Origin of the sequence: Paenibacillus sp. FSL R5-0517 (assembly GCF_037974355.1) — a bacterium.
GTDB lineage: Bacteria > Bacillota > Bacilli > Paenibacillales > Paenibacillaceae > Paenibacillus.
Genome location: NZ_CP150235.1, coordinates 2,710,557 through 2,768,227 on the forward strand (window position 1 = coordinate 2,710,557; position 57,671 = coordinate 2,768,227).

The 57,671-nt window shown below is 47.1% G+C and carries 53 protein-coding genes (2 of these 53 cut by a window edge); 39 read left to right on the forward strand and 14 right to left on the reverse strand.

The genetic code is table 11. The features are described 5' to 3' along the window. On the reverse strand, window positions 1-197 hold the 5' portion of the coding sequence (locus MKX40_RS12370) for a hypothetical protein (RefSeq protein WP_339241912.1). 13 nt of this gene lie to the left of the window's left edge; the window shows 197 of its 210 coding nt (coding positions 1-197); its start codon is at window positions 195-197; the stop codon falls past the left edge of the window. A 254-nt stretch (window positions 198-451) separates the two neighbouring features. On the opposite strand from MKX40_RS12370, the gene MKX40_RS12375 reads away from it, so the two are divergent. The 5 genes from MKX40_RS12375 (at window position 452) to MKX40_RS12395 (ending at window position 3,658) form a co-directional block, all read left to right on the forward strand. Then, window positions 452-805 carry a DUF3243 domain-containing protein gene (locus MKX40_RS12375; RefSeq protein ID WP_310334611.1) on the forward strand — a complete coding sequence of 118 codons (354 nt, stop codon included), beginning with the start codon at window positions 452-454 and terminating at the stop codon, window positions 803-805. Between the two features lie 289 nt (window positions 806-1,094). Beyond that, a complete protein-coding gene (locus MKX40_RS12380) occupies window positions 1,095-1,661 on the forward strand; it encodes a hypothetical protein (RefSeq protein WP_339241915.1) in 567 nt (188 codons plus the stop codon). 157 nt (window positions 1,662-1,818) lie between these two features. Next, window positions 1,819-2,676, forward strand: coding sequence for a heme o synthase (gene cyoE, locus MKX40_RS12385; RefSeq protein ID WP_339241917.1), 858 nt, complete (start codon window positions 1,819-1,821; stop codon window positions 2,674-2,676). Between the two features lie 270 nt (window positions 2,677-2,946). Next, window positions 2,947-3,429: a tetratricopeptide repeat protein gene (locus MKX40_RS12390; RefSeq protein WP_339241920.1), complete on the forward strand. Its 483-nt coding sequence runs from the start codon at window positions 2,947-2,949 to the stop codon at window positions 3,427-3,429. Window positions 3,430-3,460: 31 nt separating this feature from the next. Then, window positions 3,461-3,658 carry a hypothetical protein gene (locus MKX40_RS12395; protein WP_339241922.1) on the forward strand — a complete coding sequence of 66 codons (198 nt, stop codon included), beginning with the start codon at window positions 3,461-3,463 and terminating at the stop codon, window positions 3,656-3,658. 48 nt (window positions 3,659-3,706) lie between these two features. On the opposite strand, the gene MKX40_RS12400 is transcribed toward MKX40_RS12395, so the two are convergent. Further along, complete coding sequence (locus MKX40_RS12400) at window positions 3,707-4,582, reverse strand: LysR substrate-binding domain-containing protein (protein WP_339241924.1); 876 nt, start codon at window positions 4,580-4,582, stop codon at window positions 3,707-3,709. A gap of 165 nt (window positions 4,583-4,747) precedes the next feature. On the opposite strand from MKX40_RS12400, the gene MKX40_RS12405 reads away from it, so the two are divergent. The 4 genes from MKX40_RS12405 (at window position 4,748) to MKX40_RS12420 (ending at window position 11,822) form a co-directional block, all read left to right on the forward strand. Beyond that, on the forward strand, window positions 4,748-5,695 hold the full coding sequence (locus MKX40_RS12405; protein ID WP_339241926.1) for a DMT family transporter: 948 nt from the start codon (window positions 4,748-4,750) through the stop codon (window positions 5,693-5,695). 187 nt (window positions 5,696-5,882) lie between these two features. After that, window positions 5,883-6,914, forward strand: coding sequence for a LacI family DNA-binding transcriptional regulator (locus tag MKX40_RS12410; RefSeq protein WP_339241928.1), 1,032 nt, complete (start codon window positions 5,883-5,885; stop codon window positions 6,912-6,914). Between the two features lie 246 nt (window positions 6,915-7,160). Then, the gene (locus MKX40_RS12415) at window positions 7,161-9,707 is read left to right on the forward strand and encodes a glycoside hydrolase family 2 protein (protein WP_339241930.1); all 2,547 of its coding nucleotides are present in this window, start codon (window positions 7,161-7,163) and stop codon (window positions 9,705-9,707) included. Window positions 9,708-9,911: 204 nt separating this feature from the next. Beyond that, window positions 9,912-11,822, forward strand: coding sequence for an AraC family transcriptional regulator (locus MKX40_RS12420; protein WP_339241932.1), 1,911 nt, complete (start codon window positions 9,912-9,914; stop codon window positions 11,820-11,822). Between the two features lie 137 nt (window positions 11,823-11,959). Here MKX40_RS12420 and MKX40_RS12425 read toward each other — a convergent pair whose 3' ends face one another. Next, entirely contained in the window at window positions 11,960-13,954 is a 1,995-nt protein-coding gene (locus MKX40_RS12425) for a beta-galactosidase (protein ID WP_339241934.1), read from the reverse strand. Window positions 13,955-14,123: 169 nt separating this feature from the next. Here MKX40_RS12425 and MKX40_RS12430 point away from each other — a divergent pair, with 169 nt between their 5' ends. Next, entirely contained in the window at window positions 14,124-14,987 is an 864-nt protein-coding gene (locus MKX40_RS12430; protein ID WP_339241936.1) for an AraC family transcriptional regulator, read from the forward strand. Window positions 14,988-15,123: 136 nt separating this feature from the next. Here MKX40_RS12430 and MKX40_RS12435 read toward each other — a convergent pair whose 3' ends face one another. Further along, window positions 15,124-15,795: a hypothetical protein gene (locus MKX40_RS12435; protein WP_339241938.1), complete on the reverse strand. Its 672-nt coding sequence runs from the start codon at window positions 15,793-15,795 to the stop codon at window positions 15,124-15,126. A 43-nt stretch (window positions 15,796-15,838) separates the two neighbouring features. Then, window positions 15,839-16,360: a hypothetical protein gene (locus tag MKX40_RS12440; protein ID WP_339241939.1), complete on the reverse strand. Its 522-nt coding sequence runs from the start codon at window positions 16,358-16,360 to the stop codon at window positions 15,839-15,841. Window positions 16,361-16,588: 228 nt separating this feature from the next. Between MKX40_RS12440 and MKX40_RS12445 the strand changes: the two genes are divergently transcribed. The 5 genes from MKX40_RS12445 to MKX40_RS12465 all read left to right on the forward strand — a co-directional run bounded on the left by MKX40_RS12445 (window position 16,589) and on the right by MKX40_RS12465 (window position 20,634). Continuing rightward, window positions 16,589-17,266: an SOS response-associated peptidase gene (locus tag MKX40_RS12445; protein ID WP_091016984.1), complete on the forward strand. Its 678-nt coding sequence runs from the start codon at window positions 16,589-16,591 to the stop codon at window positions 17,264-17,266. A 203-nt stretch (window positions 17,267-17,469) separates the two neighbouring features. Continuing rightward, on the forward strand, window positions 17,470-18,600 hold the full coding sequence (locus MKX40_RS12450) for an NADH-dependent flavin oxidoreductase (RefSeq protein WP_339241941.1): 1,131 nt from the start codon (window positions 17,470-17,472) through the stop codon (window positions 18,598-18,600). Window positions 18,601-18,737: 137 nt separating this feature from the next. Continuing rightward, window positions 18,738-19,505: a DeoR/GlpR family DNA-binding transcription regulator gene (locus tag MKX40_RS12455; protein WP_339241942.1), complete on the forward strand. Its 768-nt coding sequence runs from the start codon at window positions 18,738-18,740 to the stop codon at window positions 19,503-19,505. A gap of 21 nt (window positions 19,506-19,526) precedes the next feature. Next, a complete protein-coding gene (locus MKX40_RS12460) occupies window positions 19,527-19,985 on the forward strand; it encodes an OsmC family protein (protein WP_339241944.1) in 459 nt (152 codons plus the stop codon). 58 nt (window positions 19,986-20,043) lie between these two features. Further along, complete coding sequence (locus MKX40_RS12465; RefSeq protein WP_339241946.1) at window positions 20,044-20,634, forward strand: DUF2062 domain-containing protein; 591 nt, start codon at window positions 20,044-20,046, stop codon at window positions 20,632-20,634. On the opposite strand, the gene MKX40_RS12470 is transcribed toward MKX40_RS12465, so the two are convergent. Next, complete coding sequence (locus tag MKX40_RS12470) at window positions 20,612-21,541, reverse strand: AEC family transporter (RefSeq protein WP_339241948.1); 930 nt, start codon at window positions 21,539-21,541, stop codon at window positions 20,612-20,614. The two genes, MKX40_RS12465 and MKX40_RS12470, sit on opposite strands and share 23 nt — an antisense overlap. A 215-nt stretch (window positions 21,542-21,756) precedes the next feature. On the opposite strand from MKX40_RS12470, the gene MKX40_RS12475 reads away from it, so the two are divergent. The 13 genes from MKX40_RS12475 to MKX40_RS12535 all read left to right on the forward strand — a co-directional run bounded on the left by MKX40_RS12475 (window position 21,757) and on the right by MKX40_RS12535 (window position 37,779). Then, the gene (locus MKX40_RS12475; protein WP_339241950.1) at window positions 21,757-22,839 is read left to right on the forward strand and encodes a lactonase family protein; all 1,083 of its coding nucleotides are present in this window, start codon (window positions 21,757-21,759) and stop codon (window positions 22,837-22,839) included. Between the two features lie 378 nt (window positions 22,840-23,217). Further along, window positions 23,218-23,850, forward strand: coding sequence for a 3-hexulose-6-phosphate synthase (gene hxlA, locus MKX40_RS12480; RefSeq protein ID WP_036670570.1), 633 nt, complete (start codon window positions 23,218-23,220; stop codon window positions 23,848-23,850). A 4-nt stretch (window positions 23,851-23,854) separates the two neighbouring features. Then, on the forward strand, window positions 23,855-24,418 hold the full coding sequence (hxlB, locus tag MKX40_RS12485) for a 6-phospho-3-hexuloisomerase (RefSeq protein WP_339241951.1): 564 nt from the start codon (window positions 23,855-23,857) through the stop codon (window positions 24,416-24,418). Window positions 24,419-24,684: 266 nt separating this feature from the next. Next, window positions 24,685-25,044 carry a helix-turn-helix domain-containing protein gene (locus tag MKX40_RS12490; protein ID WP_062833989.1) on the forward strand — a complete coding sequence of 120 codons (360 nt, stop codon included), beginning with the start codon at window positions 24,685-24,687 and terminating at the stop codon, window positions 25,042-25,044. A gap of 499 nt (window positions 25,045-25,543) precedes the next feature. After that, entirely contained in the window at window positions 25,544-27,346 is a 1,803-nt protein-coding gene (gene pepF, locus MKX40_RS12495) for an oligoendopeptidase F (protein ID WP_339241952.1), read from the forward strand. 109 nt (window positions 27,347-27,455) lie between these two features. Then, window positions 27,456-27,971: a DUF2500 domain-containing protein gene (locus MKX40_RS12500; RefSeq protein WP_339241954.1), complete on the forward strand. Its 516-nt coding sequence runs from the start codon at window positions 27,456-27,458 to the stop codon at window positions 27,969-27,971. Window positions 27,972-28,204: 233 nt separating this feature from the next. Further along, window positions 28,205-29,698, forward strand: a complete 1,494-nt coding sequence (locus MKX40_RS12505) for a rhamnulokinase family protein (protein ID WP_339241956.1) — start codon at window positions 28,205-28,207, stop codon at window positions 29,696-29,698. Window positions 29,699-29,700: 2 nt separating this feature from the next. Then, on the forward strand, window positions 29,701-30,462 hold the full coding sequence (locus MKX40_RS12510) for a DeoR/GlpR family DNA-binding transcription regulator (protein WP_339241958.1): 762 nt from the start codon (window positions 29,701-29,703) through the stop codon (window positions 30,460-30,462). Between the two features lie 97 nt (window positions 30,463-30,559). Further along, entirely contained in the window at window positions 30,560-31,288 is a 729-nt protein-coding gene (locus MKX40_RS12515; RefSeq protein WP_017688927.1) for a (Fe-S)-binding protein, read from the forward strand. After that, the gene (locus MKX40_RS12520) at window positions 31,285-32,805 is read left to right on the forward strand and encodes a LutB/LldF family L-lactate oxidation iron-sulfur protein (RefSeq protein WP_339241960.1); all 1,521 of its coding nucleotides are present in this window, start codon (window positions 31,285-31,287) and stop codon (window positions 32,803-32,805) included. Before MKX40_RS12515 ends, MKX40_RS12520 begins: the two co-directional genes overlap by 4 nt. Then, the gene (locus tag MKX40_RS12525) at window positions 32,795-33,520 is read left to right on the forward strand and encodes an LUD domain-containing protein (RefSeq protein ID WP_339241962.1); all 726 of its coding nucleotides are present in this window, start codon (window positions 32,795-32,797) and stop codon (window positions 33,518-33,520) included. Before MKX40_RS12520 ends, MKX40_RS12525 begins: the two co-directional genes overlap by 11 nt. 213 nt (window positions 33,521-33,733) lie before the next feature. Next, on the forward strand, window positions 33,734-34,288 hold the full coding sequence (locus tag MKX40_RS12530; RefSeq protein WP_339241963.1) for a glutathione peroxidase: 555 nt from the start codon (window positions 33,734-33,736) through the stop codon (window positions 34,286-34,288). Between the two features lie 317 nt (window positions 34,289-34,605). Continuing rightward, entirely contained in the window at window positions 34,606-37,779 is a 3,174-nt protein-coding gene (locus tag MKX40_RS12535) for a bifunctional cytochrome P450/NADPH--P450 reductase (protein ID WP_339241964.1), read from the forward strand. Between the two features lie 200 nt (window positions 37,780-37,979). Here the strand turns inward: MKX40_RS12535 and MKX40_RS12540 are convergent, their stop codons facing one another. After that, on the reverse strand, window positions 37,980-38,402 hold the full coding sequence (locus tag MKX40_RS12540) for a hypothetical protein (RefSeq protein ID WP_339241965.1): 423 nt from the start codon (window positions 38,400-38,402) through the stop codon (window positions 37,980-37,982). Window positions 38,403-38,526: 124 nt separating this feature from the next. Here MKX40_RS12540 and MKX40_RS12545 point away from each other — a divergent pair, with 124 nt between their 5' ends. After that, a complete protein-coding gene (locus tag MKX40_RS12545; protein WP_339241967.1) occupies window positions 38,527-38,871 on the forward strand; it encodes a hypothetical protein in 345 nt (114 codons plus the stop codon). Window positions 38,872-38,943: 72 nt separating this feature from the next. On the opposite strand, the gene MKX40_RS12550 is transcribed toward MKX40_RS12545, so the two are convergent. The 7 genes from MKX40_RS12550 to MKX40_RS12580 form a co-directional block, all read right to left on the reverse strand. Next, the gene (locus MKX40_RS12550) at window positions 38,944-40,599 is read right to left on the reverse strand and encodes a hypothetical protein (protein ID WP_339241969.1); all 1,656 of its coding nucleotides are present in this window, start codon (window positions 40,597-40,599) and stop codon (window positions 38,944-38,946) included. Between the two features lie 23 nt (window positions 40,600-40,622). Continuing rightward, complete coding sequence (locus MKX40_RS12555) at window positions 40,623-41,951, reverse strand: extracellular solute-binding protein (protein WP_339241971.1); 1,329 nt, start codon at window positions 41,949-41,951, stop codon at window positions 40,623-40,625. A 39-nt stretch (window positions 41,952-41,990) separates the two neighbouring features. Then, window positions 41,991-42,830, reverse strand: a complete 840-nt coding sequence (locus MKX40_RS12560) for a carbohydrate ABC transporter permease (protein ID WP_339241973.1) — start codon at window positions 42,828-42,830, stop codon at window positions 41,991-41,993. A 5-nt stretch (window positions 42,831-42,835) separates the two neighbouring features. After that, on the reverse strand, window positions 42,836-43,750 hold the full coding sequence (locus MKX40_RS12565; RefSeq protein WP_339243034.1) for a sugar ABC transporter permease: 915 nt from the start codon (window positions 43,748-43,750) through the stop codon (window positions 42,836-42,838). Window positions 43,751-43,866: 116 nt separating this feature from the next. Next, window positions 43,867-45,426, reverse strand: a complete 1,560-nt coding sequence (locus MKX40_RS12570) for a response regulator (protein ID WP_339241975.1) — start codon at window positions 45,424-45,426, stop codon at window positions 43,867-43,869. Then, a complete protein-coding gene (locus MKX40_RS12575) occupies window positions 45,401-47,218 on the reverse strand; it encodes a sensor histidine kinase (RefSeq protein ID WP_339241978.1) in 1,818 nt (605 codons plus the stop codon). Before MKX40_RS12575 ends, MKX40_RS12570 begins: the two co-directional genes overlap by 26 nt. Window positions 47,219-47,335: 117 nt before the next feature. Next, window positions 47,336-48,625 carry a Gfo/Idh/MocA family oxidoreductase gene (locus MKX40_RS12580; protein WP_339241980.1) on the reverse strand — a complete coding sequence of 430 codons (1,290 nt, stop codon included), beginning with the start codon at window positions 48,623-48,625 and terminating at the stop codon, window positions 47,336-47,338. Between the two features lie 127 nt (window positions 48,626-48,752). On the opposite strand from MKX40_RS12580, the gene MKX40_RS12585 reads away from it, so the two are divergent. The 10 genes from MKX40_RS12585 to MKX40_RS12630 form a co-directional block, all read left to right on the forward strand. After that, window positions 48,753-49,634 carry an AraC family transcriptional regulator gene (locus tag MKX40_RS12585; protein WP_339241982.1) on the forward strand — a complete coding sequence of 294 codons (882 nt, stop codon included), beginning with the start codon at window positions 48,753-48,755 and terminating at the stop codon, window positions 49,632-49,634. A gap of 17 nt (window positions 49,635-49,651) precedes the next feature. Next, the gene (locus MKX40_RS12590; RefSeq protein ID WP_339241983.1) at window positions 49,652-50,098 is read left to right on the forward strand and encodes a RidA family protein; all 447 of its coding nucleotides are present in this window, start codon (window positions 49,652-49,654) and stop codon (window positions 50,096-50,098) included. Window positions 50,099-50,106: 8 nt separating this feature from the next. Beyond that, the gene (locus MKX40_RS12595; RefSeq protein WP_339241985.1) at window positions 50,107-50,697 is read left to right on the forward strand and encodes a GNAT family N-acetyltransferase; all 591 of its coding nucleotides are present in this window, start codon (window positions 50,107-50,109) and stop codon (window positions 50,695-50,697) included. A gap of 14 nt (window positions 50,698-50,711) precedes the next feature. Continuing rightward, a complete protein-coding gene (locus MKX40_RS12600) occupies window positions 50,712-51,524 on the forward strand; it encodes an aminoglycoside phosphotransferase family protein (RefSeq protein WP_339241987.1) in 813 nt (270 codons plus the stop codon). 72 nt (window positions 51,525-51,596) lie between these two features. Then, window positions 51,597-53,816 carry a class I SAM-dependent methyltransferase gene (locus tag MKX40_RS12605; RefSeq protein WP_339241989.1) on the forward strand — a complete coding sequence of 740 codons (2,220 nt, stop codon included), beginning with the start codon at window positions 51,597-51,599 and terminating at the stop codon, window positions 53,814-53,816. Then, on the forward strand, window positions 53,813-54,391 hold the full coding sequence (locus MKX40_RS12610) for a histidine phosphatase family protein (protein WP_339241991.1): 579 nt from the start codon (window positions 53,813-53,815) through the stop codon (window positions 54,389-54,391). Before MKX40_RS12605 ends, MKX40_RS12610 begins: the two co-directional genes overlap by 4 nt. Window positions 54,392-54,452: 61 nt before the next feature. After that, window positions 54,453-55,115 carry a 3'-5' exonuclease gene (locus tag MKX40_RS12615; protein ID WP_339241992.1) on the forward strand — a complete coding sequence of 221 codons (663 nt, stop codon included), beginning with the start codon at window positions 54,453-54,455 and terminating at the stop codon, window positions 55,113-55,115. Window positions 55,116-55,137: 22 nt separating this feature from the next. Continuing rightward, on the forward strand, window positions 55,138-55,512 hold the full coding sequence (locus tag MKX40_RS12620; protein WP_339241994.1) for a hypothetical protein: 375 nt from the start codon (window positions 55,138-55,140) through the stop codon (window positions 55,510-55,512). A gap of 185 nt (window positions 55,513-55,697) precedes the next feature. Next, window positions 55,698-56,696, forward strand: coding sequence for an ABC transporter substrate-binding protein (locus MKX40_RS12625; RefSeq protein WP_339241996.1), 999 nt, complete (start codon window positions 55,698-55,700; stop codon window positions 56,694-56,696). Between the two features lie 161 nt (window positions 56,697-56,857). Continuing rightward, window positions 56,858-57,671 carry the 5' portion of a helix-turn-helix domain-containing protein gene (locus MKX40_RS12630; protein ID WP_339243036.1) on the forward strand. It continues 794 nt past the right edge of the window, so only the first 814 of its 1,608 coding nucleotides appear in the window; the start codon lies at window positions 56,858-56,860; its stop codon lies off the right edge, out of view.

Genomic DNA, 57,671 nt, shown 5'->3' on the forward strand with positions numbered 1-57,671 from the left:
GAATCTGTTGACTTGGAAGAAGCCTTCTCGTCCTTCGATTCATGGGAGAAATCCTTCCGAATGTTGTCCACGATATCGCCAACCACACCTTCGATCATGTCGGTTGGTCCGGGATTATGTTTGTCTGGATGGATAACGGTATTCACGCCTGGTTCAAGTTCATCGTTTGTTTTCTCAGGTTTGGTTTTATCACGCATGGGAAATCCCTCCTGGCTCGATATTATATAAGGTGTAAGGTGTCTTTAACATATCCAAACACCGTTACACATATGTAAACGATTAACCGCTGTAGTTCTTTTGAAACGCGTACTTGCTCTTATCATAGAAGATATATACAAAAGTGAACGTGCTGATTAAACTTCTGCAATACGTTTATATTATAGATAACCAATTGATTATAAAGTCTAAAGGTTAAAACCAATAAACAACTAATATACAGGAGGTTATTCAGATGAATGAACAAAATCATGTAATCCATAAAGATGGTCAGGTTTCAACGGACAAGGTGGACAACGCAATCGAAAAGATTGCACCGGAAGAGAGAGAACAGATTTTACAGAACTTTGATGCATTCAAAGAATATCTAGGTAAACGAATTGCGATGGGCGAGTCTATCGGATTAAGTGAAGAACAGATGGCTAAAATTGCCCAGAAAGTAGCTGACCATCTGGCTGCGAACGAAGAGCCTCGTAACCGTGAAGAAAAGTTGCTTCAGGAACTCTGGAATGTCGGCAAGGAAGATGAACGTCACATGCTGGCTCATATGCTCGTTCGTTTGGCGCAAGACTCCACAACCAATCATTAAGATTAATATACATGCTTCAGCATATTCATGAATAAACATAAGAATCTTGTACTAGTCAAGAACCCCTGAATGACGAGACTTCAGGGGTTCTTATCTTTTTCGGAAACTGCAGACAGGAGTAATGACGTTCATTGTAACTATTTTTAATCTGGCTGATACTTTTATATTCGCTGTTCCAAGTATGATAGGAAAAGAGAGAATGTTGGAATTAATAGTTCACTTGAGCGTTTGATAAGGAAGACTTCCGGTTAAGGAATAGTAACGTTCATATTAAGGAGAGATGTTACCTATGAAGAACGCGGCAAAACAATGGAAACTACGAATGATCGGTGCAGTTGTTGCTTTACTTGGCATGATTGTGCTGACTACATATTTGCTTACCCCTGCGAATGCTCAAGAAAGTGCAGATGCCCAACAGCCTTCTGACAAAGAAGCACAGGTTGCGAACTCCGAGATGTTTACAGCCTATGTTGAAGGTATGCACATGGAAAACGGCAAATTGTTTATGACAGTGGACAAGATTGGCTGGTATCAGGGTGAAGAAGCTGATGCGATTTTTGCACAGCGCAATCCGGAAGCGGGTATAGATGGTGCTCCTGATGGTTACTATATTGTTAATGATAACAAAGAGCAGGAACAGGTTGAGGTTAGTGCCAATGCTGAAGTGTTGATGCAGTTGTATGATCGAGACGGCACGATGCAGGGCGCAGACATTCAATGGAATGAACCTGTGACATTATCCAAGTTCGAATCGTTGTATGAGAATACCCGTATTCTTGACCTGTCCGTATTCCCATATCATCTGACGGTGCAGGACGGAAAAGTGACCAAAATTGTACAGCAGTACATCCCATAAAATGAGAAGAAATTCATCATTCAAGCATTCCTCCGGTTCATTGGAACGGTGAGGGATGCTTTTTGGTTATGACAAATTCATGAAAGCGATTGTAATTAATGGTAGGTACATGTATCATTATTGGAATGGCGTTTTTACATAGTTCAGGAGGAGCCTCATGCTTAAAGACATGATTGCATTAACTAAACCCGGACTTCTACGGCTAAATGTGTTTGCGGTGGCGGTAGGGTTCTGGGTAGCTTCAAAATGGGATATCGCATGGTTATCTCTGCTCTTGGTCGTGATTGGATCAACCTTGGTTATTGCTTCAGCTTGTGTAATCAACAATTATTGGGACCGTGAATTGGACCAAAAGATGGAACGCACCAAAAAAAGGATGGATTACATTAACCATCTGAAGCCAGGGTTTGTACTTGGGTATGGCCTTGTCCTTGGTGTTGTTGGACTAGCAGTGCTGTATCTCCTGGTGAATCCGTTATCAGGCTGGATGGCATTGCTTGGATGGTTCGCTTACATCGTGATTTACACGATGTGGTTGAAACGCAGTTCAACGTGGAGCACGTCGCTCGGCGGAATTGCGGGAGCGATGCCGCCTGTCATTGGTTATACATCTGTAACCAATGAAATTGATGCGGGAGCCTGGTTACTGTTCGCGCTATTGTTCCTCTGGCAACCACCACATTTCTGGTCATTGGGTATTCGCCGGGTAGAGGAATATCGTTCTGCGGGGTTCCCCTTGTTGCCTGTCGTTAAAGGGGTGAAACGCACCAAGTTTCAGATGATTCCTTATGTTTTTCTGCTGCTTCCTGCTGTGTTCCTGTTGTATTACTACGACTATGTTGGTCTGGTATTTCTGATTGTATCTCTGCTCGGTGGACTGATCTGGTTCGTGCATACACTTAGCGGACTGAAGACACAGGATGACGAGAAGTGGGCAAAAGTAAACTTTCTGATCTCAGTGAACTATCTCATGCTTATATTTATTGTGATGGTCGCGAATACGACATGGTCTTAATCAGGTGTTGAACAGAACGTTTTGAGAAAAATTTCACCTCAAACTATATAAATTGAACTGAACCTGGTTGTTCTGTCATCGGAGTGTCCAGCGGAAATATGCTTTAGTTCATTTTATATAACAGCCTGCACCGGATGAAAAAGCACACGATGGAATAGGTTTTGGACAACCTTCAGTTGTTGAAACATATTCTTAAGTGTGCTTTTTTGGTATAATAAAACAATTGAATCACATATGTGGAAATTATAATGCAAGATGGGAAGTGACATCATGAGTGATTTGGAGCAAGCCGTACGATGGAGGCAAGAAGGCAAGGTGCAGGAAGCGATTGAGCTTCTGCAAGAGATTACAGGGCAGGAACCCGAGAATGCAAATGTTTGGTATCAGTTGGCTTGGGCACATGATTCACTTGGGTTAGAGCGAGAAGCTGTCCCGCATTATGAGAAGTCACTGAGTCTTGGGCTTTCTGGTGAGGATAGAGCGGGTGCAATACTCGGACTAGGCAGTACATACAGAACGCTTGGACAATACGAGCAGGCAAAGGCTTGGTTTGAAAAAGGGCTGAAAGAATTCCCGGCGTACCGGGAATTTGAGGTGTTCTATGCGATGGTGCTCTACAATCTGGGTGAACATGCAGAAGCGATGCAAAGATTGCTCGTGCAACTTGCAGATACATCTAGTGATAAGAGAATCAATGACTATAACCGAGCAATCCGTTACTACGCAGATCAGCTGGATCGGGTGTGGGAATAGATCGAATACGCAGAGAAGGAGATGGATGAATATGAACTCCAATCAAGATCTGAAACAGGTACATGAAAGGTTAGATCAAATTGAGCAGAAGCTGGATCACCTGGAAGGCAGCCAGCAGAACAAACGCTCACCTGGCGTACGCTTCCTGAGTGGCTTTGGCATCACGATTGTGGTGATATTTGTACTGCTACTAATCCTCGGTGTTATCCAATTTGTGAGTAATGGATAGGAGCAATTGATTTTAACGAAAAACGTAATGATTTTCTGAATGTACTACTTACATAGTCGTACCGAGCCATAGCTGCACCTCTTCAATGAAACGCCGCGTAGCTGGTGATAGATTGCCCAAAGCGGGGCAGGCCATGCCGATCGTGCGGTACGGATCTCCTGCGAGCGGCACGAGTGCGAGCGCATCAGTATGATTTTGAAGTACCATTTCCGGCAGAAGGCTGATGCCGAGACCATTACGGACCATCGCCATGATGGCTTGATCTTCTGCGACTTCATAGACAACATTGAGTTTGGCTGCATGCTGCCGGATCAGTCGTTCAATCTCGTTATCCCCGCCCCACTTGGGCAGAATAAAGGGTTGCTCCAGCAGAACATCAAACGAAACAGACTCCTCTGAGGCGAGAGGATGATCGAGAGGCAGGATGCACATCATCCTGTCTTTTTGTAATGGGATCGTCTCAAAAGGGGAGGAATCGCCAAGGGACAGGAATCCAAGGTCGATGGCACCTCCAGCCAGCCAACCCTCAATCTCAGCATAATCGCCCTCCCACAGCTTGATCTCAATTCCTGGATAACGCAGGCGAAATTGTTTCAGGATGCCTGGCAACCATTGCGTGGAGACACTGGCGAACGTACCAATACGCACGGTACCAATCTCTGCGCCGCGAATGAGGGAGATTTCCTGGTTCATCAGTTCCGTCCAGCGCAGAATCTCACGTGTATATCCCAGAATGCGTTCACCTTCAGCGGTAACCCGTACGCCGGAGCGGCCGCGATGGAGGAGTGAAAAACCACATTCAGTCTCGAGACTTGTGATGGCATGGCTGACTGCGGATTGGGTGACATTCAGCGCTTCTGCTGCTTTGGTGAGACTGCCATATTCCACGACGGTATTCAATATTTCATATTTGATGAGTGACATGAATAGTTCCGTTCCTTCCCATTTTGAATACATGAGTTTATTTCATATAATCTATTATAAATATTCATTTTTATAATGCAAAGAGATCGTATATACTTGCCAAGGCGAGTTAGTTTGACGCACGATCACACAGCTCAGAATACATAGAATGAAGGTTGAAGCAAGATGAATGGTGTACAGGTTAATCAAGGTCAGGCAACAAGAAGAGCGGACATCCAGATGCTGCTCGCAACGGTCATATGGGGATCTTCCTATCTGTTTATGAAATCGGGCCTGGAGTCCATGCAAGAATTGAATCTGGTCGCATTTCGTTTTGGAATTGCCTTTATTGCGGCAGGGCTTCTGTTTCATCGGCGGTTGTATAATATGAATCGTGGCACACTTGTGGCAGGGGCCGTTATGGGGACAGCGTTATTCGCTGCATTTGTATTTATCACCTATGGTGTACAACGTACAACGACATCCCAAGCGGGATTCCTCATAAGTTTGGCGGTTATTTTTGTGCCTATTCTGACAACGATCCAGCATCGCCGTATGCCGGACAAACGATTGACGCTCAGCATCCTCGTGGCAGTTACCGGGCTTGGCTTGCTGACGCTTCAACATGAGCTGAGTCTGCACACGGGAGATATTCTGTGTATACTTGCAGCACTGGTGTATGCCATCTATATTATGATTGCTGGCAAGTACACACCGAAGTATGATCCGTTAACGTTGGGAACCGTCCAATTGGGCGTTGCAGCGATGTGGGGAATTGCAGCTACATTCATGCTGGAGACGCCACGTATGCCCGATACGGCTGAATCCTGGGCAGCGATTCTCGGCTTAGGTGTATTATGTAGTGGCTTGGGGTATATTTTGCAGACGCTCGCACAGCGTCATGCTTCACCGACAAGAACAAGTCTGATTTTTTCACTCGAACCACTGTTCGCAGCGGCCTTTGCATTTACCTTTCAAGGAGAATCGTTAACGTTGCAAGGATATGCAGGAGCAGCGCTGATGTTGGTCGGTGTTCTGATCACAGAGATCAAACTTCCACAGCCTGTCTTCTGGCGCCGAAAACGCCCGGTTTTACAATCGGAACTCGGCGATCAGGGAGCACCAGGCATATAATTAAGGGACAAGGTTCTTTCTTCATCTTCTACAGAAGTTGGGGAGAGGGCTTTTTTTGGTTATGTCGTTCACGTTGCGTAAGAGATAATTAACGACCTAACAAAAAACAGAATAACATAACCTTGTTTTGTTGATTTTTGTTTTTTATGCTACACTGAATGAAAATTAGGAAAAACGGGTGAGTAGTATGGCCAAAAGAGTAACGATGCAGCAAATTGCGGATGCTGCGGGGGTGTCCAAATTTGCAGTGTCCCGTGCGCTGACAGGCAAGCCTGGTGTGAGTGAGCATACACGCGAGATGATCGTCAGAACGGCGGGTCAGCTCGGGTATTTCAGAACTGAACCGAAGCGTTATGCACTGGAGACACAGATGTCATTGGAGATGAAGCCAGAAGCGAAGCGGCAAGGCACCATATTGATTTTGTTTCCTAACATTCGTTCTCAGAATCGATCCTCCTTGTACTGGGGGCCTGTTTTTGACGGCATTTCTGAGAGGTTGAATGAGAAGGGAATGGATATTTTAACACTGACGGAACCCTCTTCAGATCGAATGTTCTCGGTTCTTAATCCCGAAGCAATCAGTGGAGTCATTACCGTGGGCACCATCTCGACATCGGTATTGCTGGAAATTTACAGACTGCGTATTCCACTGGTCATGGTAGATCATGAAGACCCCGCCGTATACGCAGACTCGGTTTTTACGGACAATATGAAATGTATGAAAGAACTCGTTCTCATGCTTGTTGGAAAAGGGTACAGAAGGTTCCAGTTTGCCGGGCAACTGCCCGATGCGGCAAGTTTTCGAGAACGCTGGCTTGGATATCGTACGGTGCTGGAAGAGAAGCAGGTGGCAGGGAAACAGCAAGAAGGTTTGCTGGGCGCGGAATACGAACAGATTCGGGGCTCCATTGCCGAAATGAAGCTGGAGGACATCCCTGAAGTCATTGTGTGTGCGAATGATCATACGGCTGTTATCGTGCTTGAGGCACTCCGAAGCCGAGGCATTCAGGTTCCTGAACGCTGTGCCGTGACCGGGTTTGACAATACGCAGACAGATGAACCCATCCTTGCTTCAGTGCATATCAACAAAGAGAATCTGGGCACCAGAGCGGTAGATCAGCTGTTGTGGCGGATTCAGCATCGGGACGAACCTTATGAACGCAAGTTGATCTATTCGGAATTAATTATTCGAGATGAATATAACGCCAGTTTAGAGTGATATGGTAGGACGTATTGAGTCATTGTAAAAACAAGCATCCAGGTAAATAAGTTAAGTGAAGGGACATGGAGCATTAGAGCTTCATGTCTTTTTTGTTATGCAGAAACTATTTAACAAATTAAATAACAAAACAGATTGACTATAAGAAGCATATCGTGTTAATTTTGTTTTGTAAGTTATTTGTTTTTATACTAACAAAACCTAACAAAATATTGGTTAACAACTCTAACAATAATGGAGGCTGTCATGAGCACAATACAATCACAGGTTTTTCAGAATTGGACGTTCAAGGCTTGCGAAGATCAAGAGTGGATGCCGGCTCAGGTGCCTGGCTGTGTGCATACAGATTTGCTGAAGCTGGGCAAGATTCCAGATCCTTTTTATGGAACAAACGAGAAGGAAGTGCAATGGATTGATAAGATAGATTGGGAATATCAGACGGAATTTGACGTGGCCGAAGCGTTGTTCTCCCAGGAACATCTGGAACTGGTGTTTGATGGCCTGGATACATATGCGGATGTGTATGTGAATGAGGTGCATGTGTTGTCCGCAGATAATATGTTCCGAGTATGGAAGGCAGATGTAAAAGCTGTATTAAAGGAGAACGGCAATAACCTTCGAATACGCTTTCGGTCGCCGATTCAGGAAGACCTGCCGAAGCTGGAGAAGCTCGGATATGCGTTGCCTGCATCCAATGATCAGTCCGATGTTGGCGGACTTGGCGATAAGAGAGTAAGTATTTTTGCCCGTAAAGCGCCGTATCACTATGGTTGGGATTGGGGTCCGCGTTTTGTAACGAGTGGGATCTGGCGTGAAGCACGCCTTGAAGGTTGGACACAGGTACGAATCAATGATGTGTATATCCAGCAAAACGAAGTAAGCGCTACCTCAGCTTCATTAACTGCTGTTGTGGAAGTCGAGACATCACAAGCGGTAGATACGATTATTCGTATCGGCGCAGATGGACAGAGATGGGAAAGATCCGTATCGCTACAACCCGGAACTCAGACTGTGGAGATTCCAATCTCCATTGATGAACCGAAACTGTGGTGGAGCCGTGGGCTTGGTGATCCGCATCTGTATACTTTCCTTGCTGAAGTGCTTCAAGGTGAACGGGCTGTTGCTGAATCTACAGTGAAGACAGGGCTTCGTTCCATTCGTTTGGTACGTGACAAAGATGAAGCGGGAGCCTCCTTTTACTTTGAATTAAACGGCGTTGCGGTCTTTGCCAAAGGGGCAAACCATATTCCAAATGATAGTTTCATCACCGAAATTACCCGTGAACGTTATCGTCATGAGATCGTATCCGCAGCCGAGTCCAATATGAACATGCTTCGTGTGTGGGGTGGCGGGATCTATGAGCAAGATGACTTCTATGAACTGTGTGATGAATACGGCATTCTGGTATGGCAAGACTTCATGTTTGCATGCAGCATGTACCCGGGAGACGAAGCGTTCCTGAACAGTGTGAGACATGAGGCGATTGATAATGTGAAACGTCTGCGCAACCATCCAAGTATTGCACTCTGGTGTGGGAACAACGAGATTGATTCGGCTTGGGCTCACTATGTTGAGAATGGTGGCTGGGGTTGGAAAAAGGAATTTACTGCCGAGCAGCGTGAGAGCATTTGGGCCGATTACGAAGCCATCTTCCATGATCTGCTGCCAGAAGTCGTTGAAGCGTATGCTCCAGGTGTGGATTACTGGCCTTCTTCACCACTTGTATCCCTGTCAGGGGATGAGAAGCAACATGCTCACCCGTCCACAGCCGAAGGTGATATTCACTATTGGGGTGTATGGCACAATGTAGAACCGTTCGAAAACTACAACGTGCATGTGGGTCGTTTCATGAGCGAATACGGATTTCAGTCGTTCCCGGAGTACAAATCAGTCCGCACGTACGCGGAAGAAGAGGATCTGGCGCTGGAATCAGAAGTCATGCTCGCCCATCAGAAGAATGGGGCAGGCAATCGTCTGATCAAACAATACATGGATATGTACATGCATGAATCGAAGGATTTTCCATCGTTCCTGTATATGAGTCAGGTACTTCAAGCGGAAGCGATGAAGACCGCGATTGAGGCGCATCGTCGCCGTAAACCATTCTGTATGGGCACACTTTACTGGCAAATGAATGATTGTTGGCCTGTGGCTTCATGGGCAGGAATGGACTATCTTGGTCGTTGGAAAGCATTGCAATATTATGCGAAACGCAGCTTCAGCGATGTGTTGGTATCCGTAGATGGAACCAAGGAAGATACGACAGATATATATATCATCTCGGATCTACTTGAGCCAGTGAAGGGTCAATTGCAGGTTAGACTGATTGGATTCGATGGCACGGTGTATCGTGAAGAAAATCATGAAGTAACAGTGGCTTCGAACTCGGGTCAGCAGGTGTTATCCCTAAGCCAGGCTGAATGGCTGGAAGGACATGATGCAGCAACAACGTTGCTGCGGATTGATCTGAAGCAGAATGACGCAGCGGACATTGTGCAGGAGCATTACTTTGCACCATCCAAAGATCTTGCGTTGAATCCTGCACACATTAAAGTAACTGAAGTTTCGGATGAGGCTGGTGCCCATCTGGTGCTGGAAAGTGATGTGCTTGCCAAACAGGTATGGATCGCTTCAGAAGCGGAAGGTGTATTCTCGGACAACTTCTTCGATCTCATTCCTGGCATCCCGGTGAAGGTGCAGTTTACTTCCAGAGAAGGGCTGCAATCTGCCGATGCGGCTTCCAATACAGGACTCATTCAGGTTCGTTCCATGGCTGACTTTATCAAACGATAATCAGGCTAACATCAGGGCGGTTGAGATCTCTCATAAGAGGGATTTCGACCGTTTTTATTTTTACGTCATCCAGCAAAAACGGAGGTAGGCTTCAAAGATGATGCCATCATTGCTATAATTGATAATCATTATCAATTAATAAGTGGGTTTGTAGTCACAATGCTATGAATTGTACATGATCGGTACTTAGGAAAGGGAGTCTATATGGGAATTCAGAATGACATCAAGCTGTGGGATCAGGTACAGGTTCGCGTGCTTGATGTGCGTCTTATATCACTGGAAACCAACGAGTTCATACGTAATTATGTGTTACCGACCAGTGCATTTGTGTATGTTCAAGGCAGGGGGCAGGTGTGGCTGGATGAAGAGGTATGGACCACAAGCCAGTTCTTGCTGCTGCACGGAGGAAAAGGAAGGCGTCTGACCCTTGAAGCGACCGGGGTGACAGAGGTGCATCTGATTTTATACAAATCCACGCTGCCATCCAACGTGCTGGTGGAGTACCGAATGATGCTGAACCAGCGCAATCCGTTCGAAGAGTCCTGGGCGACAGCCCCGGATCATGCACTTGAGCTGCGCGAGCTTGTTCGGAATATACATGAATGCTGGTCAGAGCAGGAGCAAGTGGGCAAAATTCAGGTCAAAGTGTACTTCTTTCAACTGGTACAGATTGCATTGTTACAGCGGAGTCGCATGCTTAACGAAGTTCAGCAACCTTCGCTTACCGATCAGGTTTTGCGATACATCAAAGCTCATTATAGGGAATCGATCTCGCTTGATTCGCTTGCCCAGTCCTTGAGTTACAGTCCGCAATATGTATCACGCAAATTCAAGGAGCAGACGGGATGTACACCGACAGAATATGTGATTCGGTTACGAATGGGTGAGGCAAGGAGTTTGCTTGCATCCACGGAAGCTTCATTACAGGAGATTGCTGCGTACGTGGGTTATATGGACCCGTTCTATTTCAATCGCATATTTAAAAAAGAGACCGGCATTACACCGGGACAATATCGGTTGAAGCAACAGGAGCATTCGAAATCAGTTTCAAAAAGTGCATTATATGCAACAAATGAATCCATTGTAACAGGCCGGGAGGAACGTTATCCTTTAATTGATGATGATAATCATTATCAATATATTGGAGATGAGGAAATCCATATGTTTAACCATTTCAAATCAGCGATTATGTCGCTTGCGCTTGTACTCACATTGAGTGCTTGTGGAACAGCCCAGCAGGGGGCAGAAACATCCGAGGTCGCGGCTGAACCCGAACAACCGGCAGTAGTAGAAACCAAAATGGTCAAAACGACCTTTGGTGAGGTGGAGATCCCTGCACATCCAGAGCGAGTGGCGGCTATCGATTATCTGGGAACTGTGCTTGCTCTTGGTGTCAAACCGATCGGTGGGGGGCAATTTCTGATGAACAGTCCCTATCTGGAAGGTCACATGGATGGTCTTGCAACGATAGGGGATTCCGTTGAACAATTGATGGAGCTGGAACCGGATCTCATTATTACATTGAATCCCGACAAGGCCGCGTATGAGAAATACAGCAAGATTGCACCAACGGTTTCGATTGCATCCATCACTTTCCCCACACTGAAGGACGAAGTAAACTATTTCGGTGATGTCCTGGGCAAAGAAGCGGAAGCAGAGAAATGGCTGGCTGATTTCGATGAGGAGATTGCCAAAATCAAGCAGAAGGTTCAGAGCGTTGTCCCAGCTGGCGTTACATTCTCCGTGATGCAGGAATATGATCGCCAAGTTTTCATTTTTGGCAATCAGTCAGGCCGGGGAGGACGTAATATCTATGAATTGCTTGGTTTGCAGGCACCAAAGAACATTCCATCCGAGTTGATGCAGGGCGCTTATCATGAATTTTCGATAGAATTGCTCTCCAAATACGCGGGAGATTACATTGTTCTGACCAGCAATTCTCAACTGAAAGACCTTCAGGCAGATCCAGTCTGGGGTTCATTACCTGCTGTCAAAAATGGAAGAGTGTACATATGGACAGAAGAACAATCCTGGTTCCGTGACCCCATCGCCTTGCTGAAACAGACACAGGATCTGGCTGAATGGATTATTGGACTTCATACACCGTCTAAGTGAGGAACGGTCATCCCGCCCACAGTTAAAGGCCCGAGTGCAACGCAAATGCACAGCGGGCCTTTTTCGTTTCATGAAACCATGTATTTTTAATTCATGATGCTTATTGTTTGGAATCATGGAATCTTGGAATCTTTGAATTATTGAATTTCCAGGATCTCGATCGCATAACCGTCCAGCTCCAGATGAGGTCCTTTCGGTTTCCCGTCCAGTGCACTGGTATATGAAGCATGGAGTTCAATGGAGGCAGGTTCGGGGCTCAGATTCAGAATAAAACGGAACGTTCCATTCGGACCCGAGCGGGTGGTCACCTGTACGCCATGTGGCAAAGTCTGAATTCCGGAAAGGTCACAACCTTCTGCGATGCTTCGCAATAACTGGCTCAAGTACGCTTCTTCCGGCTGGATTGCCACATAATAGACTTCACCTTTACCCCAGTGATTCCGGGTGACAGCGGCACTTTCGGCATAAAATTGATCGGCATACACAGCGACCGGCTGTGCAGTGTCCAGTTCCAGTACATCCACCCATTGGGAAGCGTTATATAGACGGCCTTGTTCGTCACGAATCTGAACGGTATCCCCGCCAACAGGATCATACTCCGTAACCCGCACACCACTACAGTTAGATAACAGACCTGGGAGCGGTGCCATGACACAGACGTTATTGTCGTTCTTGACACCCGTGCGATGGGTTAAGACCAAGATGCCTCCGGCTGCTGCAAAGGATTGCAGACATTCTGCTGTAGTCTCATCCAGCAGGTACAGATGCGGAGCAATGATGATTTTATAGCCATCCAGTGGCTCCGAAGGGTGTATAACATCCGTACTGATGCCCAATTTGGTCAACGCGCGATGCCAGACCTTCATATTTTCGTAGTATTCCAGTCCTTCGGCTTGTGGCTGAATTCGAAGGGCGTTCAATTGATCATGCGAATGCAGAATCGCAACTTCATTATGCAATGTTGAACCCTGTAGTCGCTCACTGAGTCTGTTCACTTCGGTACATAGCTGTTGAAACTCCTTGAAACGTCGCCCCGGAACATTGCTGTGATCAATCAGCCCATGCCAGAACTGCTCCGCTCCCACAGGTGCACTCCGCCAGCGGAAATGCACAACCGCATCGGCTCCACGAGCAATCGTCTGCCAAGCGTAAGCACGCAGGAAGCCGGGCTGCGGTGTACGCCACATCGGAAACCAGCATCCCGGAGGGCCGCTCAGCTGCTCCATGATCCAGAAGTTGCGGCGTTTAATGCCGCGTGTCAGATCCAAAGAGAGCGCGCCGCTGTATGGTGCGGTATCTGTTTTGTTCGGTGAAGGGTTCGGATAATAATCAAAAGAAGCGAAGTCCAGCTCCTGACCGATTTTATACTGATCCGCCTTTTGCGGATAACTGTGAAAATTATGGGTGACCAAATGCGCAGGACAATTGCGACGAATAATCTCGACCTGAATATGTTGAAATTCCACAATGGAATCCGATTGAAAACGGGAGTAGTCCAGCAGGAATGAAGGGTTCTGGAACGAGGAGCCTCCATACGGCGGCGTAACCTGTTCCCAATCGCTATATTCACCACTCCAGACGACAGTCCCCCAAGCTTGGTTTAGCTGATCCAGACTGTGGTAGCGAACACGAACCCATTCACGAAAAGCTTCGGCACAAGCGGCGCACTGACAATCCGTGAAGCTGAATTCGTTATCGGTCTGCCAGCCGATGATTGCCGCATGTTCAGCATAGCGCTCAGTCAGTTTTTGCACAATTCTTGCACTGTATGTTCGCATACTGGGACTGTTATAACAGCGATGACCCCGAATGCCTTCGTGATATGGTTGACCATTTGGAAGCAAAGGCAGAACATCAGGACATTTTTCCGTAAGCCAGCGTGGGGGTGTCATGGTTGGTGTACCAATTACAATTTGCAGTCCATGACGATGTAAGGTATCAATCGCTTGATCAAGCCATGCCCATTCAAATTGTCCATCAGTGGGTTCCATTCGGCTCCAGGCGAACTCACCCACACGCACAATGCGCACTCCGCTGTCAGCCATTAAACGGGCATCCTGTTCCCACAGGGAAGGGTCCCAATGTTCTGGATAATAATCCACGCCCATTTGTACGGGAAGGTATGTATTCATATCGTTGTTCTCCTTTAGTATAAGCATCATGATCTTGTGAATTTTGCACGAGTCTATTTCATTGTATACTGGATAATAACAAGGGAATATAACAACATGTTGCGACAGGATATCATGATCTTGCTATTCAGCATCTCCATATCCTATACGTAAACAGGGGGTTGAACATATGCGAACACATTGGTTTATGCCTGAGCCGGGATTCGCCGGGTACACTTGTTATCCGCTGGCCTATGGAAGATATCTCGATCCAGAGCATGAGGAGCATCGTCCAGACGGGATACGGGAATACAATCTGCATCTGATTTTCAGTGGACAGGGATATGTCAGAACAGAACAGGGAAACGTGCGGTTGGTGGCTGGACAAGGTTTTCTATATGCACCAGGACAAGCTCAACATTATTATGCTGATCCCTCGGATCCTTGGGATGTCAGATGGATTCATCTACAAGCCTATGATCTGGAGCGATTGCTGGACCTCCGCAGTCCAGACAAGGTTTGGCTGTTTTCATTTTCAGGATTCGAACGCTTCGAGGCGCCGCATGAACAATTATGTCAGCTTGGTAGACATTATGAGAGTGTGCATGAACCCAGATTGTCTGCTGTGCTGTATGAGTTACTGGTTGAACTTACAAGAAATTCGGAGTCGCTGGCGGGGGCTTCTATACTGAGTCATCAGGATACGATTCGTTCAACGGCCGATTACATCCGTCGTCATTGTACGCAGCCGCTCAGTCTTGCCGACATGGCAAATACCGCGGGATACAGCGTGTATTATTTTAATCGCATGTTCAAAAGCATCATGGGGGTTCCCCCGGGCCGATATCTGCTGGATTGCCGTATGCTGGCGGCGAAGAAAAGTCTGGCCGATTCAGATCTGACAGTGAAGCAGATTGCTTCCCAATGCGGATTCACGCACAGCAGTTACTTTATTCGTATGTTCCGTACTTACATTGGAATGACGCCGCAGCAATTCAGGCTGCTCTATAGATCAGGTAGTGGAGAGGCAGACGCCATATCAGCAGAGGACTGAATCCACATTAAACTCAAAAACCGTGCTGCCCAGTATGCTGAGCGGCACGGTTCTCTTATGCTTATGTATGACTGAACAGTAGAGGGGATTAGCTGCCTGACGCAGATGAAATAGCGTTGTGTTTGCCGTATAAGAGTTATTGGTTCTTTTGTTCATTCTGAATTTCTTGCAGATCCGTAAGTTGTAGTGAAAGGTCATTCTCTGGGTTTGCGCTCACAATGACTTCTGACTGAGATTGTTGCTGGCCGGGTTGATTCGACTTGCCGGCAGGTTTGATCACGTAGAGACTCTGAACGGAGTTGAGCAGGCTGGCGGGGGTGTCTTCATACGTTTCTAAGAAAAGTACATAGTCTCTAGCAGGGATCAGCTTGAGGTTGTCATCATTAATAATCTCGGTGTTGCCCAATTGTCCGCCAAGTTGCTTCACTTCAATGTTCTCCCCGGCCTTGTAAATGCCCTTATAGGATTCGACAATCTGAATGGTATGGATCGTATAGATTTTGTCAAAAGAAGACGGCTCTCCACCCGGATCGGACGCGGGGGTCAACTCGTTTTCATTCACAGCATCGGTAACGTGTACGATATCGTTCATAGCCTCCACACGAGTCTCAATAACACTACCCTTAACAATGGTGTTTGCTCTCTCGGACAGGTCGCCAATGCTGGCATAACTCGGGTAATCTTCAGAAGCAATAATGGTCATGGGTGCATTCGACGAGGAAGCAGTAGGTGTAACAGAAGAACATCCAACAGCAGATAGAATGAAAATGGAAGAGAGAAGCAGTATTAATACTCGATTTTTGTTCATGGACAGGTATCCTCCTTGGATTTTGGGATGAGATCGTAATGGATTAGTACTTGGATCTTACGTTATTGATATCAAAAGTCTGAGGTTTGGTCATGGAATTGCGGTTGCGGGAGTATGACATAATGGAAGGGCTTGTTGTTGTTGGGTTGTCACCGAGCCAGATGGAGTGACCGAGTTCGTGGACGAATACGCTTTGAATGAAGTTGGATAAGTTGGTCGCGTCAGGGGTGATGGTGGATGCATTGAGTTCGATGCGGAAGCTTACGACTTGACTGCCGGATACAGAGGCGTAGTTGACACCATACGCTGTGTTATTGAAGTTTCCTACGGTGATGGTATTAGGGGAATTACTTGTTTTGGTGAATTGAACTTTGGCACCAGCATTGTTCCAGTTCGCGAGGGAAGCGTCCATAGGGGCCTGCCATGCGGAGGTGTAGTTATACGTGCGAATGGGGATGGTGGTGCTGGGATAACCGTAGGTCAGAAAGGTCGCTGCATAGATGGTACTGCCGAACATCGCAATTGCCGAGAACAACATGATGCTCATCAAAAACTTCCTTTTCATACTAAAAACCTCCAATAAATGTATTTTAATCTCTATTATAGTAACAAGGAATAGTTAGATTGAAATGAGTCCGAGGTCATTGTTTTTGTCGTGAAAAACATGAAATAACGCTTGTTCAGACCCTAATGGTGTCAAAATAAGTCATTTTCTGTTCAATATGCATGCATAATTTCCCTGAAGTTACAAACAATACATCCAACTTCTCACAGGGAAAGGTAGTGCTTGAATATGTGCAACCGTTTTTCATTGGCAGCCGATTTGGACGAAGTCAGAGATCATTTCAAGATTCAGCGAGTGATGTATTATTACAAAAACCGATACAATATCAGCCCAACCCAGCATACGCCGATTATTTTACATCAGGATGGCGAGCGTGTATTGGATGAGTTTCGGTGGGGGTTCATACCATTTTGGGGTCGTGATGCCGTTAACGCGAATCTCATGACGGTGCATGAGAATCCTTCCTATTACAAACTGGTAGAGACCAAGCGCTGCGTTATTCCCTGCAATGGACTATATTACTGGCGGCAAGAGGGCAAGAAAAGTTATGCAGTTCGTGTTGTCATGCCAGATCGCGGTCTGTTCGGCATTGCTGGGTTATACGAGGTGTGGAGAGATACACGTAAAGAGCCGCTTCGTACCTGCACGATGCTTATGACAGGCGCGAACATGGTTACACGCGAGTTTGGCAGTAAAATGCCGGCGATCCTCTCCGAAGAAGAGATCAATACTTGGCTTGACCCGGCGAATACACGGGTGACTCAATTGTTACCGCTATTGAAATCGTATAATAGTACAGAGATGAATCTGTATCCAGTCACCCCAATGGTCGCCAACGATGAACACGACTGTTACGAGTGCGTAGAAGAGATGGATCAGAAGCTGGCTTACGTTCGGAGTTTCTGAACATCCATTGGATAGCGTGAAGGACTTGGGATAGAATGAAGAAGATGAAGGGGCCGAGAGTCTGGAGACACTCTGCTCTTTTTTCTTTCTGAAAATGAAAAGTTGCAATTGCAGTCAAACGTAACTATAATCATTACAGTAAGTGAACGCATATATTCATATATCTATTAAAAGAGATATTTATAATCAGGAGGGAACCACGAATGAATCCAAAGTTTAACCAAATGTTTGAACAAGTTTCACTGCCGACTGGTATTACACTGAAAAACCGTATCGTGCTCGCTCCCATGACTCATATGTCCTCGAATGCGGATGGTACCATATCCGACGCTGAACTCGCCTATTATGCACGACGCACCGGTGGGGCTGGCATGTCGATTACGGCTGTAGGGCATGTAACCGAGTATGGCATTGGTTTCCCCGCTCAATTTGGTGTCTATGATGATCGCTTCATTCCTGGTCTGAAAAAATTGGCTGAAACCATGAAACAACAGGGCTCCGTTGCCGTATTGCAAATTTTCCATGCGGGCCGTCTGACGCCTGAACAAGCTGTACCTGCGGGTCAAGTAGTTGCTCCTAGTGCGGTTGCGAGTGAGCGTCCAGGTTCGCCTGAACCAAGAGAATTGACGGATGCCGAGATTACTTCCATTATCAAAGACTTTGGTGAAGCGACACGTCGTGCAATTGAAGCCGGATTTGATGGTGTTGAGATTCACGGTGCGAACGGTTATCTGATCCAGCAATTTTTCTCCCCGCATTCCAACCGACGTGAAGACCGCTTTGGCGGAAGTGTGGAGAAACGTCTTACTTTCCCGCTTGCTGTCGTGGATGAGATTCAAAAAGTAGTTGCCGAACATACCAAACTGCCGTTCATCATTGGTTACCGTTTCTCCCCGGAAGAACCGGAAACACCGGGACTTACAATGGAAGATACGTATGCACTGGTGGATGCATTAAAAGATAAAAATCTCGACTACCTGCACGTTTCCCTGAACGAATTCTGGTCCAAGCCAAGACGCGGCGAAGCCGATACACGTTCAAGAATGGAATTCATCCTGGATCGAGTGAACGGCAAATTGCCTGTGATTGGCGTAGGTGCGATTCATACGGCTGATGAGGCCGCTGAGGCCCTTCAAACGGGAGTACCTTTGCTTGCCATTGGACGTGAACTGATTATTGAACCGGATTGGGTCGAGAAAATCGAGAGCGGACGTGAAGAAGATATTGCAACGATTCTGACGAAATCGGATCAGGAACGTCTGGTTATCCCTGACGGGTTGTGGAACGCAATAATCCACACACCGGGTTGGTTCCCTATGGCAGAAGATAAATAATATACACTTCAGAACTAAAAAGGAGGGGGCGAAAGCTCCCTCCTTTTGCACATGATCCAAATTCTCCTTGTCATCGCTCTGTGGTATGATGGATGAACAGGATCAACTGGATAATCAACGGTTTGGAGTGAAGGAAGATGCTCGTAGCTGAACGGTATGAGAAAATAGTGGAATGGGTGGATACGCAAGGCAGTATGCGTGTAACCGAACTTAGTGAGCGCTGCGGGGTGACAGAAGAGACGATACGTCGTGATCTGGACAAGCTCGAACAGGCGGGCAGGCTCAGAAGATCCCATGGCGGGGCGGTCAGCGTAAAATACAAGGAAGAGTTACAGTCGGAGATTCCGTACCCGGAACGGGCTGTAGCCCATGCAGAAGAGAAGCGCAGAATTGCAAGCGAAGCGGTGAACATGGTGGAATCCGGCGACCGGATCGCCCTGGATGCAAGTACAACGGCTTGGTACATGGCGGCAGGATTGCCGAATATTCCACTGACGGTATTAACTAATTCGATTAAAGTGGCCGCAGAGCTGAGTAACAAGGAGCAGATTCGTGTGATTGCCACAGGTGGACAGTTGGCTTCGAAGTCACTGTCTTTTGTAGGACCGCTGGCGGAACGTTCGCTTGATGCGTATCATGTCGATAAAGTGTTTTTGTCTTGTAAAGGGGTGCATCTGACTAAAGGCATCAGTGAATCGAATGAATTACAGGCCTTGGTGAAGCAGAAAATGATCCAGATTGCGGATGAAGTCATATTACTTGCCGATTCCAGCAAATTTAATATACAGGCATTTACCAGAGTCGCTGAGATAAGCAGTGTTGCGAAAGTGATTACAGATCAGGCTGTAGATGAAGAGCAAGTTAACGCATTGATCGAGCAAAATATTACGTGTATACGTGTGTAAATCAGAAAGGAATGAAGTGTCATGAAACATCCTTTTCATCTGAAAGCAGTATGGAATGGTGGACGTAACAGTGAGGGAACAATCGATGCGGGTGGATTAAAAACGGTCATATCGATTCCGCAGGAGATGGGCGGACCCGGTACGGGAACCAACCCGGACGAAATGCTGCTGGGTGCAGCCTCCACCTGTTATCTGATTACACTGGCTGCAATGCTAGAGCGTTCGGATATTACGCCGGATGAATTGACGCTTGAATCGGAAGCAACGGTAGATGTTACGAATAACGTATTTACGTACGAACGGATCGTACATAGACCCCGGATTGTACTCAGCCAGGATGCTTCAGAGGCGGATATAACCAAGGCTGAGCGCTTAGCGCACAAGGCTGAATCATCCTGCATGATTTCCCGAGCGGTGGCAGGTAATGTCCAGATGGAGACACAACCGGTCATTATTACAACAGGAGCTAAGGCGGTGTGATATACTGAAGAATAGACGATTCAAGTTGTCATTTGTGTAAAATAAGGAGTCATTCGGTATGAACACACAGAAGCGCAAGACTAACCGCTGGGTACGTTTAACACGTGCTATGAAGCTGAATTTTCTCAAATTGTTACGTGCTCCCGGAGGTGCGCATAAAGTATCCACCGGATTTGCCATAGGGTTCGGATTGGAATTGATCGTGATCTCGACCGCTTCCCTGATCTATCTCATATTTTATCCCATTGTACGACTGTCTGGCGGTTCGATGCCCGCAGCGATTGTTGGTAATGTGATTGGTAAACTTACGTTTTTACCTATTATACTGATGCCGCTCGCCAAACAGATTGGTTCATGGATTTTGCCTGCTCACAGCATGGGACAGGGACTGGTACATGAGAGTGCATTCATGGAGCTGTTTCGTGGAAACTGGTCGGCCGTGAGCGAATTGTTGCTTGGTGGGCTGGATATTCTGGCAGGTATGTCCGTGTTCGGTGTCATTTTGGGTGTAATTTCGTACTTTGTCGTGAAATTTTTCTACGTCAGAGCGCTCAACCGGCGTTATGAACGCCGGCTGGAGAAACGCCGACAAGCGGATATCGCTTCGGTATCCCCTCCAGTGTTAATCAGGAAGCCATCACAATCATAATGGGCAGCATGAACATGGATGCAGCAGTAGTCCACAGAATACAGCGAGATACAAACTGCGGGGAAGCATTGAACTGTTCAGCCAAAATAACGGCGTTCACTGCGGTGGGCATGGATGCGAGGATCAGCAGCACACTGAACAACGTACCCTCGACCTGAAGCACGATAAGAATCAGCCAGGAGAGGATCGGCGCAGCTGCGAGACGCACCACAAGTCCGGTCCAGAAGGCTCGGCGTACATTGGGCAACCAAGGCACCGTTGCTCCTTTTGGTCTGAGCATCTGTGCTCCAAGTATGGCGAGAACGACAGGAGAGTAACCCATAGCCAGCATGGCAATCCCCCCATCCAGTGCTTCAGGCAGGCTCAGATTGGACGCACGCAGCGCAATGGCGATGCCAGCAGCATAGATGGATGGCATGCGGAAAACGGACAGAATCGCATTTTTTACAGTGAATTCGGATCTCGCGGCAAAAAAGATACCTACCGTATTCACAATGATCATCTGTCCAATAACGTAGACGGAAGCCTTGTCCAGTCCGAGCTGACCAAAGGCCAGCAGTACCAGCGGGAGCCCGTAATTCACGCAGTTCGTAAACGTGGAGACGAGGGTGAGACCCGCTTTTTCGCTTGCACCCAGACGGAAAATCCGGCTTAACAGCTCGGCGAGTGCCCACAGGGTAATCAGATTGATGAGGGAGAACCAGAATGTGCTGGTTACGTCCGTCCAGGTGATCTCTGCATGCAGCAATGTATTGAAGATGAGCGCAGGGCTCAAAATATAAAGGGAAAAGGTCGAGAGCGACCGGGTATCCCAATTCTTGAAGTGTTTTAACAGAATACCACCGATCACGGGAAGTGATATCGGCAAGAATACATGGTATAACGTGAGTATGAATGAGTGAAGCAATGCAGTTCAGTCCTTTCTCGATGAAAAACCAATCTTATCATAGCAGAAGATGAACTCCATATACATGGATTTCAGGATGATCATGTTGTAGTAATCGCCTTGCTTAACTGAGGAATTACCTGATGTGCAGCGTCAGCGGATTGCTATTTTGATATGGCAGATTTATTATAGAAGAGGTGCAACAAGATTACATACACATAGAGGAGGAAACTGTAATGAGTGAATCAAAACGCTTGCTCGTACTTGCTGGCTCTTATGCCGAAGCGGAAAATGAGGGCATTTACGCATATGAATTGAATGAGGATACAGGCAGCTTGTCCAAGCTTGATGGCATCGCTGGCGTGAAAAACCCAACGTTTGTCAACGTGGATGCTGAAACAAACAAACTGTACGCGATTGGTGAAACTGCGTCAGCTGAAGGCAACAAAATGTCTGAAGCTGTAGCTCTGAGCATTGATCCTTCTACAGGAAAATTAACATTGCTGAACCGGAATGACTCCATTTCAGCTCCACCATGTCATATCCAGCGTGATCCTTCCGGCAAATACTTGATTCTTTCCAGCTACCACGGTGGCCTGGTAGGTCTGCAAGCCTTGACGGATAACGGTGAAGTTGGAGCACTTCTGGATGAGAAGAAACATGAAGGCCAGGGTGCGCATCCTGAGCGTCAGGACAAGCCACACGTACACTCCGCATTCTTCAGCCCGGATGGCAAATACATGATGGTACAGGATCTGGGTGCGGATAAAATCGCCATCTATTCCATCGACGCAGACAAGAATGAACTTGTGCTGCACAGTGAAACCAAAACACATGCGGGAGCAGGCCCACGTCACTTGGCGTTCCACCCGAATGGTCAATTCGCTTATGTGATCAACGAAGTGGATTCTTCGATTACTTCGTTCCAATATGATGCAGCAGTGGGTACGTTGACTGAATTGTCTACTGTATCCACATTGCCTGATGGATATGATGGCAAAGAGAATACAACAGCAGAAATCACCGTTTCCAACGATGGGCGTTATGTATATGGTTCTAACCGTGGACATGACAGCATCGTTGTATTTGCAGTAGATGCAGACAAAGGTCATCTGACACTGGTTGAGCATGTATCTGCTGAAGGAGAGCATCCGCGTCATTTCGCTCTGACACCTAACGGCAAATTGCTGATCGCAGCCAACCGCGATACCAACAACATCGTGTCTTTCACAGTGGATCAGGAGAGCGGACGTCTGAAATACACAGGTCACAGCACAGGTGTATCCAAGCCGGTATGTGTGAAACCAGTATACTTGTAAAAAATAAATTTCTAATACCAGCCTTGGCTGGATTGAGATGATAATGACCCTGCCATGTGGCGGGGTCTTTTATATTGAACATCAAACGTGATAATTAGGTTGCTGTTCTGCTATAAACAGTGCTGTAAACGGATCTGAACAAAGGATTTATCTTGTTATATAATTCGTTTAACAACGAATAATTATCAATAGTATCGCCCAAGTAACTACCCCACTTCAAAGTGCGTACTTCCTGAATGGATAGTCAGGGTCTACAATGAGTAAGTAGCCAAAACAAACACTGCATGCATCTGAACAGACAAATTGGTGCAGGCTAAATATCTGATTATTATTTTTACAGGAACGACTCATACTTGAACAACAAAGGAGAAATAAATGATGAAATTGCAATTGGCACTCGACTTGGTAAATATTCCTGAAGGTATCGCACTGGTTAAAGAGGTTGAACAATATATTGATATCGTTGAGATTGGTACACCAATCGTTATTAATGAAGGTTTGCACGCGGTAAAAGCGATGAAAGAAGCATTCCCTAATCTGCAAGTTCTTGCAGACCTTAAAATCATGGACGCTGGTGGTTATGAAATCATGAAAGCTGCTGAGGCTGGTGCGGATCTGATCACTGTGCTTGGGGCAACCAATGACAGTACGATTAAAGGTGCAGTAGCAGAAGCGAAGAAACAAAACAAACAAGTTCTTGTAGACATGATCAACGTGCCTAACCTTGAACAACGTGCTCGTGAAATTGATGCGCTTGGCGTAGATTACATCTGTGTACACACAGGTTATGACCTGCAAGCTGAAGGACAAAGCCCGTTCGAAGATTTGCAAACGATCAAAGCTGCTGTGAAAAATGCAAAAACGGCTGTCGCTGGTGGAATCAAGCTGGAAACATTGCCAGAAGTAATCAAAGCACAACCGGATCTGGTTATTGTAGGCGGCGGTATCACAGGACAAGCAGACAAAGCGGCAGTTGCAGCTGAAATGCAACGTCTTGTTAAACAAGGGTAAGCGAATGAGCAAAACACAATATGCAGCGGACATCTTGAAGGAGCTGGAACGCACGTTAAGCCAGATCGATGATGCAGAAATGCAAGCGATGGCTGAACATATTCTGGCTGCAGAACAGATTTTTGTAGCAGGAGCAGGCCGGTCAGGATTAATGGGAAAGGCTTTTGCCATGAGACTGATGCAGATGGGGCTTCGTGTATATGTGGTGGGCGAGACCGTTACACCCGGGATCAGCTCGAAGGACTTCCTCTTGCTGTGCTCTGGCTCAGGAGAGACAGGCAGTCTCGTAGCTATGGCTAAGAAGGCTAGTCAAGCAGGAGCACCTGTCGGCCTGATTACGATCAAGCCAGAGTCTACGATCGGTCAATTGGCAACTACGGTAGTGCGCCTTCCGGCTTCAGCCAAAGAGGACACAGCGACTTCTGGAGCGGAAGTAACCATCCAGCCAATGGGCTCGCTGTTTGAACAGGGACTGTTAATCGGCATGGATGCTCTTATCCTTACGATGATGGAAATGAAGGGTATGACCGGAGCGGATATGTTTGGCCGCCACGCCAACCTGGAATAGTAAATAGATGGAAGACCGGAATCCTTTGATTATGAAGGGTTCTGGTCTTTTCTGTGATGCATAGGCATTCATTTGCTTAGATTTATCCGTAATTTTCACTTAAACTTTGCATCCCGACCAGGCTGTAGTAGAATTAATAGATAGCTGTATCGAATGAATGTACTTATTACATCATGCATGGAGCGGAAAGCTTACCTTATGTGAAGTATTCCCGTGATATGCGTAATATACGCGATATAAGATTGAAGATGAGGGGGCTCGGAGCCATGGCAGCCGAAGTCAAGGAACGGATTAATCTGAAAGAAATCAACTGTGAGAAGGAATTGACCCTTGCGGTGATCGGTGGCAAATGGAAATTGATTATATTGTGGCATTTGGGTCTGGAAGGCACCAAACGTTTCAGTGAACTGAAACGCCTAATCCCTCATATTACCCAGAAGATGCTGACCAACCAGCTGCGTGAGCTGGAGGAAGATAAATTGATTGAGCGTAAGGTCTATGCAGAGGTTCCGCCTCGGGTGGAATATACGTTGACAGATCACGGTCAGAGCCTGATGCCTGTGCTGCACGCAATGTATAACTGGGGTAAAAATTACGGTGAAAATGTAATCTGGAAAGAAAGCTAATTAGTTATATTCATTAAAACGCTTGTTGTATGGAGTTTTTCCATCACCTAGCGTTTTTTTTAGTTACTTTCAAATTTGGTCACATGATCAATAGTTTACTCCAAACGCAGTGGGCAGAAATAGCTTGAAGAAGCGGAGCTAAAAGTTTTCTGAAAGAAAGCTACATCGCAAGCATATACTGGCTTTTATCCTAGATACCCCTTTTATATAGATGGAACTAAACATTCACATGAGAACGTAGAGGACAGAAAGAACCTGAAGAAGCGGAGCGTTCGCCTTTATCACCAGATTTTCACCTTTATAAAATTGAATCAAAAAATTAGGGGATAACAGCGATCGGAAGGTTGTTCTGTCATCGGAGTGGTAGTGTGAATAATCTTTAGTCCAATCTATACTCCCCTGAACCAAAAGTCTCATTATTTGCAGATGTCATGTATACATAAACCGATTATGATACGATGAGATATATTGGAAAATGCAAGGAGGATGACAACTAAAGATGGAAAAAATACGTACACGTGCTGAGGTAGATCAGGAAACCACATGGGATCTGAGAGATTTGTTTGTAACCGATGTAGAGTGGGAGCAGGAACTTCGATCACTTCCTGAGGCTGCTGCCCAGATCGAAACGTTCAAAGGACGTCTGGGCGAAGGCGCTGAACAATTGCTGGCTTGTCTGGATGCTCGTGAAGCTTTGCAGGAGCGAATCGGCAAGACGGCTTCTTATGCCCGCTTGAAGCAGTCAGAGGACAGCACCAATCCGGTGAACATAGAGAATTCAGCTAAAGCAGGAGATATCCTATCGAATCTGTCGTCATCCTTGTCTTTTGTTAATTCGGAGATCGTTGAACTTCCGGATGGAACTGTAGAGCGTTATATCCAAGAACTTCCGGGATTGGAGCCGTATGCGCGCAGTTTGGAGCGTTTGATTCGGGAAAAAGCACATCGGCTTACGCCAGAGACCGAGAAGGTACTCGCTTCACTCGGAGAGGTACTGGATTCGCCATACCGTATCTATCTGCGCGGTAAACTGGCAGACATGACGTTTGACGATGCTCTCGATGGAGAGGACAATAATCGTCCACTGTCCTGGTCTTTCTATGAAAATAATTATGAGATGTCGTCCGATACCAAGCTGCGCCGTTCTGCTTATGCTGCATTCAGCTCGACATTAAATGATTACAAAAATACGTTCGCAGAAGGTTATGCAACCGAAGTGAAGAAACAAGTTGTGTTATCCAGGCTGCGGGGTTATGACGATGTTACAGATATGCTTCTTAGCCCACAGCAAGTGAGCAAAGAGATGTACAATAATATTCTGGATATTATCCAGCAGGAACTCGCACCACATATGCGCAGACTGGCGGCTCTCAAGAAACGTGAGCTGGGTCTGGACAAGCTGATGTTCTGTGATCTGAAGGCCCCGCTTGATCCTGAATTTAGCCCTGCCATTACATATGATGAGGCGTGCACACTCATTCAAGAAGCGCTTGATGTGCTTGGGCCGGAGTATGGCGAGATCGTAGAGTGCGCATTTCGCGATCGCTGGGTGGATTACGCAGATAATGCAGGCAAATCCACAGGGGCATTTTGCTCTTCTATATATGGTTCGCACTCCTATATCTTAATTTCTTGGGCGAACAATATGCGCGGAGCATTTACACTTGCCCATGAAGTGGGACATGCAGGCCACTTCATGCTTGCGGGACGTTACCAACGGCTCACGAATACAAGACCATCGCTTTATTTCATTGAGGCACCATCGACCATGAATGAAATGCTGCTGGCAGATCATCTATTGAAGCGTTCCGATAATCCGAGAATGCGTCGTTGGGTCATTTTGCAACTGTTGAATACGTATTACCATAACTTCGTTACACATCTGCTGGAAGGTGAATTGCAGCGCAGGGTGTATGCACTCGCAACTAATGATGAGCCCATTACGGCGAAGACGTTAAGTCAGCTCAAAGGGGACATTCTCTCTGAATTCTGGGGACCTGATCTGGTGATTGATGAAGGAGCCAAGCTCACGTGGATGAGACAACCTCATTATTATATGGGTCTATATCCATATACCTATGCGGCAGGTTTGACCGCTTCCACAGCAGCAGCACAACAGATTAGGGAAGAAGGGCAGCCTGCGGTAGATCGCTGGCTCGAAGCACTCAAAGCCGGTGGAAGTCTCACTCCGCAGGAGTTAATGAAGCTTGCAGGTGTCGATATGTCCGGACCCGAGCCGATTCGCTCTGCAGTTGCTTATGTCGGCAGTCTGGTCGACGAACTTGAACGTCTGTATTCCTGATCTGGTTCATATAGTATACGGACAAGGCAGAACGGGTTGTCTGCATGCACCGCCCTCCTTGCGTGGGGGCGGTGCATCTTATTTTGCAAGGGGAAAGGAACGATGATGAATGGCGTTAACGAGCGTGTCCTCATCGATGGGCCGATTAAGCGTGGACGGCTTTGGTGTGTTTGACGACATGAATGGAGTACCGGGGTTTGAAGGCAATCAGGGTGGTTTCTTTTCGGGATTGAATGAGTTTGGTGCCATGGGTGCGTTTGTTTCCATTTTTATTGGTGCCGTATTTCTTATTGTTGCGGGTGTGATTGTATATGCCATCATTTCAGGGGTACGCACGTGGTCCTCGAATAACGCTGCGGCCTTGTTAACCCTGCATTCAGCGGTGGTGGCGAAACGAACGGAAGTCTCAGGTGGTAGCGGGGATAGCAGTGCGACGACCCGATATTATGTTACATTTGAATTCGACAATGGCGAGCGCATTGAACTGATTGTTGGTGGAAACCATTATGGCATGTTGGCTGAACATGATCGAGGGATGCTGACGTATCAGGGGACACGATTCAAGCATTTTGAGAGAGATGTGCAGCCCCAGTCGGGCGTTAACAAAGGCCAATTTTATACGTGAAAATAGAAATACGGCTCCTCCTACTTGGGAGAGAGTCGTTTTTGGTGTGCCCAAAAGAAAGAAAAATCGAAGGGTATTCAAACGCTTACAATGGTGATATACTCGTAAAATAAAGTAAAACAGTATTAAACAAAAACAAACAAACAATAAATACAGAATAAAGTACAGAGTGCGGACTGAATCAAGAGATATCGTATGGAAATAGAATTGGCTCGAAAGGTTGGTGAAGCGCGGTGAGTGTTCTGGCTTATGATTTGGGGGCTGGTAGCGGGAGAGCGCTACTGGGGCATCTGAATGATCATGGGATCGAAACAAGTGAAATTCATCGGTTCAAGAATGAACCCGTGAAGGTTGGCGAGCGGATGCATTGGGATATTCTGCGATTGCATCATGAATTGTTGCAAGGGCTTACACTTGTGAAACAGCAGGGAGAAAAGCCGGAGAGCCTGGGGATCGATTCCTGGGGCGTTGATTTTGGTTTGCTTGGCAGTAATGGTGAGCTGCTGGGTAACCCGTATCATTACCGTGACACACAGTTTAACGGCATGATGGATCAGGTACGCCAAGAGTTGAGCTCTCAGCGAATCTTTGAACGTACAGGGATTCAGTTTCTTAGCTTTAATACCCTGTATCAGTTGGCAACCCTTCAACGTAGCGGTTCTCCGCTTCTTCATGAAGCAGAGCGGTTTCTTATGATTCCGGATTTGCTTCGATACTTTCTGACGGGAGAAGCCGTGAATGAGTTCACCAATGCTACGACAACACAATTGTATAATCCCTCACAGGGTCAATGGGACGGTGAGTTGCTGAAGCATATTCGCATTTCGGAGAAACTCTTCGGTGAAGCGGTGATGCCAGGCACCCGTGTTGGACAGTTGCGCAGCAGCATATGTAACGACCTTGGTCTTTCTTCTATCCCTGTGATCGCCGTTGCGGAGCATGATACGGGTTCAGCCGTTGTGGCTGTTCCTGCAACGGAACGTTCATTTGCTTACCTGAGCTGTGGAACCTGGTCCCTGATGGGTACCGAGATAGATCATCCTGCGATTAGTACCGAGAGTCTGGCATTGAACTTCACGAATGAAGGCGGGGCGGGCGGAACATTCCGTCTGCTCAAGAACATTATGGGTCTGTGGATTTTGCAGGAAAGCATGCGGGAGTGGGAGCGTCAGGGGCAGGAAATTAGCTACAGTGCGTTATTGGCAAAGGCGGAGCAGGCACCTCCATTTGCCAGTTTATTTGATCCGGATGATGAACTGTTCATGCCAGCAGGAGATATGACAACCCGAATACGCCAGTATTGCCGTGATACAGGACAAGTGATACCAGAGGATCAGGGAGCGATTGCCCGGGCAATTCTGGAGAGTCTTGCATTGAAGTATAGAAGAGTTCTGGGATGGACGGAACAATTATCGGGACAGTCGTTCAACGGATTGCATATGGTCGGTGGAGGTATCCAAAACCGCCTGTTATGTCAGTGGACTGCGAATTCCATTGGCAAGCCGGTATGGGCGGGTCCGGCAGAGGGAAGTGCTATCGGGAATATGGTTGTGCAATGGATGGCGAGCGGAGCGTTTAAGGATATCTGGGAAGCTCGGAATGCCATTCGTGATTCATTTCCTGTAATTGCGTATGAGCCGCAGGACGGATCAATCTGGGAAGAGGCTTACGGCAGATTTCTGCGTGTGACGGCTTCATCCACTTCACAAGCGGGGAGTGAGATGTAAACATGTTGGCAGCCGAGCGGTATGACCGGATTGTAGAGATGGTGAATGTTAAGGGCAGTATGCGTGTATCCGAGCTTAGTGAACGCTGCCGGGTGACGGAGGAAACCATCCGGCGAGATCTGGATCGTTTGGAACAGGCAGGACGACTGCGTCGCTCTCACGGTGGTGCCGTGAGTGTGAAGGAAGATCAGCCCGAGATCCCTTATCGGATCAGGGAGACAACCCATGCGGAAGAGAAAAAACGGATTGCACAAGCGGCTCTGGCGATGATTAATCCGGGTGATCGCATTCTGTTGGATGCCAGCACAACGGCAGGTTATATGGCAGCAAACATGCCTGATTTTCCGCTGACCGTCTTGACTAATTCCATTCAGGTAGCGACTGAACTTAGCAGTCGTGACAAGGTTGAGGTCATCTCAACGGGAGGCCAGTTGGCATCTCGCTCGTTGTCTTTTGTAGGGCCACTCGCGGAGCGTTCTCTGGAGACGTATCATGTGGACAAATTGTTTTTGTCCTGCAAAGGCGTACATCTTGAAGGTGGCGGAATCAGTGAATCCAATGAACTTCAGGCAAGGCTGAAGCAAAAGATGGTTGGCATATCCGATCAGGTCATCTTACTTGCCGATGCCAGTAAATTTGGTGTCCGTGCTTTTGCTCGGGTATCCGGATTAGATGCAGTCCATACGATCGTTACCGATCAGCCATTGGAGGCTGAACAGACAGACCGTTTGAGCGGATACGACATCGAGATTATCACAGTTTAAACAGTGATGGGAACCTTATTCTGTCATCGGAGTGTCCAGTGTAAATATTCTTAGTCAATTCATCTACTTACTAATCAGTTAATAGGAGCGTGTACTTATGAAGGTCTCCTTATTCATTACCTGCCTCAGCGATGCCATCTATCCCCGAGTGGGGGAGGCCATGGTCAGATTGCTCGCCGCTCATGGCGTTCGGTTGGATTTTCCGCCGGTTCAGACCTGCTGCGGTCAGCCATCCTACAATAGCGGGTACTGGGATGAGACTCGGGTAGCGGCCAAGACGATTCTTGAAGCGTTTGACGACAGTGATTTTGTAGTCTGTCCTTCGGGATCGTGTACGTATATGATTCATCATTATCCCGAACTGTTCGCGGATGAACCGGTGTGGTTAGAGAAGGCAAAACGATTGGAAGCCAAAGCCTATGAATTCACTCAATTCCTCGTTCAGGTACTCGGGATAACCGATCTGGGCGCACATTTTCCACACAAAGTAACCTATCATCCATCCTGCCACGGCAGTCGTCTGTTGGGTGTAAAGGATGAGCCGATGGCATTACTATCCCAAGTAAAGGGACTGGAATTGGTTCCCCTGCCGTTTGCTGAGGATTGCTGCGGGTTTGGAGGTACCTTTGCCATCAAAATGTCCGATATTTCAGGAGCGATGGTGACGGAGAAGGTTGATCATGTCAAAGAGACCCAAGCCGAAGTACTGGTGGGGCTAGACATGGCTTGTCTGATGAATATCGCAGGTAATCTGCGTTATCGGAATGAACCGGTGCGTGTGATGCATCTGGCGGAACTATTGTATGAGGGGGTGCGAACTGGATGAGCCAACCGGGAGTTATGGATACGACGGTCAAAGAACGTGCCGGACTGGCCTTGAATGATGATTTTCTGCGTAAGGCGGTCAAATTCACAACAGAACGATTGCGTAACGGTAAGAAGTCGGCCTCAGAAGAACATGGAAACTGGGATGAATGGCGGGAACGTGGACGTCAGATTCGTCTGCATACCATTGCGCACCTGGATTATTATCTGAATGAATTTGTGAATAACGCCCGTGCGAACGGGGTTCATATTCATTTTGCAGATACATCGGTGGAAGCAGCGGCGATTGCACTCGATATTGCGGCTCACAAGCAGGCGTCTACGGTGGTAAAGTCCAAATCGATGGTGTCGGAGGAAGTACATCTGAATCATGTGCTGGAGTCAGCGGGCATTGAAGCGATCGAGACCGACCTGGGTGAATACATCATACAGTTGGCAGGCGAGGCCCCCTCTCATATTGTCATTCCAGCCATCCATAAGAACCGCTATCAGATTGCAGAGTTGTTATCGAAGGAAGCGGGTGAAATTCTGGAGCCGGATACGACGGTACTTGCCGGATTTGTTCGCAAAAAGCTACGCGAGAAGTTCCTAGAGGCGGATATCGGCATGACGGGCTGTAATTTTGCAATTGCAGAGACAGGTTCCATGGTTTTGTTCGAAAATGAAGGCAATGCCCGTATGGTATCCACTGTTCCCAGAACGCAGATTACACTCATGGGCATGGAGCGGATCATTCCATCGTGGACGGATCTGGAGGTCATGGCAACCTTGTTGCCACGCTCTGCAACAGGTCAGAAACTGACGATGTATATGTCAGGCATCACAGGTCCTCGCCGTACAGCGGATGCGGATGGACCGGATGAAATGCACATCATTATCGTGGATAACGGTCGATCCCTTCAACTCGGTGATCCCGAGTTTCAAGAACTGCTGAATTGTATTCGCTGTGGTGCTTGTTTGAATGCTTGCCCGGTATATCGTCATATTGGGGGCCATGCCTATGGTGGTACCTATAGCGGACCGATTGGAGCGGTATTGACACCTGCACTCAATGGCAACATTGATGAATGGAATGATATTGCGGGTGCTTCGAGTCTGTGTGGAGCCTGTTATGAAGCATGTCCAGTTAAAATTCCGCTACATGATATGCTTGTTTATCTACGCAGGCGTAAAGTGGAAGACGGTCATGGCAACAAAATGGAGAGCATGGGCATGAAGGGCTTTGCTGCCGTTGTTTCCAATTCCAAACGCTTCAGTGCGGCCATACGTCTGGGACAGATCGGGCAGAAGGCAGTTGTGCGCAACAACGGCATTTCTCTCAAGCTGGGTCCACTTAAAGGCTGGAACAATTATCGGGTTGCGCCAAGTCTCGCCAAGAAATCCTTCCGGCAACAATGGAACAAGCTGGATCAGGAACTGAACGAGAAGCAACAAGCTATGGATTCTTCCGTTCGCAGCCGTATGGAGCAGATTATTCGTGAACGAGAAGAAGGGGAGGGGAAGAAGCATGGTCACTGAACATGAGCAATGGCTTGCACAATTGGAGAAGAAGTCCATTGAGAAACAGGAGCAGTTCATGAATGACATTGCTTCGAAATTGAGAAGACCAAGGCAACGCCAAGCGCCGACCCAACCCTTTCGGGGAGCACCCGACTTTTGGACGGAATTGGAATGGGATGAAGAGAAGCGTATTCAAGCATTTACGGATAACTTTGTAAGTGTAGGCGCACACATTGCACGGGTTCAGAACATGGAAGAAGTATCTCAATTCATTGCTAACAAATCGCATGAACTGAGTGCCAGATATATCATTCGTCAGAATGAACAGGCGCTAAAAGATCTCGGATTGGAAGAACAGTTACCGGAGGTACAGATCTCCGTCTGGAATAGTCAAGCGGATGAGAACTGGAAGGCTCGGGCAGCTGAGGCTGATATCGGTGTGGTCATAGCGGATTATGCGACTGCATATACAGGTTCGGTTACTGTACTTTCTTCACCCGAAAAAGGTCGTTCCGTCAGTCTGCTGCCTACCGTACTTATCATCATTATTCCAGTAGATCGGCTGTACACCAGACTGGGTGAAACGCTTGATCGATTTGACGAGGTGGGAAGAGAGAATCTTCCCGCAGGTATCCACTTTATTTCAGGCCCAAGCCGATCGTCCGATATTGAAAATGATCTGACCATTGGGGTACACGGACCAGGTATTGTATATGGTTTGATTATGGGGTAACGGTGAGTTGAGCGTGATGGCGCAACATGATTTGGAAGACTGTCCAAGAGGTAGCACGTAGCTGCTGAGGACAGTTTTTTTGTTGAGTTTTTATAGTCGAAATCTATTAAACATATACTTATTATATATTTCACCTATTAATAGGGTGGGTGTATAATTCTTCTCAAGATAGAATTGATGTGAGATATGAGAGAGAAAGAGGAGGCGTTGTGAATGAGTATATTTTCTTACCAGGTTCCGTTTATGGATGGCCACGCGGGTGATTTGTCTGCTTTTAAAGGGAAAGTACTGCTTATTGTGAATACAGCAAGTCGGTGTAGCTACTCCCGGCAATTCAATGAACTTCAACAGATATACGAGAAATATCGTGAACAGGGGCTGGAGATTCTGGCTTTCCCATGTAACCAGTTTAACGAGAAAGAACCTGGTAGTAGCGCTGAGGTTGCAGAATATTGCATAAGTCAGTTTCAGATTTCCTTTCCGATCTTGGAGAAAGTTGAAGTTGCAGGGCAATCGATGCATCCGTTGTTCCGTTACCTGACAGAAAAAGCGCCGTTTCAAGGCTATGATCTGGATACCCAAGAAGGAAAGTGGATGGACACTTTTGTGAAAGAGAAGCATCCCGAATTGTATCAAGGGAACGGGATCAAATGGAATTTCACCAAATTCCTGATTGACCGCAGTGGCAATGTTCATGGCCGGTATGAAACGACAGTTGCCCCATTGGAGGTGGAGTCTGCTATTCAGATTCTGTTGAAGAATTCCTAGTTATAATGTAATCCCTGTCCTGAGGTCCTATGACTTTGGGACGGTTGAAGATTGGAACTGGAAATGTTAGGGTAAAAGGAGATAACGAGTTCTCCATTTTTTTTAATCAAAAATGACCAATATACCATTTCGGTCAGTCAGTTCTTTTTTGGGTTTAACAGTTATCTGGATGAAATATGAAATTGTGCAAAAAATAACTTAAGTCTGTTGAATTGAAGGTTAAGTGCGATCCGAAGGTAAAGTGCAATTCCTCATGGAATCAAGTCATTATTTTTTAGTTGTCAAAACTCTTAACTTGGAAAGAAGGAGTGAGCGTCATGCCACCAATTTCAGTGCCTCAACCGAAAACATTTGGCCCACTGGGCAATTTGCCGCAATTGAACTTTGAAGAGCCGGTGCAATCGCTGGTGAAACTGGCTGAAGAATACGGACCGATCTTTCGTATGGAGTATCCGGGACGAAGTGAATTGTATATTTCAGGTCACGAACTGGTCGCCGAGGTAACGGATGAATCCAAGTTTGACAAACGTGTATGGGCACCCCTTGCCAAGGTTCGTGCTTTTGCAGGAGATGGACTATTCACGAGTTGGACCGAGGAACCGAATTGGAAAAAAGCTCATAACGTACTGCTGCCAAGTTTCAGTCAACGTGCCATGCAGGGATATCACAACAAAATGATTGATCTGGCGGTACAGCTGGTTCAGAAATGGTCACGATTAAATCCGGATGAAACGGTTAACGTTCCGGATGATATGACACGTCTTACACTCGATACGATTGGACTCTGTGGGTTCAACTATCGGTTTAACAGCTTCTATCGGGAAGAACCACATCCATTCATTACCAGCATGGTTCGTGCACTGGACGAATCCATGAGTTCATTGCAGCGACTGCGTCTGCAAGACAAGTTGATGATCACCAAAAAGAAACAGTTTGAACAGGATATCCGTTCCATGTTCTCTTTGGTGGATCACATTATTGCCGAGCGCAAAGAGAAACCACAGGAAGGCGCGGATGATCTATTGTCCCACATGCTCAGCGGCAAGGACCCGGAAACGGGAGAAACCCTGGATGATGAGAACATCCGTTATCAGATTATTACATTCCTGATTGCTGGACATGAGACCACAAGTGGACTGTTATCCTTCGCTGTTTATTATCTGATGAAGAACCCGGATACACTGGCTAAGGCCCAAGCAGAAGTGGATCAGATTCTGAAAGATCCGGTTCCAACGTACAACCAGGTTCGCAATCTGAAGTACGTTCGCATGGTTTTGAACGAAGCCTTGCGGTTATGGCCGACGGCCCCGGCATTTTCTCTGTATGCCAAAGAGGATACGGTACTTGCGGGTCAATATCCTTTGCAAAAAGGCGACAGCGTCAGTGTACTTATTCCCAAGCTGCATCGCGACCGCGAAGCATGGGGAGATGACGTAGAGGACTTCCGCCCGGAACGGTTCGAAGATCCGAGCAAAGTGCCGCATGATGCCTACAAACCTTTCGGTAATGGTCAACGGGCCTGCATTGGTCAGCAGTTTGCACTTCAGGAAGCAACGCTGGTGCTGGGCATGGTGCTCAAGCATTTTGACTTCATCGATCATTCCGATTATCAATTAAAGGTGAAAGAAACGCTGACGCTCAAACCGGATAACTTCACCATTCGGGTACGTGCGCGTGGAGGCCAGCCCGTCATGGCCGTGCCAGGTGTAGCGGTCGAAGAACCGAAGCCAGTTGCCAAAAGAACAGAACCGGATGCTGCGAATGCTCACCACACACCGATGCTTGTTCTATACGGTTCCAATCTGGGAACGGCGGAAGGCATAGCACGTGAGATTGCGGATACTGCCAGATATCAAGGTTTCCGGAGCGAGGTTGCTGCGCTTGATGATCGTGTTGGCCAACTGCCGAAGGATGGCGCCGTTATTATTGTCAGTGCATCCTATAACGGTCAGCCGCCTAGCAATGCGAAGATGTTTGTCGAGTGGATCGAACACGCGGATGCCAATGAATTCAATGGGGTGCGTTTCGCCGTTCTGGGATGCGGTGACCACAACTGGGCCAGCACCTATCAGCGTATTCCGCGTCTAATCGATGAACAGTTATCTTCTAGAGGAGCAGAGCGGTTATCGCCCTTGGGTGAGTCCGATGCAAGCGGAGATTTTGAGAAACAGGTGGGGGATTGGACAGAGCAATTATGGCCGGATCTCGCACGAACAATGGGACTGAAGCTAAACACAAGTTCCAATAGCGAACGCAGCTCACTATCAGTACAGTTTGTCAGTGGGCTCGCCGTAACACCGCTTGCGGATACGTATGATGCTCATGTGGCAGAAGTACTCGAGAACAGAGAGCTTCACGACGCGGGTAGTGAACGGAGTACACGTCACCTCGAGATCAAATTGCCTGAAGGCATCACCTACATGGAAGGGGATCATCTTGGCATTCTGCCACAAAACCCACCGGAGTTGGTGGAACGTGTACTCCGTCGGTATGGATTCACGGGAACGGAGCATCTGGTTCTCGATGCATCGGGTAGAAGTGCCGCACATCTGCCGCTGCATCAACCGGTTAACCTGTATGACCTGCTTAGTCACAGCGTTGAGCTTCAAGAAGCCGCAACTCGTGCTCAGCTCAGAGAAATGGCAGCATACACGGTATGTCCACCGCATAAGAAGGAGCTTGAAGCGCTGCTTGATGAATCTGTGTATATGGATGAAGTTCGGAATAAACGGATCTCCATGCTGGATTATCTGGTGAAATATGAGGCATGTGAACTGCCGTTTGAGCGCTTCCTTGAATTACTGCCTTCACTGAAAGCCAGATATTATTCGATCTCCAGTTCACCGCGTGTTCAGCCCGATCAAGCGAGTATTACGGTGAGTGTGGTGCGTGCTCCGGCATGGAGTGGACAGGGAGAATACAAAGGCATTGCGTCCAACTATCTGGCTAACCTGAAACCGGGTGACGAGATCGTCATGTTCACGCGGACACCGGAATCCGGTTTCCAACTGCCGGAAGATACACAGGTTCCCGTCATCATGGTAGGGCCGGGTACAGGCGTTGCCCCATTCCGTGGTTTTATACAAGCAAGACATGTGTTGAAGGAACAAGGTCAAGAGCTTGGCGAAGCACATCTATACTTTGGATGTCGGAATCCCGAGCATGATTATCTATACAAAAATGAATTGGAAGCAGCCCAGCAAGAAGGGCTTGTCGAGCTTCATACGGCGTTCTCCCGAGTGGACGGAGAAGAGAAATGTTATGTACAGCATCTGATGAGAGACGATGCCCGGCATCTGATTCCTTTACTTGAAAAGGGTGCGCATCTGTATATCTGCGGTGATGGCAGCAAGATGGCACCTGATGTGGAAGCTACACTCCAGCAGGCATACGCTGAACTTCATGGCAAATCCGCGCAGGAAGCAGCAGATTGGCTTGATCACCTTCAGCAGGAAGGTCGTTATGCCAAGGATGTATGGACAGGCATCTGATGTACACATGTGAAGGATCAGTTTGATCCGTAACTGGCTGAGCGGTGAGATACAGAAGCAGTTCTGTGCTCACCGCTTTTTGACATAAAATGATTCTTCAGCAGAGAAGTGGTTGCATGGGTTATAATGAAATATTGGAAGGGAGCACCCGTATGGTAGGCGTTCGGGAACCATTGTATGGTTTGCGAAAAGAACCAGCTTTATTTCCGCCTACAAGGTCGTCTGAGTTTTTTTCTTCCAGTGGTTGGTCGATAGATCGACTCGACGCTGGAGAGAGGGAATAGAATACGGGAAGGGACTCTGCCTTTTCCCTGGAGTTCAAGATAATCCAGTCCCACGCCTACCAGTCTGATATTGTTAAATGCATTCCAGGAAGGGAACGTCGTGCGGATTCCCACTCTGACGCCTCGCCGTGTTCGAGGAATATCAAATACCCGAATGGAATTCAGACTGAGCGGAATGAATAACTGACGGTTTACTTTGATAAACTGCCTTGGATAGACACGACGAATACGTCCCGGTTCCAACCCGGAGAGTGGAGTATTCAGTTCTGCAAGGTGCCCCTGGAGTTCTGCCAGACGCTGTTGAAGTGTTTTGCCAGTATGGAGATGCTGCCAGCTCATAAGAATTCCTCCGTTCGCCATTTGTACCTAGTATATGAAGGCAAGGGGTAGGAAGGTGTACGTTTGATAGCCCATGTTCGTTACGGCTAACGGGGTTTCATTTTATAATAGAGGAGTGATTCAAGTGATCGTTGAGATGTATAAAGACCTCATTCAGGATGAGCGTGGCAATTATTATCTGGCAGTACAGATGGATGGCAATGAGCTTACACTTGTTAATGCATTCGTCGAAGCAGCATTCACGCCTGAAATGATCTACAATGAAGAGTTTCGTACCAAGCATAAGGAGATGGAAGGCGGGTTTGTAGGCAAAATTGCGATGGACCTGTTAAGACACGATGTGGTCATGGGGATGAAGCAAATCGACCGCAAACTGTTGAACCTGTCGGATGTAGAACAGCATTTCACGGTAAATTATATTGATACGATAGAATTTTATCGTCACCCGGCGTGGAACCGGAAAGTGTAGAAATAAAGAAATACAAGAGCGCAAGTGCTGGGCAGTAAGCCTCCGCAACTTGCGCTTTTTGCATAACAACAATTAACGATACGCAGGATGGATGATGCCAATATCGCGCTCGGTTCTGAACCCTCCGTCAACGTAACGCTGCATTTCATTTCCTTTGATCCGAATTGGGATGCATTCTCCTTGGTAGAAAAGCTCTCCCTCGACGGTGCGAACGGTCATTCCGATGACGGCTTCCAGATGTCCACTACTGTCGGTTACAAGGCGAATTCCTGACGGGCCGTCCAGATGAATATTGCCCTCCTTATATACGGTCATGCGATCCGGGGTGTTCACCAATTCATATCCTATTCCACAGACCTTACGGCTATAAGCCGTGTTGCCAGATACGACCTCACCATGATCCATATCGATGGGGAGCAGTCCGGTAAACCAGAGCTGATTCGATCCAACAGGCATAATTCCGCATAATCGCTCGACATAATCAAGGAGACAGAGGATGGAAGGTGAGTATGTCTCGGTAAAACCTTGTTCTCCGGTCCACGGGCTGAGTACCTGACCAAAACGCTTATCTTTGGACAGAGCAGACAAGATAGGCTGCATAACCCAGGTTAGCTCCACATATCGATGATGATACTCAAATGCGTGTGGTGCCCGGATTAGACTCAGAAAATTGGATGCGCCTCCCCAGCTGTTATAGGAGGAAAACGGATCGAATCGGGGATCATCCATTGAGATCGATGTAAATGGGTATTTAGCGAAAAACTTGCTTGTATTCAACAGGTACCGCCGTAGTAGGTTATCGAACAATTCACGGTTGCCCACCTCGCAGGCCAACACGCGGAGCAGCACATCGGATTGCACTCTGACGAATTCGTCATTGCGATCCCGATCATAGAAGAACATATCCTGTTCGTCGTAACAATAGCGAAAGAGACTTTCCAGGCTGGACTCGGCTTTGGCTTTCCAATCCGTTCCGGACTCCCCCAGCTCCTCAGATATGCGGGATAGATACATGCGCTGACAATAAATATTAGCAGTCAGATCCGGTGCCAGAAAGGGCAGAATCGGAGAATCCGGGTGGTAGGCAGAAGCTTCATTCATATAAGGTGTATCCGGAACATGCCAGAATCGGGGGGATAAGTCATGTCCAGTGTCAAACGTACTGAAGGCCTCTACACAGCCGGTTCCTCGTGTATTACGGTTTCGTGCAATCCATTCATCGTAACGAACCATAGCCTTGTACATGGTGCTCAGGAAAGGTGACTGCTTGCCATCATTATCATGAAGCTGATAGTGGTTCCACACACTGCGTGCCAGTGGAGTGACCAACTGAATTTGCCGGAAAGAAGGCCCGGTAGCCGTGAGTTTATACGGAAGCAATCCATCATCTCTTTGCTGCTCGGCTAATGCGAGGTACGTTGTTTCGGATACGGAAGGCAGCAGGCGAGACAGTAACTCCGCATTGATGGTACCTGTGCTCTCTAACCAACATCCCAGATAGATGCCGCCTTCTTGTAAAATGGGATCGCTGTCTTCCATGGGCAGGATGCAAGCAAGCAATTTTTGCACTGCTGCATAATACGTAGCTTCCATTCGTCCGCCCGATGCTGCAAACCGGACACCCGACGCATGCCATTCCTGTAATAACTGCTGATCTTCCGGTTTAACAGGCTGAACTTGATCCATAATCGACATGTTGCGTAGACGATTCAGTATCTCTTCTGTCATATGTTCCTCCTCACAGCTTCTGCTTATTGATTCGACTCAAAGATGCGAACGGTCCCGTTATAGAAGTCGGAGACAGCCTGTTCCACACTTTTTCGTCCAAATCCGATCTCCTGATTCGTCGTCTGAGCTAATTTGGAGAATTCTGCAAATCCCGGCGGGTTGTAGCTTACGTCAAAAGGTTCAGTCTTCGTAGCTTCAGAGACAAGATTTGTATAGTTATAGACAATCTCCTCCACAGGGCCTGCACCTTCCTGAAGAAGAGTACGATTGGCTTTCGTAACAGGCACGCCGCGGTCATTACCGAGGATTTTGGCTGCTTCCGGATCATGAATCCAGAAGTCCATTAACATTGCCACTTCCTTCGGATGTTTGGTATTCGCGTAACCTGATAATCCCTGACTGGATTCAAATACAACACCCGTTCCCTTAGGACCTCGTGGTACAGGGAGAAGAACCAAAGGATCTTCCGTCAAGCTCTGGAATGCAGCGAGCTGGTTGGATGGTAGGAGAGTCATGGCTGCTTTGCCTGTGATCAACAGGGATTTACTGGTATCATCATGCGGGTTGGATACCTGCAATTCCGGTGTGACTACACCGCCGGATGCCGAAGTCTTCTCCCAATATTGGAACCATTCTAGAATGTCTTCCTTGGCGAATCCGAGTGTACCGTTTTTCATGTCATACAGTTGTTTACCCCTTTGTTTAAGAAAAATATCCATCCCGTCGACGGTGAAATTATAGGTTCCATAGAAGCCGTCCCCGAGTTTGTCGGATAACGCCTTGCTGATGGCGGCGTAGTCCGCCCAGTCCCAATCCGAAGCTGGCAAAGGCACTCCGGCTTTCTCAAAGAGTGCCTTGTTAACAACAATTCCCCGTGCGTTCGCACCGGCAGAGATATGTTGCAACTTCCCGTCGAGACGTCCGTATTCGATCATCGTTTCATCCATACCATCGAGATTCAGTTCGTTGCCAACATAGGGGTCCAGGTTAAGCAGGACATCTTTTTGGGCATAATCAACGACATTTCCACCGAGGAAAAAGATATCCGGTGCTGTGCCTGATGCCAACTGGGTATTTAGCTTGTCGAAATATCCAGAGGAGGGTGCAAATTCACCTGAAATTTTAATATCCGGATGTTTTGCCTGAAAGATCTTCAGGGCTTCATTCGTAATATCTGCCCGTTTCTGGTCACCCCACCACATGATGCGAAGTTCGACCTGTCCGCCCTCGGTAGTTCCATTGTTATTACCATCGCCTGTATTATTAGTAGCACCTGTATGGTCTGTTCCAGAGCAAGCTGTTACGAATAACAAAAGTGAAGTGATTATACCGATCATGAAACGTTTGAACATGGTGAATCCCCCTGACTATGGATAATGAGAAACGTGTTGTTACTTCAGACCTGTTGTCGCAATGCCTTCAAGGAAATATCGCTGAAACAGTAAAAAGATGATGGTCACGGGAAGCAGTGACAGGGTAGACATGGCGAGCAAAGCTCCCCAATCGGATTGTCCTGAGGGGTCAAAGAGAGACCGGATGCCCAGTTGCACGGTGAACAGATCAATTTTGCTCAGATAGATCATCTGGCTGAAAAAGTCATCCCAGCTCCACAGGAAGGTGAAGATCGCTGTTGTAATCAGTGCCGGAATGAGCAGAGGCACTACGATTCTGAAAAAGATCTGTGATTGCCCGCAACCGTCAATGGTTGCACTCTCGTCCAATTCCCGCGGTATACCGCGTATGAATTGGACCATGAGCAAGATGAAGAAGGAATCCTGCGCGAGCCACTTGGGCAGAATCAGCGGGAAATACGTATTAATCCATTGAAGCTCATTATAGAGAATGTACTGGGGCACCAGAGTAACATGGTAAGGCAACATAATTGTGATCAACATCATGCTGAACCACAGGCCTTTGAATCTGAACTTCAATCTGGAGAAAGCAAAGGCTGCAAGGGAACAGGAGATCACATTACCCAGCACACTCATGACCGAGATCAGCACGGAGTTGCCGAAGAAACGGCCAAAGGAGATGCCCTGCAGACCTTTCCAGCCATTAATATAGTGCTCCAGCGTGAAGCTGGTTGGCAAAAGACTGCCACTGGTGAAAATGAGATGGTTCGGTTTAAACGAACTGAGAATTAACCATAGTACAGGATATAACATCAGGAGACCGAAAAGTATAATGGCGGCATGCCTCCCGGCCTGAACCAGTTGTCGTTTGATTGGCATATGCATTACCTCCCTTCCTGATTATCCCCGTAGAACACCCAAAATCGGGATGTAACAAAGACGATTGCGGTGAATACGCCGATAATGACCAACATGATCCAAGCCAGAGCCGAAGCATAACCCATATCAAAGAACGAGAAACCTTTCAGATACAAGTACAAGGTATAGAACATTGTTGCGTCGAGTGGCCCCCCGCGGCCATCTCCGATCACGTAAGCGGGTGTAAACGCCTGGAATGAATTGATCATGCTCATGATCAGGTTAAAAAAGATAACGGGGGAGAGCATGGGCAGGGTGATTCCGAAAAATTGACGTATCTTTCCCGCTCCATCGACATCGGAAGCTTCATACAAGTCTGCCGGGATCTGTTTCAGACCCGCAAGAAAGATGACCATGGCAGACCCAAATTGCCACACAGATAGCGTGATGATGGTATAAACCACATAATCCGGATGCGCAATCCAGGACGGACCAGAGATGCCAAACCAGCTTAGAAACTGGTTGACCAGTCCGTTCCCCTCAAAAAGTTGACGCCAGACGATTGCGATTGCGACGCTACCGCCCAAGAGGGAAGGGATGTAATATACGGTCCGGTAGATGCCGAGGGCTCGAATTCCTTTGTTCAGCGCCATTGCCACCATTAGAGCAAAGGCAAGCCTTAGAGGAACGGATAAAAAGACATAATAAAATGTCAGCCCGAGGGACCTGCGAAAGGTATCGTCCTCGGTAAAGATGTGAACATAGTTGCTAAGTCCAGTCCAAGTTGGTGATGACAGCAGATTGAATTTGGTCATGGATAAGTATAGGGACGCAATCATCGGTCCCAGTGTCAGACAGAAGAGTCCGATCAGCCAGGGCAGAAGAAACAAGTAGGCTGTGGTATTCTGCTGACCGTATAAGGGCTTGGTCTGTTTTTTCATCATGTGCCTCCCTTCTGAATCGATAAAATTCATGGTTAACCCCTGTGAATCCGCTTACAACATGTGTCGTTCTATGGGTAACCACATCATACCGGGGAAGGGGAGAAGCTTGAATCTTATTTCTTCGGATCATGATTATCGATTTTTTCGGAATGCTGCAACCGATAGTCTGAAGGACTCATGTTGAACATTCTTTTGAATTTCGAACTGAAATAACTTGGCGAACTGAAACCTGTCAGTTCAGTAATATCCCATACCGTTAATTGAGTATCCTTCAGCAGTTGCAAAGCATGTTTCATCCGAACACCCGTCACATATTGAACGAAAGAGGTACCTGCCCCTACCTTAAACAATTCGGAGAAGTAGGTAGGGTAATAGTTGAATCGTTCAGCGAGTAACGTCAACGTGAGCTCCTGCATGTAGTTCTCTTCGATATATCGCTTGGCTAACTCTATAACCGTCCCATCCCCATTTTCCGAAGGAAGTTGTTGACCCAGGAAGTCTTGAGCCCATTGCATTAATAAGCGTTCTGCTTGATCTGGCGTCTTAAGCCACAGTATCCATTCCGGGGCCATTGGAAAAAAATCCATCAACAGTGAAATTTGAAAAATAGTTCTTGTCATTCGGGAAGGAGAGAGCTGGAATGCCTCGTGAATTTCCTTATGGATGATGCTGCGGAAGGAGTCCAGTTCTCCACGAATGAGGCAACGATGCAGCGTGCGTGTCGTTTCTTCAGGCAGTAATGGACTATAGTCTGTTCCAGCCTGAGGGTTCAGCCCGCTGACAGCCCGTTCAGCTGAATTCCATGCCAAAAGGGAATGGATATAACCTTCTTTCCAGTGCTCAAGTCCGGATACAGAAAGTCCCATCCCAATCTTGAGTTCCATGGAAAAAACGGATGCCGTATGTTCCGTGAGCTGTTGGATGAATTCATGCTGCATACCATCTTGTACCATGAAATGCATGATGCCTGCGTGTACCGAATCATGAAATACCTGGACATTGTCTGAATCAGACCGGGCGATTTCATAACATAGCATCTCGAAAGGAAGATGCATCTGCTCGGGTAATCGATCTTTTCGAATATCCGGCTTGTCCGAGTGACTTATACTCGCGGTGATGAAACAGACCTTCTGATCCTGCCATGATTCGAGATGGAACAATCGGAGTCGTTCTGGCATAGAGGAAGGCGGTAGGCGATTACCTTTGACGAGATCAAGAAGGAAACGTTCCTTCATCTCCCGGTAATACTGAGAGAGTCGCCAATGCAGCAATTCAGAGTCGCCTCGAATTTTACGTTGTTCATCCAGATCCGCTTTGATTTTGCCTAATGTGGCTTTCAATTCATCCCGGGTTACTGGCTTCAGTAAATAATCCATCACCTGGCTGCGGACCCCCGCTCTGGCATATTGAAAATCTTCATAACCCGTGATAATGATAATCTGAATGGAAGGGTTATAACTGCGGCAGACATCCAATAGTCTGATGCCATCCATGACAGGCATATTCATATCGGTAATCAGCAAGTCAAAATGTTCAGTTTGTAAAAGTTCATCCGCTTCGATCCCGTTAGACGCTTCCCCTGTTATGACAAAGCCCATGCCGTGCCAATCGACTTTCAATTTTAATCCTTCGCGAACTTCGATCTCGTCATCTGCGATTAATACGTTGTACATCATATTCCTCCTGTACGGGTAGAGTCAGTTCAATACATGCACCACTGCTCTCATCGTTCTTCATATGAACCGTGAACAAGGCACCGTAATGCAGGCGGCAACGAGCAATCACATTGCCCAGTCCAATATGCCAGCCTTCATTAAACAAAATGGATTCCAATGAGGGGGAAGCATCAGGGTGATGCATTTTATGGATTATCTCTGCTGGAATACCCGGTCCGTTGTCGGAAACGCGGATATGCAGACGATCATCTAGCCGATTGATTCGAATCTGAACCTGAGCTGTTGTCTGATGCTGGAAGCTGTATTTCACTGCATTTTCAATAAGTGGCTGTAGTATAAACTTGATGATGACCAAGGCGTTCAGTGTGCCTTCCTTTGTTATCGAAATGTTGAGCTTATGACCGAAACGAGTCTGTAAGATGGAGATATAACGCTGCACATAATCCAGTTCTTCGGTTAGGGGAACAAGATCGTCATTGGTGTTAATGGAAAAGCGCATCATTTTACCCAAATCCTCAATGACCTGAACCGTATCTTCCGTTCTACGCTGAATGGCAAGACTGCTTACCAGCTCCAAGGTATTGAACATAAAATGTGGATTAATCTGTATGAGAAGTGCTTTATACTCTGCTTGTTGGCGAAGCAGCTTCAGCTCGAATTCATTCTGGATATGCTGCCGCAGCTGACTGATCATATAACGGAAGGTAAAGATGACATAACTGATCTCACTCTTTACATTTTTATCTGGAGGCAGAAGTGAATCCGCTTGGTCAAAAGCACCTCGTTGCACCTGTCTCATCGCCAGCACCAGTCTGGTCAAAGGTTTGGTTACGCCGTGGGATAACCATGCGGCCGCCAAGAGGGAGACCAGAATTAGGACAATTGTCACCGCCACAATCGTGCTTTGGAGCTTATGGAGAGAGAGATACATTTCCTTTTCAGGTGCCAGACCTGCCAACATCCAGCCGGTACGGCCCAGCTTCTTGAATACAAGGATGTCTCGCTGTCCTTCCTGGTTAGTGAGGTATGCCACACCGGATTTGAGCGGGCTGTTTCGAAATCGATCGATCTCTGCGGTAGCTACAGCACCTAACGTGTCTACCTGCTGTGACAGAATGGGATTTCCTTGCTCGCCCAGTAGAAAAATAGTGCTATTCTCCGCCAGATGTATACGCCGGAGCGGTTCCAGAAAGTAGGATTCACTGACATTCACCTTCATGACATTCTGCGCTGTAGCATGATGAAAGGTGCCAATAGGCATCAGCAGACTGACCACCGGATTGCCATGATCTCTGACACGTTCATGTTGATCGGTGTGTGCAGGTAACCAGCGTTCCCCCAATGTATAGAAATTCGTGTACCAGGATTCTTGTACAAAGGCAGGGTCATATGTTACCTGATTCTCGCTGCCAATTCGCAGTCCATTCCGTCGATAGATGGATACATCCGAGATACTGGTGTAACTGTTGGTTGCCTGAGTGAGGAAACGGCTCATCGCGAGGTTGGCCAGCATCTTTTCTCCTTCCGGAAGGTTAGGATCACTGATCGCGTTATCCCAGTTCTTGCCCATATCACTATTAAAAACAAGTGAGGCAACATCATAGATCTGCATCTGTACCATGTCTACGTATGAACCGTATTCCTCCATTTTCTCAAGAGCAGAGGATTCGATATAAGAGCGAATGACCGTGCGTGATTCCTTGAAGAGCAGGTAGGAGAGTGTGCCAAAAGCGAGGACAAACAGGACAACGATAAAGGCAATCAGGCGGTTTTTTAAAGAGAAGAACATGGATTTCCTCCTTCTACCGAGTCGACTTGAGCGCAGAGTAATTATAAAAATATAAAAAAGACTGCGTGATATGCGCAGCCTTTAAAGAATTAATAATGTAGTGAAGACCTGGGAGACTTAGAAACGAACCAGATTGTTGACGTTGATAGGCAAACCCGTGGCGATGGCGCGATTGGCCGCAATGCCCGTCAGAATGGATCTGGCACCGTCCACATGATTAGCTGCGCGATGGAACGGATCTTCTACAGGCTCTCCGAACAGATCATTCAGCAGCACTGGGTCACCACCGCCGTGTCCACCTGCTTTTTCCTCCACTTCAACCTCATATGGCGCACCGAACATCGGAAGGACCCGCAATGTTTTACCGATCAATGCACCTTCTTTACTTTTGTCACCTAATGAATTGACATAGGATTGCTCCACAATGTTCATCTCAATCCGGCCTTTGGTGCCGTTAATGGCAATGCGGTAACCTTCCCATGGCTGATAGGCAACGAGGGAGTACGTCAGAATGGCTTTGCTCCGATACTTCACAAGCACACCCATCGTATCCTCAATGTTAATGCCATCCCCAAATACGCTTTGATCCCGCTGATAACCATCTTCTGATTCGGCATCCAGATACATGGACTTCATATGAGCATCCGAATCCAAATGCAGTGCAAAAGGATCTTCCTTCGCGATCGGGTTGCCGGTTGCTCGATTGTAGAACTGCGTTACACCGCGTTCTTCTGCGTTTTCTCTGCCGTAATACATCAGATCACCGAATGCAAACACGGTCTCCGGTTGCGAACCAATCCAGAAATTCACCAAATCGAAGTGATGGGTGGATTTGTGCACGAGCAGTCCGCCGCTATTACGCTTGTCCCGATGCCAACGGCGGAAATAATCTGCCCCGTGGCGTGTATTCAGCAGCCATTCAAAGTGAACGGACGTGACTTTTCCGATGGTATCATTCAGAATAAGTTCCCGAATCTTCGTATGGTGCGGCGCATAACGGTAGTTAAAGGTAACTCTGACGTTCTGGCCAGTGCGCTTGACTGCATCCAGGATGTCCTGGCATTTCTCCTCATCGATCGTCATTGGTTTCTCGGTGACAACGTCACAACCCAGTTCCATCGCGCGAATGATGTACTTGTGATGGGTACGGTCAACGCTGGTTACGATGACATAGTCAGGCTTCTCGTTCTCAATCATCTGATCAAACTGATCCGCAGGATAGGTGGGTACCTCTGGATAATCGTACTTTTCCTTCAACAGTTGATTCGCGTAGTTCATGCGGACTTGATTTATATCACAAAAGCCGACAAGCTCGGAAGTATCCCTGTAATCCCGGGTTAATGCACCATAAAAGAATTCCGCACGGCCGCCGGTTCCGACTAATACATAACGTTTCTTGTTACTCATGTCTATCGCCTCCTTGAATATAGCTCTAGACTATAACAAGGGAGTACTTCTTTCGCCGCATTTTATGCGTAACCGCTTTCAAATGCCGCATATTTTGCTATAATTTATGGAAAGGAGAGAGGCCGACATGACAGAACCTTTCAGTGCAGATTTTCATGATCCCACGGATTTACTACATATTGAATATGATCGTCGCATTGGATATTTCTCGATGACGGATGACCACCTGCATGATCATTATGAGCTGTATTACCTGTTGTCTGGCGAGCGTATCTATTTCATCAAGGATCGGACCTACCGGGTAAAGGCTGGTGACCTGGTGTTTGTTGACCGCAATACGGTTCATAAAACCTTGGAGAGCGGCATGCCCGACCATGAGCGGATGGTATTGTATTTGAAGCCTGAGCTTTTTGCAGCCATGGCTATTTCAACGGAGTTAGTTGAAGTCTTGAAGGAGCCCTTCTGCTGGGAGATCCCTATTATAAGGTTTCCTTCACAGGTCACGGAGGTATTGCAGCGGATGGTTAGCGAAATGGTTGATGAAATGCTTCGTCCCCAGCCGGGAAGCAACCTATTGCTTCGTCACCGGGCTATTGAATTGTTGCTGCAAGCCTATCGTAATCAGCATCTGGGCAGGTTATGCTCCGATGATCGTGAGCCGGTTCTTCATCCCAAGACACAGGCCGTTGTTCGTTACCTGAATGAGAATTATCAGAAGCCACTGACACTACCGGAGGTGGCGGGTATGTTTCGCATTAGTCCGCATTATCTGAGTCGATTGTTCAAACAAACAACGGGCTTTACCTTCAGTGATTATCTGAATCTGTTACGGGTGAAAGAAGCACAGCGTTTGCTGCGGGAAAGTGAGGAATCTATTACGGATATTGCTTGGCTTGCCGGCTTCAGTAACTTCTCTCATTTTGGCAAGATGTTTAAGCGAACCGTACAGGTATCACCAAGAGTTTACAGGCAGGAAAACAAGGAATCGGGTTCCGTGAGGACCTTATGAGAGGGAGCGAGTATACGATGATTGAAGCGAGATTAAATGAACTGGGGATCACTTTGCCACAGGCCAGTGCCCCTGCGGCGAAATATGCCAATGCTGTTATTGTTAATGGCATCATGTATGTATCCGGGAAAGGACCTGATACCTCGGAACGTGGCAAACTGGGATCAGACTTCACAACTGAGCAGGGATATGATTTTGCCCGGAATGCCGGACTGGAAGTGCTCGCTGTCGTTCGAGATGTGCTGGGTTCACTGGATCAGGTGAAGAGAGTGGTTAAAGTGCAGGGCTTTATTAATGCGTCCGCTTCATACCAGGAACATCATAAAGTCCTGAATGGATTCTCCGATCTGATGATGGAGGTATTCGGGGATCAGGGTGTACATGCTCGTTCGGTATTTGGTGCCGTATCTGTTAGGGATAATTTGCCCTTGATCATTGATTCCATATTTCAAGTAGAGGAGTAGATCTAACCATGACGGAATCGACTTCATTTAATCCAATTATGTTAACGATTCCCGAGAGCTTCCAAACGGAACGCCTCACGATTCGTGCCCCGCAGTGGGGGGACGGTGCGGCAGTCAATGAAGCGGTCCGTGAAAGTGCGGAGCAGCTGCGATTGTGGTTGCCTTTTGCGGAGAAGATCCCGTCATTGGAAGAGTCCGAGATGACTGTTCGCAGAGCAAGACTGAAATATCTGGAACGTACCGACCTGATGCTTCATCTGCGAGACAGACACACGGATGAATTGGTAGGCAGCAGCGGGTTACATCGCATCGACTGGAATGCACGTTGTTTCGAGATTGGTTATTGGATTCGAACTTCACGAGCTGGTGAGGGGTTGATGACGGAAGCGGTGAAAGGCATTGAGCAATTTGCCATTACGCATCTGGAGGCGAACCGTCTGGAGATACGCTGTGATGCGCGTAATGTGCGAAGTGCCAAAGTAGCTGAAAGGGCGGGTTATACACTGGAAGGCACACTACGCAAGATGCGGCGGAATAGTACAGGTACTTTGGTCGATTATATGGTTTTCTCTAAAGTCAGAGGAATTGAGTTCGAGTAAAAGGGCGGGTAGATATGGAGCGAATTGGTCAGGGAAGAACTGCGGAAATCTATGCGTATTCGAACGAGCACATTATGAAGTTATATCGAATGGATTTTCCACTCGAAGCGGTCCAAAATGAATTTAGAATAAGTGAGTTGGCGTACAAGAAAGGACTACCCGTCCCACAAGCAATATCCTTAATAGAACATACTACGCCGCGTGTGGGCATTGTCTTTGAACGACTTCAGGGGAATACCCTGTTATCCCTTATTATTCAGCAACCTGAATTACTGGAGCAGTTGGCGTTCATGATGGCTGACTGTCATTACAGACTTCATTGCGAACGAGATGATGAAGGAGCACTGCCCTCCCAAAAGCAGATTCTATCCGGAGCAATTCGCAATGTTCGATTATTATCAGAGGGTGATCAAGCGCGAATCCTCTCATACTTAACAATATTGCCTGATCAACAGCAAATCTGTCATGGCGATTTTCACCCCGATAATGTTATGCTCAGTGATGCTGGCGATCAATACTGGGTTATCGATTGGATGACTGGTATGTCAGGAGATCCTGCGGGTGATGCGGCTCGAAGCTGGGTAATATTAATGAGCAGCACTTTGCCGGAGAATACAGAGCCTGCTGTACGAATGTGGTTTGAAACGGCTCGTGAGTCGCTGATTGAATATTACATGCATCATTATATGCAACTGTCCGGGATTACACGTGAATCAATCGAATCATGGATGCTTCCCGTTGCTGCCGCGCGTCTTGACGAGGATCTGCCTGCTCAAGAGGTGGAACAGCTGCTCAAGTTGGTTCAGGAACGACTTCGTCTGTTATAAAAGTTAACTTTAAGATTATTTACACAGACACTACGATGATAGGTAGGGTAGAGAACGAGAGGGGACGAATTCATGCTGCAATCATTAATGGCCATACAATCATACAAATCAGATAACACGCCGGAAGCCCAGCAGCCATGGCTGCAACTGCTGGCAGCAGCAGAGAAACCCCATATTAACCTCGAACGCATTCATTCCATCGCGGAACTTGAGGGAACGAATCCGGTGCTGGATTACACCGAGCGTACACTGCGTGTGCTGGAGAAGCTTCAGGTTTCTTTTTGGGTGCGAGAAATTCTGGAGGAGGTACTAATCTGGTCAGAGACAGCGAAGGCTGGATCACGTGAGCAGCGGCGTGTATGGCAGAAGCAGGGCGTTAATCTGTTTGTGCACAATGTGGGGTCCGCCCAGTTATACGATCTATACATAGGGGCAAACCACTTGGATAATGACATCAGTAAGAGCGGGGGAACGAGTATCAATCAACCTGGATCTCCGAGTGGTGACTATAGTAAGAGTACAGATATAAGCAAGCATGCTGTGTTGACTTCAGACATACCAAGGCATGAGGTTATTCGTATTCTAATTGCTACGCATGGACTTATTGGTCAATACATACGCGGCGAGATTCCATTTGCCGAGAATGCTCCGCTGCACGACTTGATCGCCAAAGGATGGCTTACTACAGAAGAACTGCACACCATACTGTTGGCATTAAATGAGTGCATTATTGCAGGCGTTGATCCAGCGTTATGGGTTCAGGTTCAGGCTGAGGTACAGCGAATTGTAGGCTGGATTATTGCTGGACCGGATCATGAGGACTGGAGCGTGAAGGAACGGTTATCCCGATTAAGAAGTTCATCCATCCGGCAGGGAGAAGCTATGGATACGGCTTATGCCAAACTTCAGACGGAACTGGATGTGGAACAGATACTGGCTCCGCTGGCCCATCGTACGCTGTGGTATGTAGAGTCGGCCATGCAGGATTTCTCGTTGCAGGAGATGGTGAAAGTGTTCCTGTTGACGCTACGTAGCGAGAGTATGACTCCAACATCCATCGAGAAACAGTCTGATATAGTCCGCCATATCAGCTTCGAACCATTGATGAATACGATGTATTACGACTACAAAGGGGTCAAAAAGCTCAATATTTACAAGAAACGAATGATTGAAAAATATTTGGAACAATACACGTGGGAACAGATTGCGGCAGGGGAGCAGATCGTCTATCCCCACCTAACCCATCGCGTGGAGCGTCATGTGGATCTGCCGGATACATTATTCGTGACCTTCGAATTTTCCCCCGCTGCCGAGAAGCTCATCGCATTCTGTATTGAAGCGGAAAAGTCACCATTATATGAGAAGGCTGTGCTGCTGTTATTTGACCTGTTTGGATTGCGGCGGGATGCCTATGACCGGTTCCACAACGAAGAAACGTATTTGTCCGATATGAACAGCTCCGGTGATTATAAAAAAGTACTGCTCGATTATATCGTCGGTAAACGGGTACTTGATATTGGTCCAGGTGGAGGGATTCTGCTGGATCTGATTGAGCAGGAAAAACCGGAAGTGGAGCCGATCGGTATCGATATCTCAGCCAATGTCATTGAAGCGCTGGAGCGCAAAAAGCAGCGCGAGGGACATCGCTGGCAAGTGATGAAGGGCGATGCCCTGCAACTGGAGCAATATGTGCAGCCAGGCACCGTGGATACAGTTATTTTTTCATCCATTCTGCATGAATTATATTCATATATTGAACTGGACGGACGAAGATTTAATTCCGATACGGTTGTAGCAGCGCTGAGAAGTTCATTTCGTGTACTGTCACCTGGAGGAAGAATTTTGATTCGGGATGGCATCATGAGTGAACCCGAGGCGCAAAAGCGCCGGATTCGTTTCCTGGAACCGGAGGGTATGCGCTGGCTGGAGCGGTATGCAGAGGATTTTCAGGGACGAGCGATAAAATATGAACGAATATCAGACAACGAGGTCGTCATGCCAATCAACGATGCGATGGAATTTCTCTACACCTATACGTGGGGGGAAGAGGCATATGTGCATGAGATACAGGAACAGTTCGGTATCTTTACGCCGACCGACTATAAGAACTGTATTCTAGAAGCGCTGGGCGAACAAGCCGAAATGATCACCTTCGAACATTTCCTTCAGGAGGGTTATACGGAAGCACTTGGAGAACGAATGATCTTCATGAAGGAAGATGGTTCCCCTGCATCTTTGCCAGACAGTACCTGCCTGATTGTTATTGAGAAGAAGGGGTTGGCGGACGGATGATGAGCGAGGCCAGTACGTTTTTGTATTTTGTTAGACATGCGGAGTCGCGGTATGTTGCAGGACAAGAGCGCGAGCGTGGGCTGACAGAACAAGGTCATCAAGATGCAGGAACGGTTGCCAGTCTGCTCCAAGGGGAGCAGATTCAACTGTTCTATTCCAGCCCTTACAGGCGAGCGGTGGATACAATTCAGATTCTGGCAGATCGGTCAGGTGGAATTGTGGTGACAGAGGAAGATCTGCGTGAACGCCAGTTGTCGAGTTCGGATGTAACGCACGATAATTTTCGTGAAGCCAAGCAGCGATTGTACCGCGACCCTACGTATGCGTATCCTGGTGGAGAGTCTGGTGAACAGGCTCGCTCTAGGGCAGTAGCGGTGATTGATAGAATTCTGAATAAACATGCGGGTCACAAGGTAGTCATCGGAACCCATGGAGACGTGATGACGCTTATTTTTCAACACTATGATGCTTCCTACGGTTATAATTTCTGGGAGAAGACTACGATGCCGGATATCTATAAGTTGCAGTTTGATGGAACGCACATGTTGGTCCAGGTAACAAGATTGTGGGAGTGACAGGTTAATATATGAGAAATACATTAAGCGTGATGAGAATAGAGAGGTGTGAGTTGAGCGGATGAAAATGACGCTGTTACCTGATACATACTTTATTGAAAATCTAAGCGTATCGCCATTACAGGATAGAATGTACTGCATATTTGATCTCGAAGGTACGGGCATTAATCCTGTGGTGGAGAGTGTGACACAATTTGGCGCGATGCATTACCAAAGAGGTCAACAATGTAATACAACATTTTCTTCACTTACACGGGCGGACAAACCTATACCAGAAGCTGTGGCGAAATTAACAGGCATTTCGAATGAGGATATGGTAGAGGCTCCGTCGTTTGTAGAAGCATTTCAGTCCTTTCAGGAATTCATTGGTGATAGCGTTCTTGTGACCCAAGCCGGATATGAATATGATCTGCCCATCTTGAAGCGACATTGTGATGAGTATGGTCTCCCGATGTTCACTAATCTGGTATTGGATACAAAAGCGATGTTCACGTACATTCATCCTGAGATTAACGAGGTCGTCTCTACGGATTTTCTGATTCGGTATTACGATCTGAATACAGATGGAGTTCACAGGCACAATGCTCTGGCAGACTGTGGTGTGATCGCTGGTATCTTTGAATGTATCCTTAGTGAATACGAGGAACTTCAATTGAATCATTTTACAGCTGATCCCAAGCGCATGATGAAGCGTTTTGTTATACCTGAGATGTATCTGACATAATGAAGAACTGGAGGGGAGATCGATGAGCAGAACAGATGTGGAGAAGCTGCTGTCGGAACTTAACGAAGGACGGATTCTGACTCAGCAGACATTCGAAGGATTGGATGTAGAGGTTTATCTGGATGACAGGGATGCCTCAACGTTTGCTGACGAGTGGATGCAATCCTTTGAACGATGGGCTCAAGCTACTGCTGTGGCTGAAGAAGAGGTGCTGCGCGCATGCAGGGAACAGGCGTTCAAACAAACGTTAGCACTCACTGGCGAACCTGAGTTAGCGGGGTATGTGAGTGATGATCTGGGTTTAATTGGCGCTGCACTGTTACAGGATATGGTGAATGATATCTTTGTGAACAAGCTGCTGGAAAGTTATCGTCAAGGTAGGTTGCCCCTGCGATAAGCGGGGGTGAGCCATGTTGGCTCTTCTCGTTTGTATAAAAAAATAGCATCAAATGTACATTGTGAGTCGGTTGAAGCATGAGTTACAATTCACCTAAGCAATAGATGAGAATGATAATCATTATACGTTATGTGTATATCATTCTCACGATTATATCAACAGATCATATAGGGGTGAAGGGTATCATGGTAGGTTTTATTAAAGGTATAAAAGGGTGGACGATCACATTACTGCTCATGGGTCTGGTGATTTCGGGATGTAGTACAAACACCGCTACCAATGCGGAACAGACTCCTGCAACTGAAAGTGCAGCTTCGGGAGAAAATACATCCGTAACCGAGACAGAGCCTGCGACACGAGTTGTACAGGATGAATTTGGAGATGTAACGATTCCGGTTCAGCCACAACGAATTGCTGGAATCTATGTAGAAGATTATCTGAAGGCGCTCGATATTACACCTGTCGTGCAGTGGTATAATCCGATGTGGGGTGTGCAGGAGTATTTAGGACTGGATGTGCCGCAATTTGATACTACAGGCAGCATTGAGGCCTTGTTGCAATATGATCCGGATCTCATCATTGTGGATGGGGGAGCGGACATGGAGAAATATGAGATGTATTCCAAGGTGGCACCAACATATCGTTTGCCTGAGGAAGTACTGCAGGACGCCGATCAAATGTTAAAAACCATTGCCGATGTTGTAGGTAAATCAGACAAGGGTGAAGAAGTTGCTGCGGCATTTGAGGCCAAGATTGCAGATGCCAAATCGAAACTGAAGGAAGCGGTCGGGGACGAGAGCGTCGCAGTGGTCCGGCTGAATGTTAACGATGACACACTGGCACTGTTCGGTGTGAAAAATCGATTGACCGGATTTATTTATTCAGAGCTCGGTCTAACACCGCATCCTCTGGTTAGCAAGATGGAGGAATATCAGGAAATTCTGTCTGAGGAAGCCATCCCGCAGCTTGATGCGGATCATCTTATCATTTTCCCTTCCAATGGAGAATGGTCATCTCCCGAGAACAAGGAAGCTTTGAAGGTGCTTGACAGCAAGTTGTGGCAATCCCTTCCAGCGGTTAAAAACAATCAGGTGTACATCATGGAAAGATCACATTGGCAATCAGGTGCAATTACAGCGAATTCCATGAAAATTGATGATCTCTTGGAAAAGATGACTCCATAGTATAATCCTATAAGAAAGAAAGTTCTTCAGCGAGGGTTGAAGAGCTTTCTTTTTTCGTATACACTATTTTAAATGATAATAATTCTCAATTAAGGACGATGAATATGTACCCCACCATAATACAATGGATTCCCAAGCCCTGGCTGTGCACGATTCAGCAGATGGAATATATAAACCACGGTAAATCTGAGATCGATAAACGTTTGCTACATAAAAAATCGTCTTCACACTCCATATTTGTTGTTACATCTGGAAAGGGTTCGATAGTTTACTCCGATCGGGAATTTCATTTGGAAAAAGGAATGATTATGTTTGTTCCAGCGGGAACACCGATTAAGATAGAAGGCCCTCCTTGGACAGAAAATAATTTGCAATATTATAAGCTTGATCTGGTGGTGGCTGAGGTGAAAGAAGATATTTCAGACCATTCGCCTACGATAATCACGACTGAGCGGCAAGAGTTTCTTAAAGGGATTGAAGCTCAAGAAGCACTTCCTTTTATTCAGCTGAGTTACAGTCCGTGGAGTTCCTGTCTGGAAGCGTTGGAACAAATGCTGCGTCAACAGGTCACTGGCGATTGGCTGAAGCAATGGGAGGTACAGCTTCGTTTCCAAGAGTGGTTCCGTGCCTTGCTTCGCCAGAGTGATCCCGAAACCGATGCACCAGATGACCGTGCCCGTCTTCAAAGTTCAATTCGTTATATTGACGACCACTATGATCTGACGATAACCGTGGACGAGCTCGCGGCAGATATTGGTCTAACCAGAGCCAGCTACACTCGGCAATTCAAAAGGATGACAGGCAAGCTTCCGCTTGATTATGTGAATACGGTTCGGCTGGAGCGCTCGAAGCAACTATTGCAGCTAACGGATGATCGCATCCATGAGATTGCACAGAATGTGGGATTCAGCAGCGAGTATTATTTTGGTCGCCGTTTCAAGCAGTATGCTGGTATTTCCCCCGGTTTATATCGTC

Excerpts from the sequence above, each read along its gene's own strand:
- MKX40_RS12375 (WP_310334611.1), top strand. The coding sequence starts at position 452 with ATGAATGAACAAAATCATGTAATCCATAAAGATGGTCAGGTTTCAACG.
- MKX40_RS12380 (WP_339241915.1), top strand. The coding sequence starts at position 1,095 with ATGAAGAACGCGGCAAAACAATGGAAACTACGAATGATCGGTGCAGTT.
- cyoE (WP_339241917.1), top strand. The coding sequence starts at position 1,819 with ATGCTTAAAGACATGATTGCATTAACTAAACCCGGACTTCTACGGCTA.
- MKX40_RS12390 (WP_339241920.1), top strand. The coding sequence starts at position 2,947 with ATGAGTGATTTGGAGCAAGCCGTACGATGGAGGCAAGAAGGCAAGGTG.
- MKX40_RS12395 (WP_339241922.1), top strand. The coding sequence starts at position 3,461 with ATGAACTCCAATCAAGATCTGAAACAGGTACATGAAAGGTTAGATCAA.
- MKX40_RS12400 (WP_339241924.1), bottom strand. The coding sequence starts at position 4,582 with ATGTCACTCATCAAATATGAAATATTGAATACCGTCGTGGAATATGGC.
- MKX40_RS12405 (WP_339241926.1), top strand. The coding sequence starts at position 4,748 with ATGAATGGTGTACAGGTTAATCAAGGTCAGGCAACAAGAAGAGCGGAC.
- MKX40_RS12410 (WP_339241928.1), top strand. The coding sequence starts at position 5,883 with ATGGCCAAAAGAGTAACGATGCAGCAAATTGCGGATGCTGCGGGGGTG.
- MKX40_RS12415 (WP_339241930.1), top strand. The coding sequence starts at position 7,161 with ATGAGCACAATACAATCACAGGTTTTTCAGAATTGGACGTTCAAGGCT.
- MKX40_RS12420 (WP_339241932.1), top strand. The coding sequence starts at position 9,912 with ATGGGAATTCAGAATGACATCAAGCTGTGGGATCAGGTACAGGTTCGC.
- MKX40_RS12425 (WP_339241934.1), bottom strand. The coding sequence starts at position 13,954 with ATGAATACATACCTTCCCGTACAAATGGGCGTGGATTATTATCCAGAA.
- MKX40_RS12430 (WP_339241936.1), top strand. The coding sequence starts at position 14,124 with ATGCGAACACATTGGTTTATGCCTGAGCCGGGATTCGCCGGGTACACT.
- MKX40_RS12435 (WP_339241938.1), bottom strand. The coding sequence starts at position 15,795 with ATGAACAAAAATCGAGTATTAATACTGCTTCTCTCTTCCATTTTCATT.
- MKX40_RS12440 (WP_339241939.1), bottom strand. The coding sequence starts at position 16,360 with ATGAAAAGGAAGTTTTTGATGAGCATCATGTTGTTCTCGGCAATTGCG.
- MKX40_RS12445 (WP_091016984.1), top strand. The coding sequence starts at position 16,589 with ATGTGCAACCGTTTTTCATTGGCAGCCGATTTGGACGAAGTCAGAGAT.
- MKX40_RS12450 (WP_339241941.1), top strand. The coding sequence starts at position 17,470 with ATGAATCCAAAGTTTAACCAAATGTTTGAACAAGTTTCACTGCCGACT.
- MKX40_RS12455 (WP_339241942.1), top strand. The coding sequence starts at position 18,738 with ATGCTCGTAGCTGAACGGTATGAGAAAATAGTGGAATGGGTGGATACG.
- MKX40_RS12460 (WP_339241944.1), top strand. The coding sequence starts at position 19,527 with ATGAAACATCCTTTTCATCTGAAAGCAGTATGGAATGGTGGACGTAAC.
- MKX40_RS12465 (WP_339241946.1), top strand. The coding sequence starts at position 20,044 with ATGAACACACAGAAGCGCAAGACTAACCGCTGGGTACGTTTAACACGT.
- MKX40_RS12475 (WP_339241950.1), top strand. The coding sequence starts at position 21,757 with ATGAGTGAATCAAAACGCTTGCTCGTACTTGCTGGCTCTTATGCCGAA.
- hxlA (WP_036670570.1), top strand. The coding sequence starts at position 23,218 with ATGAAATTGCAATTGGCACTCGACTTGGTAAATATTCCTGAAGGTATC.
- hxlB (WP_339241951.1), top strand. The coding sequence starts at position 23,855 with ATGAGCAAAACACAATATGCAGCGGACATCTTGAAGGAGCTGGAACGC.
- MKX40_RS12490 (WP_062833989.1), top strand. The coding sequence starts at position 24,685 with ATGGCAGCCGAAGTCAAGGAACGGATTAATCTGAAAGAAATCAACTGT.
- pepF (WP_339241952.1), top strand. The coding sequence starts at position 25,544 with ATGGAAAAAATACGTACACGTGCTGAGGTAGATCAGGAAACCACATGG.
- MKX40_RS12500 (WP_339241954.1), top strand. The coding sequence starts at position 27,456 with ATGGCGTTAACGAGCGTGTCCTCATCGATGGGCCGATTAAGCGTGGAC.
- MKX40_RS12510 (WP_339241958.1), top strand. The coding sequence starts at position 29,701 with ATGTTGGCAGCCGAGCGGTATGACCGGATTGTAGAGATGGTGAATGTT.
- MKX40_RS12515 (WP_017688927.1), top strand. The coding sequence starts at position 30,560 with ATGAAGGTCTCCTTATTCATTACCTGCCTCAGCGATGCCATCTATCCC.
- MKX40_RS12520 (WP_339241960.1), top strand. The coding sequence starts at position 31,285 with ATGAGCCAACCGGGAGTTATGGATACGACGGTCAAAGAACGTGCCGGA.
- MKX40_RS12525 (WP_339241962.1), top strand. The coding sequence starts at position 32,795 with ATGGTCACTGAACATGAGCAATGGCTTGCACAATTGGAGAAGAAGTCC.
- MKX40_RS12530 (WP_339241963.1), top strand. The coding sequence starts at position 33,734 with ATGAGTATATTTTCTTACCAGGTTCCGTTTATGGATGGCCACGCGGGT.
- MKX40_RS12535 (WP_339241964.1), top strand. The coding sequence starts at position 34,606 with ATGCCACCAATTTCAGTGCCTCAACCGAAAACATTTGGCCCACTGGGC.
- MKX40_RS12540 (WP_339241965.1), bottom strand. The coding sequence starts at position 38,402 with ATGAGCTGGCAGCATCTCCATACTGGCAAAACACTTCAACAGCGTCTG.
- MKX40_RS12550 (WP_339241969.1), bottom strand. The coding sequence starts at position 40,599 with ATGACAGAAGAGATACTGAATCGTCTACGCAACATGTCGATTATGGAT.
- MKX40_RS12555 (WP_339241971.1), bottom strand. The coding sequence starts at position 41,951 with ATGTTCAAACGTTTCATGATCGGTATAATCACTTCACTTTTGTTATTC.
- MKX40_RS12560 (WP_339241973.1), bottom strand. The coding sequence starts at position 42,830 with ATGCCAATCAAACGACAACTGGTTCAGGCCGGGAGGCATGCCGCCATT.
- MKX40_RS12565 (WP_339243034.1), bottom strand. The coding sequence starts at position 43,750 with ATGAAAAAACAGACCAAGCCCTTATACGGTCAGCAGAATACCACAGCC.
- MKX40_RS12570 (WP_339241975.1), bottom strand. The coding sequence starts at position 45,426 with ATGTACAACGTATTAATCGCAGATGACGAGATCGAAGTTCGCGAAGGA.
- MKX40_RS12575 (WP_339241978.1), bottom strand. The coding sequence starts at position 47,218 with ATGTTCTTCTCTTTAAAAAACCGCCTGATTGCCTTTATCGTTGTCCTG.
- MKX40_RS12580 (WP_339241980.1), bottom strand. The coding sequence starts at position 48,625 with ATGAGTAACAAGAAACGTTATGTATTAGTCGGAACCGGCGGCCGTGCG.
- MKX40_RS12585 (WP_339241982.1), top strand. The coding sequence starts at position 48,753 with ATGACAGAACCTTTCAGTGCAGATTTTCATGATCCCACGGATTTACTA.
- MKX40_RS12590 (WP_339241983.1), top strand. The coding sequence starts at position 49,652 with ATGATTGAAGCGAGATTAAATGAACTGGGGATCACTTTGCCACAGGCC.
- MKX40_RS12595 (WP_339241985.1), top strand. The coding sequence starts at position 50,107 with ATGACGGAATCGACTTCATTTAATCCAATTATGTTAACGATTCCCGAG.
- MKX40_RS12600 (WP_339241987.1), top strand. The coding sequence starts at position 50,712 with ATGGAGCGAATTGGTCAGGGAAGAACTGCGGAAATCTATGCGTATTCG.
- MKX40_RS12605 (WP_339241989.1), top strand. The coding sequence starts at position 51,597 with ATGCTGCAATCATTAATGGCCATACAATCATACAAATCAGATAACACG.
- MKX40_RS12610 (WP_339241991.1), top strand. The coding sequence starts at position 53,813 with ATGATGAGCGAGGCCAGTACGTTTTTGTATTTTGTTAGACATGCGGAG.
- MKX40_RS12615 (WP_339241992.1), top strand. The coding sequence starts at position 54,453 with ATGAAAATGACGCTGTTACCTGATACATACTTTATTGAAAATCTAAGC.
- MKX40_RS12620 (WP_339241994.1), top strand. The coding sequence starts at position 55,138 with ATGAGCAGAACAGATGTGGAGAAGCTGCTGTCGGAACTTAACGAAGGA.
- MKX40_RS12625 (WP_339241996.1), top strand. The coding sequence starts at position 55,698 with ATGGTAGGTTTTATTAAAGGTATAAAAGGGTGGACGATCACATTACTG.